Annotated in this window: 65 protein-coding genes and 1 riboswitch (1 of these 66 only partly in view); of the genes, 33 read left to right on the top strand and 32 right to left on the bottom strand. The window is 57.3% G+C overall.

What is annotated here, in order from left to right; translation table 11 throughout:
• From VSS37_RS11920 to VSS37_RS11905, 4 genes are all read left to right on the top strand, one after another.
• Window positions 1–614, top strand: the 3' portion of a protein-coding gene (locus VSS37_RS11920) for an AAA family ATPase (RefSeq protein WP_324695513.1). 574 nt of this gene lie to the left of the window's left edge; 614 of the gene's 1188 nt are visible here — the last part of the coding sequence; its start codon lies beyond the left edge, outside the window; it ends in the stop codon at window positions 612–614.
• The gene (locus tag VSS37_RS11915) at window positions 614–1183 is read left to right on the top strand and encodes a DUF4276 family protein (protein WP_324695511.1); all 570 of its coding nucleotides are present in this window, start codon (window positions 614–616) and stop codon (window positions 1181–1183) included. The genes VSS37_RS11920 and VSS37_RS11915 overlap by 1 nt, the downstream gene beginning before the upstream one ends.
• Window positions 1180–3969: an ATP-binding protein gene (locus VSS37_RS11910; RefSeq protein WP_324695509.1), complete on the top strand. Its 2790-nt coding sequence runs from the start codon at window positions 1180–1182 to the stop codon at window positions 3967–3969. The genes VSS37_RS11915 and VSS37_RS11910 overlap by 4 nt, the downstream gene beginning before the upstream one ends.
• A 174-nt stretch (window positions 3970–4143) precedes the next feature.
• The gene (locus VSS37_RS11905; protein WP_324695506.1) at window positions 4144–4650 is read left to right on the top strand and encodes a TIGR00645 family protein; all 507 of its coding nucleotides are present in this window, start codon (window positions 4144–4146) and stop codon (window positions 4648–4650) included.
• Window positions 4651–4690: 40 nt separating this feature from the next.
• On the opposite strand, the gene VSS37_RS11900 is transcribed toward VSS37_RS11905, so the two are convergent.
• Window positions 4691–5524 carry a DUF6174 domain-containing protein gene (locus VSS37_RS11900; RefSeq protein WP_324695504.1) on the bottom strand — a complete coding sequence of 278 codons (834 nt, stop codon included), beginning with the start codon at window positions 5522–5524 and terminating at the stop codon, window positions 4691–4693.
• Window positions 5525–5761: 237 nt separating this feature from the next.
• On the opposite strand from VSS37_RS11900, the gene VSS37_RS11895 reads away from it, so the two are divergent.
• On the top strand, window positions 5762–7945 hold the full coding sequence (locus tag VSS37_RS11895; RefSeq protein WP_324695502.1) for a hypothetical protein: 2184 nt from the start codon (window positions 5762–5764) through the stop codon (window positions 7943–7945).
• A 63-nt stretch (window positions 7946–8008) separates the two neighbouring features.
• On the opposite strand, the gene VSS37_RS11890 is transcribed toward VSS37_RS11895, so the two are convergent.
• The 4 genes from VSS37_RS11890 to bfr (VSS37_RS11875) form a co-directional block, all read right to left on the bottom strand.
• Window positions 8009–8380, bottom strand: coding sequence for a DUF2237 family protein (locus tag VSS37_RS11890; RefSeq protein ID WP_324695757.1), 372 nt, complete (start codon window positions 8378–8380; stop codon window positions 8009–8011).
• Between the two features lie 149 nt (window positions 8381–8529).
• Entirely contained in the window at window positions 8530–9660 is a 1131-nt protein-coding gene (locus VSS37_RS11885) for a cytochrome-c peroxidase (protein ID WP_324695500.1), read from the bottom strand.
• A gap of 259 nt (window positions 9661–9919) precedes the next feature.
• Window positions 9920–10387, bottom strand: a complete 468-nt coding sequence (gene bfr, locus VSS37_RS11880; protein ID WP_324695498.1) for a bacterioferritin — start codon at window positions 10385–10387, stop codon at window positions 9920–9922.
• 12 nt (window positions 10388–10399) lie between these two features.
• Window positions 10400–10870, bottom strand: coding sequence for a bacterioferritin (bfr, locus tag VSS37_RS11875; protein WP_324695496.1), 471 nt, complete (start codon window positions 10868–10870; stop codon window positions 10400–10402).
• Window positions 10871–11128: 258 nt separating this feature from the next.
• Between bfr (VSS37_RS11875) and VSS37_RS11870 the strand changes: the two genes are divergently transcribed.
• Window positions 11129–11836 (top strand): nitroreductase family protein, encoded by a 708-nt coding sequence (locus VSS37_RS11870; protein WP_324695494.1) that lies wholly within the window; start codon window positions 11129–11131, stop codon window positions 11834–11836.
• Entirely contained in the window at window positions 11833–12906 is a 1074-nt protein-coding gene (locus VSS37_RS11865; RefSeq protein WP_324695492.1) for a glutamate--cysteine ligase family protein, read from the top strand. The genes VSS37_RS11870 and VSS37_RS11865 overlap by 4 nt, the downstream gene beginning before the upstream one ends.
• A 4-nt stretch (window positions 12907–12910) precedes the next feature.
• Here the strand turns inward: VSS37_RS11865 and VSS37_RS11860 are convergent, their stop codons facing one another.
• From VSS37_RS11860 to VSS37_RS11800, 13 genes are all read right to left on the bottom strand, one after another.
• Window positions 12911–13387, bottom strand: a complete 477-nt coding sequence (locus VSS37_RS11860) for an invasion associated locus B family protein (protein ID WP_324695489.1) — start codon at window positions 13385–13387, stop codon at window positions 12911–12913.
• Window positions 13388–13599: 212 nt separating this feature from the next.
• The gene (locus tag VSS37_RS11855; protein ID WP_324695487.1) at window positions 13600–14958 is read right to left on the bottom strand and encodes an NAD(P)/FAD-dependent oxidoreductase; all 1359 of its coding nucleotides are present in this window, start codon (window positions 14956–14958) and stop codon (window positions 13600–13602) included.
• 14 nt (window positions 14959–14972) lie between these two features.
• Window positions 14973–15272: a c-type cytochrome gene (locus VSS37_RS11850; RefSeq protein WP_324695485.1), complete on the bottom strand. Its 300-nt coding sequence runs from the start codon at window positions 15270–15272 to the stop codon at window positions 14973–14975.
• A gap of 135 nt (window positions 15273–15407) precedes the next feature.
• The gene (locus VSS37_RS11845; RefSeq protein ID WP_324695483.1) at window positions 15408–16523 is read right to left on the bottom strand and encodes an ATP-binding protein; all 1116 of its coding nucleotides are present in this window, start codon (window positions 16521–16523) and stop codon (window positions 15408–15410) included.
• Window positions 16520–17191 carry a response regulator gene (locus VSS37_RS11840; protein ID WP_324695482.1) on the bottom strand — a complete coding sequence of 224 codons (672 nt, stop codon included), beginning with the start codon at window positions 17189–17191 and terminating at the stop codon, window positions 16520–16522. The genes VSS37_RS11845 and VSS37_RS11840 overlap by 4 nt, the downstream gene beginning before the upstream one ends.
• Window positions 17192–17195: 4 nt before the next feature.
• Window positions 17196–17909, bottom strand: a complete 714-nt coding sequence (locus VSS37_RS11835) for a ZIP family metal transporter (RefSeq protein WP_324695480.1) — start codon at window positions 17907–17909, stop codon at window positions 17196–17198.
• Window positions 17906–18559 carry a cytochrome b/b6 domain-containing protein gene (locus VSS37_RS11830; protein WP_324695478.1) on the bottom strand — a complete coding sequence of 218 codons (654 nt, stop codon included), beginning with the start codon at window positions 18557–18559 and terminating at the stop codon, window positions 17906–17908. The genes VSS37_RS11835 and VSS37_RS11830 overlap by 4 nt, the downstream gene beginning before the upstream one ends.
• A gap of 24 nt (window positions 18560–18583) precedes the next feature.
• Window positions 18584–19198, bottom strand: coding sequence for a cytochrome b/b6 domain-containing protein (locus VSS37_RS11825; RefSeq protein WP_324695476.1), 615 nt, complete (start codon window positions 19196–19198; stop codon window positions 18584–18586).
• Window positions 19199–19208: 10 nt separating this feature from the next.
• Window positions 19209–19775, bottom strand: a complete 567-nt coding sequence (locus VSS37_RS11820; protein WP_324695474.1) for a diheme cytochrome c — start codon at window positions 19773–19775, stop codon at window positions 19209–19211.
• 36 nt (window positions 19776–19811) lie between these two features.
• Window positions 19812–20231 (bottom strand): DUF1924 domain-containing protein, encoded by a 420-nt coding sequence (locus VSS37_RS11815; RefSeq protein WP_324695472.1) that lies wholly within the window; start codon window positions 20229–20231, stop codon window positions 19812–19814.
• 136 nt (window positions 20232–20367) lie between these two features.
• Window positions 20368–20802 carry a type II toxin-antitoxin system VapC family toxin gene (locus tag VSS37_RS11810; protein ID WP_324695470.1) on the bottom strand — a complete coding sequence of 145 codons (435 nt, stop codon included), beginning with the start codon at window positions 20800–20802 and terminating at the stop codon, window positions 20368–20370.
• Window positions 20778–21026 (bottom strand): type II toxin-antitoxin system Phd/YefM family antitoxin, encoded by a 249-nt coding sequence (locus VSS37_RS11805; RefSeq protein ID WP_324695467.1) that lies wholly within the window; start codon window positions 21024–21026, stop codon window positions 20778–20780. Before VSS37_RS11805 ends, VSS37_RS11810 begins: the two co-directional genes overlap by 25 nt.
• Window positions 21027–21146: 120 nt before the next feature.
• Window positions 21147–21617 (bottom strand): rhodanese-like domain-containing protein, encoded by a 471-nt coding sequence (locus VSS37_RS11800; RefSeq protein ID WP_324695465.1) that lies wholly within the window; start codon window positions 21615–21617, stop codon window positions 21147–21149.
• 404 nt (window positions 21618–22021) lie between these two features.
• Between VSS37_RS11800 and VSS37_RS11795 the strand changes: the two genes are divergently transcribed.
• From VSS37_RS11795 to VSS37_RS11710, 18 genes are all read left to right on the top strand, one after another.
• Window positions 22022–22381 (top strand): HMA2 domain-containing protein, encoded by a 360-nt coding sequence (locus VSS37_RS11795; protein WP_324695463.1) that lies wholly within the window; start codon window positions 22022–22024, stop codon window positions 22379–22381.
• 3 nt (window positions 22382–22384) lie between these two features.
• The gene (locus VSS37_RS11790; RefSeq protein ID WP_324695462.1) at window positions 22385–22993 is read left to right on the top strand and encodes a YtxH domain-containing protein; all 609 of its coding nucleotides are present in this window, start codon (window positions 22385–22387) and stop codon (window positions 22991–22993) included.
• Window positions 22986–23369 (top strand): magnetosome protein MamC family protein, encoded by a 384-nt coding sequence (locus VSS37_RS11785; protein ID WP_324695461.1) that lies wholly within the window; start codon window positions 22986–22988, stop codon window positions 23367–23369. The genes VSS37_RS11790 and VSS37_RS11785 overlap by 8 nt, the downstream gene beginning before the upstream one ends.
• 23 nt (window positions 23370–23392) lie before the next feature.
• Window positions 23393–23791 carry a YtxH domain-containing protein gene (locus VSS37_RS11780; RefSeq protein WP_324695460.1) on the top strand — a complete coding sequence of 133 codons (399 nt, stop codon included), beginning with the start codon at window positions 23393–23395 and terminating at the stop codon, window positions 23789–23791.
• On the top strand, window positions 23788–23943 hold the full coding sequence (locus VSS37_RS11775) for a hypothetical protein (RefSeq protein ID WP_324695458.1): 156 nt from the start codon (window positions 23788–23790) through the stop codon (window positions 23941–23943). Before VSS37_RS11780 ends, VSS37_RS11775 begins: the two co-directional genes overlap by 4 nt.
• A 4-nt stretch (window positions 23944–23947) precedes the next feature.
• Window positions 23948–26071, top strand: coding sequence for a heavy metal translocating P-type ATPase (locus VSS37_RS11770; protein WP_324695456.1), 2124 nt, complete (start codon window positions 23948–23950; stop codon window positions 26069–26071).
• 91 nt (window positions 26072–26162) lie between these two features.
• Window positions 26163–26534 (top strand): heavy-metal-associated domain-containing protein, encoded by a 372-nt coding sequence (locus VSS37_RS11765; protein ID WP_324695454.1) that lies wholly within the window; start codon window positions 26163–26165, stop codon window positions 26532–26534.
• 20 nt (window positions 26535–26554) lie between these two features.
• Window positions 26555–26794: a FeoA family protein gene (locus tag VSS37_RS11760; RefSeq protein WP_324695452.1), complete on the top strand. Its 240-nt coding sequence runs from the start codon at window positions 26555–26557 to the stop codon at window positions 26792–26794.
• Window positions 26795–26828: 34 nt separating this feature from the next.
• Window positions 26829–27059, top strand: a complete 231-nt coding sequence (locus tag VSS37_RS11755; RefSeq protein ID WP_324695449.1) for a FeoA family protein — start codon at window positions 26829–26831, stop codon at window positions 27057–27059.
• Window positions 27056–27736 (top strand): FeoB small GTPase domain-containing protein, encoded by a 681-nt coding sequence (locus VSS37_RS11750; RefSeq protein WP_324695447.1) that lies wholly within the window; start codon window positions 27056–27058, stop codon window positions 27734–27736. The genes VSS37_RS11755 and VSS37_RS11750 overlap by 4 nt, the downstream gene beginning before the upstream one ends.
• A complete protein-coding gene (gene feoB / locus VSS37_RS11745; protein ID WP_324695445.1) occupies window positions 27682–29373 on the top strand; it encodes a ferrous iron transport protein B in 1692 nt (563 codons plus the stop codon). Before VSS37_RS11750 ends, feoB begins: the two co-directional genes overlap by 55 nt.
• 15 nt (window positions 29374–29388) lie before the next feature.
• Window positions 29389–29616: a FeoC-like transcriptional regulator gene (locus VSS37_RS11740; RefSeq protein WP_324695443.1), complete on the top strand. Its 228-nt coding sequence runs from the start codon at window positions 29389–29391 to the stop codon at window positions 29614–29616.
• Window positions 29606–30154, top strand: a complete 549-nt coding sequence (locus VSS37_RS11735) for a hypothetical protein (RefSeq protein ID WP_324695441.1) — start codon at window positions 29606–29608, stop codon at window positions 30152–30154. The genes VSS37_RS11740 and VSS37_RS11735 overlap by 11 nt, the downstream gene beginning before the upstream one ends.
• A gap of 165 nt (window positions 30155–30319) precedes the next feature.
• Window positions 30320–31276, top strand: a complete 957-nt coding sequence (locus VSS37_RS11730; protein ID WP_324695439.1) for a restriction endonuclease — start codon at window positions 30320–30322, stop codon at window positions 31274–31276.
• Window positions 31273–31803 (top strand): hypothetical protein, encoded by a 531-nt coding sequence (locus tag VSS37_RS11725; protein ID WP_324695437.1) that lies wholly within the window; start codon window positions 31273–31275, stop codon window positions 31801–31803. Before VSS37_RS11730 ends, VSS37_RS11725 begins: the two co-directional genes overlap by 4 nt.
• Entirely contained in the window at window positions 31793–32713 is a 921-nt protein-coding gene (locus VSS37_RS11720; protein ID WP_324695435.1) for an ADP-ribosylglycohydrolase family protein, read from the top strand. Before VSS37_RS11725 ends, VSS37_RS11720 begins: the two co-directional genes overlap by 11 nt.
• A gap of 63 nt (window positions 32714–32776) precedes the next feature.
• Window positions 32777–33268, top strand: coding sequence for an HD domain-containing protein (locus VSS37_RS11715; protein WP_324695433.1), 492 nt, complete (start codon window positions 32777–32779; stop codon window positions 33266–33268).
• A gap of 45 nt (window positions 33269–33313) precedes the next feature.
• Window positions 33314–34180, top strand: coding sequence for an AraC family transcriptional regulator (locus VSS37_RS11710; protein WP_324695431.1), 867 nt, complete (start codon window positions 33314–33316; stop codon window positions 34178–34180).
• A gap of 57 nt (window positions 34181–34237) precedes the next feature.
• Here VSS37_RS11710 and VSS37_RS11705 read toward each other — a convergent pair whose 3' ends face one another.
• The 7 genes from VSS37_RS11705 to VSS37_RS11675 form a co-directional block, all read right to left on the bottom strand.
• Entirely contained in the window at window positions 34238–35026 is a 789-nt protein-coding gene (locus VSS37_RS11705) for a hypothetical protein (protein ID WP_324695429.1), read from the bottom strand.
• Window positions 35027–35126: 100 nt separating this feature from the next.
• Window positions 35127–35453: a hypothetical protein gene (locus VSS37_RS11700; protein WP_324695427.1), complete on the bottom strand. Its 327-nt coding sequence runs from the start codon at window positions 35451–35453 to the stop codon at window positions 35127–35129.
• An 82-nt stretch (window positions 35454–35535) separates the two neighbouring features.
• Window positions 35536–35823, bottom strand: coding sequence for a hypothetical protein (locus tag VSS37_RS11695; protein WP_324695425.1), 288 nt, complete (start codon window positions 35821–35823; stop codon window positions 35536–35538).
• Window positions 35824–36348: 525 nt separating this feature from the next.
• Window positions 36349–38508 (bottom strand): catalase/peroxidase HPI, encoded by a 2160-nt coding sequence (gene katG, locus VSS37_RS11690; protein WP_324695423.1) that lies wholly within the window; start codon window positions 38506–38508, stop codon window positions 36349–36351.
• A 237-nt stretch (window positions 38509–38745) separates the two neighbouring features.
• Window positions 38746–39423, bottom strand: coding sequence for a metal ABC transporter permease (locus tag VSS37_RS11685; protein WP_324695420.1), 678 nt, complete (start codon window positions 39421–39423; stop codon window positions 38746–38748).
• Window positions 39424–39425: 2 nt separating this feature from the next.
• Window positions 39426–40328 carry a metal ABC transporter substrate-binding protein gene (locus VSS37_RS11680; RefSeq protein ID WP_324695419.1) on the bottom strand — a complete coding sequence of 301 codons (903 nt, stop codon included), beginning with the start codon at window positions 40326–40328 and terminating at the stop codon, window positions 39426–39428.
• Window positions 40329–40339: 11 nt separating this feature from the next.
• Window positions 40340–41593, bottom strand: a complete 1254-nt coding sequence (locus tag VSS37_RS11675) for a porin (RefSeq protein ID WP_324695417.1) — start codon at window positions 41591–41593, stop codon at window positions 40340–40342.
• Window positions 41594–41702: 109 nt separating this feature from the next.
• On the opposite strand from VSS37_RS11675, the gene VSS37_RS11670 reads away from it, so the two are divergent.
• The 5 genes from VSS37_RS11670 to VSS37_RS11650 all read left to right on the top strand — a co-directional run bounded on the left by VSS37_RS11670 (window position 41703) and on the right by VSS37_RS11650 (window position 45440).
• Window positions 41703–42143 carry a Fur family transcriptional regulator gene (locus VSS37_RS11670; protein ID WP_324695415.1) on the top strand — a complete coding sequence of 147 codons (441 nt, stop codon included), beginning with the start codon at window positions 41703–41705 and terminating at the stop codon, window positions 42141–42143.
• A gap of 76 nt (window positions 42144–42219) precedes the next feature.
• Complete coding sequence (locus VSS37_RS11665) at window positions 42220–42813, top strand: DUF2796 domain-containing protein (RefSeq protein ID WP_324695413.1); 594 nt, start codon at window positions 42220–42222, stop codon at window positions 42811–42813.
• Window positions 42810–43484, top strand: a complete 675-nt coding sequence (locus VSS37_RS11660) for an ABC transporter ATP-binding protein (protein WP_324695411.1) — start codon at window positions 42810–42812, stop codon at window positions 43482–43484. The genes VSS37_RS11665 and VSS37_RS11660 overlap by 4 nt, the downstream gene beginning before the upstream one ends.
• Complete coding sequence (locus VSS37_RS11655) at window positions 43481–44740, top strand: ABC transporter permease (RefSeq protein ID WP_324695410.1); 1260 nt, start codon at window positions 43481–43483, stop codon at window positions 44738–44740. Before VSS37_RS11660 ends, VSS37_RS11655 begins: the two co-directional genes overlap by 4 nt.
• 1 nt (window position 44741) lies before the next feature.
• Complete coding sequence (locus VSS37_RS11650) at window positions 44742–45440, top strand: DUF3299 domain-containing protein (RefSeq protein ID WP_324695408.1); 699 nt, start codon at window positions 44742–44744, stop codon at window positions 45438–45440.
• Here VSS37_RS11650 and VSS37_RS11645 read toward each other — a convergent pair.
• The 5 genes from VSS37_RS11645 to VSS37_RS11625 form a co-directional block, all read right to left on the bottom strand.
• Window positions 45434–46147 (bottom strand): DUF2202 domain-containing protein, encoded by a 714-nt coding sequence (locus VSS37_RS11645; protein ID WP_324695407.1) that lies wholly within the window; start codon window positions 46145–46147, stop codon window positions 45434–45436. The two genes, VSS37_RS11650 and VSS37_RS11645, sit on opposite strands and share 7 nt — an antisense overlap.
• Before the next feature lie 43 nt (window positions 46148–46190).
• Entirely contained in the window at window positions 46191–46964 is a 774-nt protein-coding gene (locus VSS37_RS11640) for an energy transducer TonB (RefSeq protein WP_324695405.1), read from the bottom strand.
• Entirely contained in the window at window positions 46961–47344 is a 384-nt protein-coding gene (exbD, locus tag VSS37_RS11635) for a TonB system transport protein ExbD (protein ID WP_324695403.1), read from the bottom strand. Before exbD ends, VSS37_RS11640 begins: the two co-directional genes overlap by 4 nt.
• Window positions 47341–47772, bottom strand: coding sequence for a TonB-system energizer ExbB (gene exbB, locus VSS37_RS11630; RefSeq protein WP_324695401.1), 432 nt, complete (start codon window positions 47770–47772; stop codon window positions 47341–47343). Before exbB ends, exbD begins: the two co-directional genes overlap by 4 nt.
• 142 nt (window positions 47773–47914) lie before the next feature.
• Window positions 47915–49012: an alpha-hydroxy acid oxidase gene (locus VSS37_RS11625; protein WP_324695400.1), complete on the bottom strand. Its 1098-nt coding sequence runs from the start codon at window positions 49010–49012 to the stop codon at window positions 47915–47917.
• 183 nt (window positions 49013–49195) lie between these two features.
• On the opposite strand from VSS37_RS11625, the gene VSS37_RS11620 reads away from it, so the two are divergent.
• The 3 genes from VSS37_RS11620 to VSS37_RS11610 all read left to right on the top strand — a co-directional run bounded on the left by VSS37_RS11620 (window position 49196) and on the right by VSS37_RS11610 (window position 53303).
• The gene (locus VSS37_RS11620; RefSeq protein WP_324695397.1) at window positions 49196–51466 is read left to right on the top strand and encodes a TonB-dependent receptor; all 2271 of its coding nucleotides are present in this window, start codon (window positions 49196–49198) and stop codon (window positions 51464–51466) included.
• 87 nt (window positions 51467–51553) lie between these two features.
• Window positions 51554–52237 carry a Fe2+-dependent dioxygenase gene (locus VSS37_RS11615; protein WP_324695396.1) on the top strand — a complete coding sequence of 228 codons (684 nt, stop codon included), beginning with the start codon at window positions 51554–51556 and terminating at the stop codon, window positions 52235–52237.
• A gap of 58 nt (window positions 52238–52295) precedes the next feature.
• Window positions 52296–53303, top strand: coding sequence for a Fe(3+) ABC transporter substrate-binding protein (locus VSS37_RS11610; protein ID WP_324695394.1), 1008 nt, complete (start codon window positions 52296–52298; stop codon window positions 53301–53303).
• Window positions 53304–53305: 2 nt separating this feature from the next.
• Here VSS37_RS11610 and VSS37_RS11605 read toward each other — a convergent pair whose 3' ends face one another.
• Both VSS37_RS11605 and VSS37_RS11600 read right to left on the bottom strand, forming a co-directional pair.
• On the bottom strand, window positions 53306–53872 hold the full coding sequence (locus VSS37_RS11605; RefSeq protein WP_324695393.1) for a TMEM165/GDT1 family protein: 567 nt from the start codon (window positions 53870–53872) through the stop codon (window positions 53306–53308).
• Between the two features lie 4 nt (window positions 53873–53876).
• Window positions 53877–54047: riboswitch (yybP-ykoY riboswitch) on the bottom strand.
• Between the two features lie 64 nt (window positions 54048–54111).
• Window positions 54112–55392, bottom strand: coding sequence for a TerD family protein (locus tag VSS37_RS11600; protein WP_324695392.1), 1281 nt, complete (start codon window positions 55390–55392; stop codon window positions 54112–54114).
• Window positions 55393–55494: the final 102 nt, after the last annotated feature.

Genomic DNA, 55494 nt, shown 5'->3' with positions numbered 1-55494 from the left:
ACTTTCATATCAATCTGGCACGAGGCAGCAAGGATGCGCTGGGTTATGACGAACACCTCTCGGTAACTGGCGATAATTTGCAGCGCGTCGCCCGCAATATCTTCGAAAATGACCCGGAAAGATTCCAGCAAATCATTGAGGTCATGAAACACAGGGTTCCGGGCGTGAGCAATATCGAAACCATTGCCACCCAGGATGGTCGTCTGTTGCTGAGTTTCAGTGATGGCGCTTTTTCTGACCCATTCATCGACAAGTATGTGTCTGACGGCACCATCAAAATGTTTGCCTATCTGGTGTTATTATATGACCCGAATCCGCATCCCTTGTTGTGTGTGGAAGAACCTGAAAACCAGTTGTACCCAACCTTGCTGTGGGAACTGGCGGAAGAATTCCGAGCTTACGCACAACGTGGTGGACAAGTGTTTGTTTCCACCCATTCGCCGGATTTTCTGAATGCTGTGCGTCTGGACGAAGTGTTCTGGCTGGTGAAAAAGGATGGCTATACCCAAATTCATCGCGCTGCGGATAATGCGCAACTGAAAGCTTTCATGGATGAGGGCGACCAGATGGGCTATCTGTGGAAAGAAGGTTTTTTTGAGGGGGCTTCCCCTTAATGGGCACTTTGGTCTTTTTTCTGGAAGAGCCCTCCTCACGCGAGATGCTCAAGGGATTACTGCCGCGCTTGTTGCCGGAAACCATCGGCACGCAATACGTCGTCTTTGAAGGCAAACAGGATCTGGAAAAACGCCTGCCCAAACGGCTGGCCGCGTGGCAGATACCGGATTGCCGTTTTGTCGTGTTACGCGATCAGGACAGTGGCAATTGCGTGTCGATCAAACAAGGCTTGCTGCAAAAATGCCAAGATGCAGGCAAAACGGATGCACTGGTACGCATAGCCTGCCGGGAACTGGAGTCCTGGTATCTGGGCGATTTACAGGCCGTTGAACAAGCGTTAAAAGTTAATGGTTTGAGTAGCCAACAAGACAAGTCGAAATACCGCGACCCTGACAGCCTGGGCAATCCCGCCGAAGAATTGGCGAAACTGGTTCCAACTTACCAGAAAGTCTCCGGCTCACGGGTGCTTGGGCCGCATCTTGATATTGAAAACAACCGCTCGACCAGCTTCCGCTTCTTTGTCAGCGGCGTGCGCAAGCTGGTTGACAATTGGGGAAATGTTGCATGAGTCTGAAACCTTGGCGTGAAATCGCCCGCCCACACAAAGATGTTCTGGAAGGCACTTTCAAGCAGTCCGAATTCGCGGCTGATATTTCCCAGGTCGCAGCAGGGGCTGCCCCTCCGGAATATCAGGATGCCGAGAAGTTTTTCTCCCGCACCTTCATCACCGAAGGAATGCGCCTGTTGCTGCTGTCGGTAGCGCAGCGGCTGGCAGGGCAAGGCGGCGATCCGGTAATCCAGTTACAGACTGCATTCGGCGGTGGTAAAACGCATACCATGCTGGCGGTTTACCATCTGGCATCACGACAGACCAGTACCAACAAGCTGGAAGGCATTCCCCCGATTCTGGATCAGGCCGGAATTCACGACCTACCACAAGCCAGGGTCGCGGTCATCGACGGAATAAAGCTCTCCCCCAGCCAGCCACAACAGCATGGCAACATAACAGCCAATACCCTGTGGGGTGAACTGGCTTGGCAACTGCTGTGCGAAGAGGGGTATGCAATGGTTGCTGCCAGTGACGCCAGCGGCGTATCGCCGGGCAAGGAAGTCATTCGCCAGTTACTGGAGCGAGCCGCACCTTGTGTCATCCTGATGGACGAAATGGTCGCTTTCATCCGCCAACTGGAAGTCAGCAAGGAATTCAGGGCAGGCACGTTCGATAGCAATATCTCCTTCATTCAGGCGCTCACCGAAGCACTGAAAGCCGTGCCTAATGCCATCCTGCTGGCCTCCCTACCGGAATCCGATTTGGAGGTCGGCGGCAACATGGGTCAGCGCGCCCTCAATTCACTGGAAAAATACTTCGCCCGTATCGAATCGGTCTGGAAGCCGGTTGCCACCACCGAAGCCTTTGAAATCGTGCGTCGCCGCCTGTTTGAACATGCTGGGGAACGCGCCCAGGTGGAAGGTATCAGCCGCCAGTTCCACAACTTTTACCGCGCCAACAGCAGCAAATTCCCGCTCGAAACCCAGTCCAACGAGTACTTTGAACGTTTGTGCCAGTCCTACCCCATCCACCCGGAAATCTTCGATCGTTTGTATGAAGACTGGTCGACACTGGACAAATTCCAGCGCACCCGTGGCGTGCTGCAATACATGGCGATCGTGATTCACCGTCTGTGGGAAGACAATAATCAGGATGCGCTGATCATGCCCGGCTCCCTGCCGCTGGATGACAGCATCACACGCAACAAAAGCATCCACTACCTACCGCAGGGCTGGGAACCGGTGATGGAGAAGGAAGTGGATGGCGTGCGTTCCGAACCTGCATCACTGGATAGGGAGGATACCCGTTTCGGCAGTGTGCAAGCTGCCCGCCGCGCCATGCGTACCATCTTCCTTGGCAGTGCACCTGCGGTCAGCACGCAAGCAGTCAGGGGGATTCAGGCCGAACACATCCTGTTGGGCTGCGTACAGCCGGGGCAAACCATCGGAACGTTCGAGGACATTCTTAAACGGCTGCGTGATCGCTTGCATTACTTGTATTCGGATCAGGATCGCTTTTGGCTGGACACTCGCCCCAACCTGCGCCGCGAAATGGAAAGCCGCAAGCAAAACATCAACGACCGTGAAGAACTGGAACCTTTGCTAAAAGCACGGGTAAACAAGGTGTTTGGCAGCAAGCACCGTTTCAGCGGGATTCATGTATTCACACCATCAGCGGATGTGCCGGATGAATACGGCACTGGCTCGCGTCTGGTCGTATTGCCGCCTAATGCAGCTTATAGCCGGGGGGATAACAAGGCAGCTTATGCAGCCGCTTTGGAAATTCTTCAGCAGCGAGGTGAACAACCGCGTCAAAAACAGAACCGGCTGATCTTCCTGGCCGCTGATTACGATACCGTTGGCAACCTGAAGATTCAGGGACGTATGGCTCTTGCCTGGAAACGCATCGTCACCGACATTGACAGTGGCAAACTCAATCTGGACTTGTTTCAGGCCAAACTCGCCCGCAATCATGCCGAAGAAGCGGATAAAAGCCTGCTGCAACTGGTGCGTGAAACATGGAAATGGCTGCTATGCCCCACGCAGGAAATCATCAAGGGCAAACCGGAAATTACCTGGGAAGTGGTATCCGTCTCTCCCGCAGCCATGAATCTTGCCGCGGAAATCGAGCAGAAACTGCGTGAAGAAGAGTGGCTGATCACGGAATGGAGCCCGGTACACCTACGCAGCCTTCTAAATCAGTGGTATTTCAAAGATGGCATCACGGAAGTGGGTACACAAAAGGTCTGGCAAGACTGCTGCCATTACTTGTATTTACCACGACTGGCCAATGACAACGTTTTCAAGGATGCCATTAGCAGAGGCGTGGACAATGAAGATTTCTTTGGCTTCGCATCTGGCAAAGAAAACAACAAATACGTTGGCTTCGCATTCGGCAAACCGGTGTTTGTCACCCTTGATGGTAAAGAGTTGCTGGTTGAACACGCAGCCGCCATGGCTTACCGGGAAGAAACCAAACCCAAGGCAATTAAACCCACGCCCATTATTAACCATGATAATAATGAAATTGAGCCGGGTGACATCGACCCACCAGCACCCCCATCCGTTTCACTGCCCAAAACCTTCTATGGTGCTGTAACTCTTGACCCATTACGGGCAGCTTCACAGTTTTCCGACATCATGGAAGAAATTGTGCAGCAATTCACTGCCAGAACAGGGGTTAAGGTTTCCATTTCAGTCGAGATAAACGCAGATTTCTCCGATGGGTTTGACGAATCCTTCCAGCGGGTCATCAAGGAAAACTGCAATACATTAAAATTCAAGCCAGGGGAGTTTGAGAATTAACCTCTCAAGAAATTGACCCTATTCACGATTTATGTGGGTTGTGATCCCCCATTGGACACATAGGAAACAACAAAGCCGGAGACTAAATACCGCTTTGCAGGGGTTTTGTTGTCAGTGCAGTGCATCATGCCTATGATGCGCTCGCCTTCCAATCCACAAGTGAGAACTTCCGTTATGAAAAAAGTGGAAAATGCCTTCGAACACCTGCTGTTCGGCAGCCGTTGGTTGCTGGCACCCGTCTATCTGGGGCTGGTGATTGCCCTGGGGTTGTTGCTGTTCAAATTCGGCAAACAGATCTGGGGGCTGTTGGCCAACCTGCCCACCGCCACGGATGCCGCCATCATCACCGGCGTATTGTCACTGGTGGACATTTCCCTGGTCATGAACTTGCTGGTCATCATCATTTTCAGCGGCTATGAAAACTTTGTCTCCAAAATGGACGACCTGCACAACCATGAAGACCGCCCCGACTGGATGGGCCATATCGGCTTCAGTGACCTCAAGATCAAGTTGATCGGTTCCATTGTCGCCATTTCGGGGATCGAACTGCTCAAGGCTTTCATGAATGTGGACAATCTGGACGACCGCCACATGGCCTGGATGCTCGGCATACACGTCACCTTCGTGGTGTCCGGCGTGCTGTACGCGATCATGGACAGGTTGAGCCACAAGCCCCACTGAGCAGTGGCCCAGCCTGCATCCATGCGCCTTGCCCACCCGCCTACGTTGCGGGGGCGGCGGCCCGGAAGTTGGAAATGGTGAAACCAACTTCCTCGTCCGCTATCTGTTCGCTCCGGTCAATATAGATGGAGGCCGGGACGCCAGACTGCTGGTCATACGAGACATCGACCCGCGCCGCGCCATCCGTGATCGCCTGTTGGATGGTGTCAAACAGGTCATTCACGGTCAGCTTGTTGTAGTCCAAATCTTCCGGCAGCGGCTCGCCGGTATCCGCAAACGTGGCGGAAGCCACCTTGCCATCGGCAACCTCGATATTGACCGGACGGATGGCGTCACCCCGGCAGAAACAACTGCGCTGCAGTGTGAAGGAATAATCCGCCAGTGGCTGGGATTCCCATTTCTGGCGGTTGGCGTCCAGTTGGCTTTGCGCAGCCGTTTGGCCAGAATTGTTGATGGCGTCCACATCCTGCTGGGTCAGCTTCTGGCGGGAAATTTCCCCGCCGGTAAAGCCGCCAGCAATCACCAACTCATCGCCTGCACTCAACTTGCCGTCACGGTTGTTGTCCAGCACCTGATAGTTCAGCTCACCAAAAACGCCAAAACGGTTGCGGAGGGCCTGATCCTGCTGCTGGGTCAGCTCCAGTGGCTTGGGTTGGGGCTGTTTGCTTTGCGCCCACTTCTGTAGTTGGCTGATCAATTGCTGGATCAGGTTGACCATGGGTTGGGAATTGCCATTGAAGCGGCTTTGCTGACGGTTCTGAAGGGCGTTCGACGCATTATTGCCTGTGGAACCCGCCGCTGATGCCTGGATAGCGGTGCTGCCGCCAGCAGATTGGCTGCTGTTCCCAACACTTCCTTGTGTTATGCCTACCATGTCATGCTTCCTCCATGTTGGTTTGATGACAAAACCATTCTCATCCCTTGCCCAAACAACGGCTTCCCAGCTTCGGACAAACAGAAGCTTTTTCTCCCTGGAAGGCAGGGAAACCTTGCTTACCGGGCTGGAATCGAGCGTCATCTATCCCTTTTCACATACTTGAACCCCAAACCGATTTGCTTTACAACACTCAAACCCCCCAACCGACTGTACTATCCCTATAACGGAGGAATCATGGCCACCCGCGACGAACTCAAAGATCAGGCATCCGGCTGCACCGACGCAGCTTCTTGCGCAGCCCTCGCCAAACAAGCTTTGGCGGAACCCGCCGACCTTGACTATGCAAAAGAACTGCTGGAAAAAGGCGAATCCTACTGCTCATTCCCTGATCATTACGTCAGCGTCGCGGAAGGCTATGTGGCCGCAGGCGACAAGGACAAGGCCGCCGCACTGTATGAGGAAGCCGCTGGCTCCTGCTTCGACGCCAAGGAAAAGGCGCAGGTCGGCTACAGCATCGCCTTGCACCTCGGCGACAAGGACAAAGGCCGCGCCCTGCTGGAAGAAGCCATCGGCGAAACCTCCAACACCAACGAACTGCTGTCTTTCGCCGCCTACGTGCAGGAAGCCCTGCAAGACAACGCCCTGGCCAACAAGCTGTTCGGCAAGGTCACCGGCAACTGCAAGACCATCGCTGACTACCGGAAACTGGCGGCTGGCATCAAGGCTGAAGGCAATGAAAACGCCGCCCGCATGGTGTTCAAGAAAGCCGAGCCTTCCAGCAACGACACCCAGGATGTGGTCGAATACGCCACCGGCCTGAAAGACATGTTCGGCGATGACGCAGCAGTTGAAAGCGCCCTGAACGAAGCCGAGGGCGGCTGCATGTTCCCGGCGCAATTCGTGGCACTCGCAGGCGGTTTCATGAAGCTGCTGGGCAATAAGGATAAAGCCGAAGAACTGCTGGAAAACGGCAAGAACTTCGCCATGAGCGGTGAGGAAAACCTCGATCTGGCCACCGGCTACGCCAGCCTGCTGGGCGACCAGCCCACCGCCAGCGAACTTTACAACAACGCCCTGAGCGAATTCAGCACCAAAGACGACCTGCTCAAGCTGGCCAGCCAAGCGGCCGCCAATATGGATGACAAATCCATCGCAGGCAAGGCATACGACAAACTCGCCAGCAAGCTCAATACAGTTGCTGACCTATCCATGCTGGCCAAGGCCGTCAATGGGAATCTTGGCGACAAGGATAAGACTGCGGCCATTTACGCCGCCGCCGAAGCCAAGGCTGACACCGCATCCGCCTTGGTTTCCCTGGCGGGCGAAGTCAATGCCACCTTGCAGGACGCCGACAAGGCCAACGCCCTGTACAGCAAAGCGGTTGGCACCTGCAAGGTTTACACCGATAGCGTCAGCGTGCTGGATGCATTGGCGAAATCCACCCCAGACGCTGCGCTCGCCAGCGACGCCCTGCACAAGGCGCTCGACTTGGCCGAAACCAACGCCCAAGTGCTGGATGTCGCCCAACGCGCACAGAAACTCGGCAATAACAGCGTCGCCATCCAGGCGCTCGACAAAGCTGAAGCCAACGTCAGCTCACTGGATGAAATGCGCAAGCTGGCCATCGCCGCCAAGCAACTGGCCGCAGACGACGCCGAACGCAACAGCCGCATCGCCGACAAACTTGCCAAGCGTGAAGCCAGCCAGGCGCGTTACGTCGAATTCCAAAATCAGGAAAAAACGCTCACCAAGCCCAATCAGTTCATTGATCTGGCAGGCAAGGTAGCAGAAGAACTGGATGATGCCTCCTACGCTACCCAACTGCTGACCACCGCAGAGGAAAAGATGCAGGCCACCGGCAGCTTCAGCTTCGCCGCTTACCAGCCGCTGATCCTGGCTGTCGGCAATCTGGTCAAGGACAAGGCATGGCTGGCCCGCCTGCTGGATCTGGCCGCCAGCAATGCAGGCACTTTCGCGCAGGTGCGCAGCCTTGGCGAAACCGTCTGTAAACAATTGGCTGACAGCGATTTCGGCAAAACCTGGACACAGAAATTCTACGGCGACCAGCTCGCCAAGCTGGAATCCGGCAATGCCAGTGCGTTTGAGCTGAAGAAGCTTGCCAATGCAGTCAAGGAGCATCTCGGTGATGATGCCCAGGCCCAGCAAATTCTGGACAAGGCCGAAGCCAAGGCGGAAAACCATTTCCACTTTGCCTATCTGGCGGAACTGGCACAAAAATGGGGCGACAGCGCCAAAGCTGGCAGCCTGTACGACAAAGCCGCAGCCGCTTGCCAGAACAGCAGCCAGTTCAAACAGCTGGCTGATCTGATGCAAAAAGCCGGTGCAGCCAATGATGCAGTCAGCAGTGCACTAAATGCAACCAAGCAGCAGGCATCTGGAAAAGGCCATTACTGGTAAGCGCCGCTTACCTTCAACCAAAAAGCCCCGCGTTGCGGGGCTTTTTGGTTGAGGCCAAAGACATCAGGAAAGGTCGATGGCGTATTGCTTGAGGTCATCCAGCGACAGGATGCGCAGGCAATCCTGGTGGGTGGCGAGAATGGCAACACGCGGCGCGTTGCCCGCATCCAGCGCCTCCTGCCAGCGGGCGGCGCACAAACACCAGCGATCCCCTGGTTTCAAACCAGGAAAACCGTACTCAGGCAGCGGCGTCGACAGGTCATTGCCCTGTTCCTTGCTGAAAGCCAGAAATTCCGCCGTCACCACCACACATACCGTATGCGAGCCAATGTCCTGCTGGCTGGTGTTGCAACTGCCATCGCGGAAAAACCCGGTTGGCGGATGCGCCCCGCACGGCTCCAGTTCCGTACCCAATATATTCAACGGCTCCATCATTGCTGTCATGTCCCTGTGATCAACGGATAAACATAAAAGGGCGGAGCGAGTTGACCCACCCCGCCGCTCCTCTCTCCCGAATCAAAACCCTTCCCCTGCCTCACGTCGAAACAGGAGAAAGGGCGTACACTACACAACTTACAAACCCATCAGGATTGTTTGCCGTCAGCTTTGGCTCCGGCGTCTTTCTGTTTGGCCTTGTCCTTGTCGGCCTTGTTGAAAGGCTCAGGACGCGGCGTCTCATTGGTGGACGGCGGCAGTATCGGCAACTGGAATTCAGGCTGTTTGCCGGTCAATGTTTTCAGGAACGCCACGATGTCAGCGGTTTCCTCATCCGTAAACTTCTTGCCCAACTGGAGCTGGCCCATGGTGTGCACGGCGTCTTCCAGGGTTTTGGCCGCGCCGTCATGGAAATACGGGTAAGTCAGCTCCACATTGCGCAAGGTCGGCACTTTGAACTTGAAGCGGTCTTCATCCTTCTTGGTCAGGCCGCCGACGCCTTCAGCCGGATTGTCGGTCTTGTAAGGTTCCACAACGCCCATTTTCTGGAAGCTGGCACCACCGACCGCAGGGCCATTGTGGCAGGCCACGCAACCGCTTTCCTTGAACAGTTTATAACCCTTCAACTCGGTTTCACTCAGGGCGCTGTCATCGCCTTTCAACCATTTGTCGAACTTGGCATCCGGCGTCACCAGCGTATCCTCAAATGCGGCGATGGCGTCTTTTACCATGTCGATGTCAATCGCGTCCTTATTAAAGGCGCTCTTAAATTCATCCTGATATTGCGGGATGGATTTTAACACATCCAACGCCAACTCGTGTGTAAAAGCCATTTCACCCGGATTGGCGATCGGGCCACCCGCCTGTTCTTTCAAATCCTTGGCGCGGCCATCCCAGAATTGCGCCACATTCATGCTGGAATTCAACACGGTCGGGGCATTGATCGGGCCTTGCTGCCAATGGTCGCCGATGGAGGTTTGCAGGTTGTCGGTGCCGCCCATGCTCAAGTTGTGGCAGGAATTACAGGAAATAAAGCCGGATTTGGACAGGCGCGGGTCAAAGTACAGTTTCTTGCCCAGCTCCACTTTGGCTTCATCCTTAACCGTAACGGCCTCCAGCGGCTTGATCGGCTCATCCTTCACGGTGCCCGCATCAGCGGTTTTGGCTGCATCCCCTGCCGCCTCCGTTTTGGCTGGCTCCGCTTTCGCAGCATCTTCCGCCCACACCGCCGTCGCCATGCCGAGGGTGAGCAGCGAAACCATCACAACTTGCACGTTCATGAGCATCTCCTACTTTTTATGGGTAAATCGTCCAAGCAGTCATGTTAAGTCGGGACGGCAATGCAAACTTGACGCACATCAAGTATTACCGTCCATCCCGATAGGGTTTTTCGCTTATGATGATTGGTTTTTTGGGATACACAGGATGAGGCATTCCACATGCCCATGAACATGGCGGGCTGGCATGACAACACCCGTATCTGGGTAAAGCGCCGCATCCGCAGACCGCGCGTGCCTGGACAGAGGTTGCCGGGAAGGGCTACATCTGCGATTGCAGGTAGTTTTGCAGGCCAATCTTGTCAATCAGGCCCAATTGTTTTTCCAGGAAATGGGCATGGTCTTGTTCGGTGTCCTCCAGCTGCCCACGCAAGATTTCACGGGTCACATAGTCCTGCTCTTCCTCACAAATCTGGATGGCGGCTTTCAGCGCCCCCGTCACGTGGTACTCCAACGCCAGATCGTTTTTGAGCATACCAGGAACATCCGCCCCGACATTGAGCTGGTCCTGGTTGTTGAGGTCAGGCGTGCCCTCCAGGAACAGGATACGGCGGATGATGGCGTCAGCATGGCCGCGTTCTTCCATGCTCTCATGCTCATAGTGTTCGTACAGTTTGCTCAGGCCCCAGTCATCGCACATGCGTGAATGGATGAAATACTGGTCGCGCGCCGCCAGTTCACCCGCCAACAGCGTTTTTAACACATCAATAACACGGTCGTTTCCTTTCATAGTGTGCTCTCCTTAAGCATCCATCATCGATTGCAGGTAATTTTGCAGGCCTGCGTTGCTGATCGCCCATTGCTGTGATTCCAGCCAGTCAATTTGCTCTTCCTCTTCTTCGAGGATTTCCTGCAACATGTCGCGGGAAACAAAATCCTGCGCCTGTTCGCACTCGGCAATGACCTTACGCAGCTCCGCCACCACTTCACCCGCCAGACGCAGGTCATTGGCGATGATTTCCGGCACGTCTTCACCAAGGTACAGCTTGCCAAGATCTTGCAGGTTGGGCAGGCCTTCCAGGAAAAGGATGCGTTCAATCAATTCATCTGCCTGTTTCATGGCCTGGATGGAACGCTTGTATTCCTTCTCATTGAACTTGCCCAAACCCCAGTTCTTGCACATGCGGGCGTGCAGGAAATACTGGTTGATCGCCGTCAGTTGGCTGCGTAGCACCAGATTGAACGATCGGTTGATGTCGGGATTTCCTTTCATAGGTGTCTCCTGTTGTTAGGTTGGTTTTTTGATAAAAGTCATGCTATTCCTCATCCGCCAAAACGGTCAATTATCTATTTCCCTTTCACAACAATTACTTATTTAACGATTATCAGAATCATTCCCAACAAGGTGATTTCATTTGCATTGACAAATGAGAATTAATATTATTAAGTGAAACCGATCTCATTCTTACGCAAGCCATCTCTGTCTCAGCCAGCGTGACGTTTACTACGCACCGCTACCAAGGAATGCGCCATGACATATTTACACTCCATATTTCAGCCCAAAGATATGGCTTTGGCTCTGGCGGTGGACCAGGTCATCCGTCGCCGCCGCACCCGCAAGGTATTGGGCTCATTACACACACCAGCCCCTATTCCGCATGGTTTCCGCGAACATGTGGAAGAAGCCATACGGGTCGCCGGTTGGGCACCCTTCCACTACCCGGCCAACCGGATTCACCATCAGCAGGGTCTGGTCTCCTGTGTGCCGTGGCGTTTCTATGCCCTTGACCAGAACGCCTGTCTCACACTGGCGCATTGCCTGCTGGAAAAAAACACCAGCAACATCAGCGAGGACGCCACCATTATCCGCATGCTGGCCGCCGCCGGTTCGGTCGTGTTGGCGACGTGGCTGCCGGAACCCAAAACCACTGAACTGGCCCTGCACATGAACGAGGAACACCTCGCCGCTGCGGCCGCCGCTGTACAAAACCTGCTGCTGGCAAGCGAAGCGCGCGACATCCAGAGCTACTGGTCGAGCGGCGGCGTGCTGGCTTCCAGCGAGTGCTTCAAGCTGTGCGGCATTCCCGCCACCCAGAAACTGCTGGGCGCGGTTTTCATGTTCCCAGCACCGGAAGACAGTGGCATGGAAATCGTTGACGGCAAGCTGCGCAATCGCCGTGGCCCGCCGGACAGTTGGAGCGCCTGGATTTCGCTGGACAAACAGGAGACAAACGCATGAACCCATTCCGGTTTGGCATTGAACACGAAGTGGCGTTTTATCGCGCTGACGGCAGGTTCGCCGATTTCACCAACACCCGCTTTGAGGACTTCCAGCAAATCGTCGACCGCCTGCCGGAATACGCCGCCGACACCGAACATTTGCGCCAGGGCGATGCGGGCATCCGCCGCAAACGCTGGTATATCGAAGGCTACGAACGCTTCAGCGCAGATGGCGCATTGCTCACCTGCGTGCCCAAAGGCATCGAAATCCGCACCACCATCCACAACAGCATCCAGGGCGCGCTGGGCGAATTGCAGGAAAGCTACCGGCTGTTGTTGGAAACCGCCGCCGATTACGGCTACCGACCGGCTCCGGTCAGCTTCAACCCGCAGCAGACGCGCTTCACGCCTGATCCGCCGTTGAATGCGTTCGAACTGGCGCAGCAACGCAGCGAATCGCCAGAGGAACGCGACACCGCCCACATTCCCATGCTGACCTACGGGCCTGACCTGAGCCTGTCACGCCCCGGCATGAACAGTGCTGACATGGTGGACGCCGCCAGCAAGCTGACCTATTACAGCCCGTTCATCACGCCGTTCAGTTTCAGCTCACCGTTTTATGCGGGTGAAATCTGGCCGGGGCTGTCGATCCGCACCTGGAAACGCACTGGCCCACGGCCAGCGGTGCTGACCTTCCCGCCGGACAGCGCCTATCTGCTCCACTCCAACCCGACCCTGACCAAAGCCCCACGCCACCCCGCCGAAGCCGGGCGGATCGAATTCAAGGCGTTTGACTCCAGCACAGACCTCACGCTGTATGCGGCGCTATTCGCCCTGCTCAAGGGGTTGGTGCTGGATGAATCCCTGCCGGGGCGGGCGATCACGCCGGACACCCATCTGCACCAGATCGCGGCCCTCCAGGGCTTCGACAACCCATTGGTGTTCCGTTTCGCCTGGCAGGCGCTGTACGCCGCTGACAAGGCGCTGGCGGACGATCCGGATCATGAACGGCTGGAACCACTGTTTGACATGCTCCAACGTAAGCGCACACCCGCGCATGAATTGCTGGAAATGAAAGTGTCCGCTTGACACTTTAGGACTTAGGCAAAGCACTCAAGCCCTTGCCAATGCCCTTCAGCGAGAGCGGCAGTGAAACCGGCTTTTGTTTCGGCGCGGGTATAAAGCTCACCACCGCTTTGGAACCTTGCTGGAACTGCTGCTGCATTTTCTGGTCTAGGGCGAAACCGGCAAAGCAAGAATCTTTTTCACACTTCCCTTCAAACTTGATGGCAGCGTGATTATCGACTTGCAGCAACACGCCTTCCTGGAGTTGCGCCCCTTTCGGCAATTGGATCAGCACCGCCGGAAACGGTTTGCCCGGCAAATAGCCGATAGCCGTCGCCATCAACAATTGCCCCTTGCTGCTTAACGCCTGCTGGATGTAGCAAAGTTTGCTGTCACACGCCCCGCCCCAGTCGCCAAAATGCTTCCCATCAATGCTGTCAGCGGCCTGTGCCGCGCCAGCTGCCAGCAAACCACCCAACATGAGCGCTTTTAAACCCAATTGCATACTTGCCTTCCTGATATTTTCATCAAAAATAAAATGACAGTATCTCACACTCCATTATCCTGCCGATATGCATTCATACGTCAGGCAAGCAACCACCAAAGCGCTCGGCAGAATACCATCATTCATGAGGCTACCGGACGTTCCCCTCCGGACGCCAGCAAACTCAGGGAAGGGGAAAAGCGGCATCTGCCGCCCTTCCCCCGGAGAAGGGATCAGGAGAACGTATCCGACATCAGGTTGCTGAACCATTTCAGCATCTGCTCGTAGTTGTCTGAACTGATGCCAGCGGATTCAGTAACACCGTTGCCGGTTGGCAACATGCTGGCTGATGCCGGGTCATAGCGGTACACCACGGATAGCCATGAGGCCGTCCCTCTGGTGATCGGGGTAAAGCAGGCTGAGTTGGTGATCGGTGCCGGGTTCACTGCTTCTCCGCGCAGCAAATGGATAATGGCATCGGCGCATACCTTGGCTTCCGCATTGGCAATATGCCCCGCCTTTGGTTGGGAGGTGGCCGCAGCATCACCGATAACATGCACGTTGGGAACAGCGGTGGACTCATAAGTCAACATGTTCACCCCAGCCCAGCGGCCAGCAACATTCGCCAGGCCGGTAGCGGAATCCGTGATGACCCTACCGGCCTTGTGAGGCGGAATGGCATTGATGACCTTGCCGGTAAACGCGCCAGCAGTCGTGCTTACCTTCCCCCTGTCTGCGTCAATGCTGATGAGGGAGGCATTCGGCACATAGGTGATGGTGTTGCCGTGCAATTTGGGGTCAGTGAAAGCTTTGGTGAAATTGTTCACTTCCGCCTGAATGCCCGGGTTGGCGTCCAGCACAATCACCTTGCCGCCACCTTTCACCCGCTTGAGGTAGTCGGCCACCACACAGGCGCGCTCATACGGCCCTGGTGGGCAACGGTAAGGTTTTGCCGGAATCGTCAGGATGAACGTGTCTTTGCTGGTCATGGCGGCAATTTGCGCCTGCAACGATGTGGTTTGCGGCCCTGCTTTCCAGGCGTGGACCACCTTTGCCTGCGCAGCCGCCGCGCCAGACATCGGCAAAGCGTCGAACTCGACCCCCGGTGCGATAACCAGACGGTCATATGGCAGGGAATTGCCATCAGACAGCATGACCCTCTGACTGACCGGGTCAATCGCTGTCACTGACTTCGCCACCCACTTGACACCGTATTTGCTGGTCAGCGAACTGTACTGGAATGCCAGTTGGCCAAGGGTGCGTTCCCCCGTCAACACCATATTACTGAAAATGTTGGAATAATAGGCGGCATTAGGCTCGACCAACGTCACATCAACACCAGTCCCGCCCCACATGCGTAAGTATTTGGCGACTGTAGCGCCTGCCATACCACCACCGATAACCACAATACGGCCATTCGCCCCTGTATTGCCCGGCATCAGGGAGCCAACCGTTGCGCCGGTTTTGCTGCTGCTTGCCCCACTGTTGGATTTGGCATTACCGCCACCCTTGTCTTCCGCCAATAATGGGCCTGCCAAAACCATACCCAAAGCGCCGACACCAAAATGGGCCAGAAATTTTCTACGATCCATACCCAACCTCCCTGTCATTTTTGTTTGGAGAAGTAATCGGCGATCAAAGCGATTTCTTCATCGGTATAAGCCATCGCATGGACATTCATGATCTGCTTGCCTGCCGGTTTGAACTGCATTTCCAGCAACTCATTGGCAATGCTGGAACGGCTTTTGCCCGCCAGATGTTCAAGGCCGGAACCATCCGTGCCATGGCACTGGAAGCAGTTGGCGGCGAGGGTACGGCCAGGGTGGCTGAGGGTTAGGGAATTTGCCGAAGCAAGCGCGGGGAGCAGCAGTGACACGAATGCTGCCGGAATCGACATATGTTTCATTGGAAAACTCACATGGATTATTTTTTATTGCCTGCAAACTTATTGGGGTTCATTGCTCGTTTGCATCGCCCTTAATCATACATTTTATTGATATAAACAAAACATGATTGATATATGACATTTGCCGGATACCCGTCAGTTTGCAGGAAACCTGACCAGAACCATCAGCCCCTGACCGGCAGATTCAAATGACAACCGGGCGTGGTGAATATCAACAATGCGCTGCACAATGGAAAGCCCCAGCCCGCTGCCCTCCGTTTGCGTACCCAAGGCACGGTAAAAGCGTTGGGTAATTTTCGCCAGCTCATCCGCTGGCAAGCCGGAGCCATTATCCGTGACCCGCAGGCAGGCCTTGCCCTGTTCACGGAAGATGGCAACCTGCACATGCGTCCCGGCTTGGGTGTAACGCACCGCATTGTCCAGCAGGTTGCGCAACATCACCTGCAACAAGGCAGGAAAACCCCTGATTGCAAGCTTTTCGCCCTCCAACAACTCCAGCGTCACACCGGATTGCAAGGCGGCAGGGGCCATGTCAGCCATCACTTCCGCCGCCAAAACAGGCAATACGCAGGTTTGCAGGCGGGAAGCGTCCACACTTTCCAGCCGCGCCAGTGTCAGCAGTTGCGCAATCAGGTGGGTGGCGCGGTTGCAGCCCTGAATGGCGTTATCCAGCGCCCGCTGGTGTTCCCCCGCATCCTGCGCGCCTTTGGCGACCTGCAATTGCGCCTTGATGGCGGCGACTGGCGTGCGCAATTCATGCGCGGCATCGGCCGTGAAGCGGCGTTCGTTTTCAATCAGCCTGCCAATCCGCCCAAACAGGTGGTTAAGCCGCCCGACCAGGGGGGCAACTTCACCCGGCGTGGCGGCCAGGGTCAAGGGCGCCAGGTTGTCCGGGCTACGGCTGGCCACCGCCTGCGTCAGGCTAACCAGCGGGCGCAACCCGGCGGCGACCACCCACCACAGCAACCCGGCCAGCACCGGCAAGACCAACAGCAAGGGAAACAGCGCCAGGAGGGTGATTTTCTTCGCCAAGTCTTGGCGGGCATCCGACAATTCCACCCCATGGCCTTCATCTTCCTCCCGCTCATGGCCGTGATGCCGGAACACGGACTCGACCTGCTCGGAATAATGTTCCAGCATTTCATCCAGCTCATGGCGGGTTTCGAAATACATGAACGCCGCCATCCCGCACCACACCAGCGCCACCACGCCCAGCACCAGCAGCAGCAAGCGTTGCCGCAAGGACATCATTCACCTGCCTGGTCGCGGGGGATCAGGTAACCCACGCCACGGATGGTCTGTATCAACGCCGGGTACAGCTTGCGCCGCAGGTGATGGATGTGCACTTCCACCGTATTGCTTTCCACCTCCTGCCCCCAGGCGTACAGCTTGTCTTCCAGTTGGGCGCGGGACAGCACCTTGCCCACATTCAGCATCAACGCCTCCAGCACGGTGAATTCGCGCGCCGCCAGCTCCACGGTTTCCTGCTGATACATGACGCGATGGCCTGCGGGGTCCAGCTCCACCCCGCCTGCCCGCAACACCGGATTGGCAAAACCACCGGAGCGGCGGACCAACGCGCGCAGGCGGGCGTTCAGTTCGCCCATATCAAACGGTTTGACCAGGTAATCGTCCGCCCCTTGGTCCAGCCCCAGGATGCGGTCTTCCACCGTATCCCGCGCCGTCAGCACCAGCACCGGCAAGGCGGACTGGCGGCGGCGCAACCGGCTGAGGACTTCCAGCCCGGACAGGCGCGGCAGCCCCAAATCCAGCACCACGGCGGAATATGCTTCCGTCGCCAGCGCATGGTCGGCCTGCATCCCGTCACGCACCCAGTCAACCGCATGGCCGGACTGTTTCAGCCCGGCCTGAACCGCATCGCCCAGCAAGGCGTCATCTTCGACCACCAGTATCCGCACGCCTTCAAACTCCCAGCAACTGAATGCTCCAGAACACCAAAAAACCACCGAACAGCACCAAGGTGGCGACAGGTTTTTCCTCGACCGCATGCGCTTCGATCAGCAATTCTTCCGTCACCAAGTACAGCAAAGCCGCCGCACTGAAGGCCAACGCCGCCGCAATCACCGTATTCGACGCGCCGGACAGCAGGAACACACCCAGCACGGCGCATACCAGCACGGTGACGCCCAGCAGCCCGGCGATCACCACAATACGCCAGCCTCTGGTGGCTTCGGAAGTCAGCGCCAGCCCCAGGAACAGCAGTTCCACCGACAACCCCAGCGCCAGTATCGGCCCGGTTTCCCCGCCTGCGGCAAAACCTGCGCCGATAATGAAACCATCCACTGCAATGTCGATAAAGGTCGCCACCAACAAGCCCCAGTCCAATCCGCTTTTGGTCGGCTCCCCGGCCTCTTCCAGATGCGTCGTCCACAGTTTCATGGCGTACATGAACAGGCTGCCGAGGGCGAATGCGCCGATCAGGACATAGCCGGGGGCATGTTCGCGCCCGATTTCCGGCAACAGTTCCACCGCCAGCGCCGCCAGCACCACCCCGGCGGCGAAGTGCTGGATCAGGCTGCGGGTCTGGTGGCCGGGATGCCAGTACATTGCCAGCACCCCGCCCGCCAGCGCCACCAGCGCCGGGATCAACATGAGCAAAAGTTCGGACTGGTTCATGCTGAATCTTTTTCAGCCAGATTTTTATTGCCGGTCACCATTGCCCGCACCAGATTTTCACGGTGCAAACGGCTACTGACCACCACACCCAGCACATGCAGGAACACCAGCAACAAGGTCAGGTTGGCGGCAACTTCATGGGCTTCTTCCCAAAACTCTTCGCCCGCCCCCCCTTCACCTTGTGCATTGCCTTCACCCCCCTCGTCTTCATCACGGTCGGCATAAGCAGGGGAAACCAATGCAGGCACTTCCACCTGTGCCAGTGGCCCACGCCCTTCCTCCACCGCCAGCAGTTTGATGCCCGTAAACCCTGTTGCCAATACGCCCAGCAACAACAATACCACCATCCAGCCACCTGCTGGGTTATGCCCCAGATAGTGCTTGGGGTGGGTAGTTAGCAGGGAGCGCAAATACCCGACCACCGCTTGTGGTGAATAGATGAAATCACTGAAACGGGCATGTTGGGAACCAATGAACCCCCACAGGATGCGGAACAGGATCAGGCCAAACGCAATATAACCGCTAATTTCGTGCACGCCCTCCCCTTTTTCCGAGCTAAGGTAAGCAACTGCGAATGACACCACCAGCGACCAGTGAAAAATGCGTACCAGCGGATCCCATACCCGCACGGTGTTACTTTTACTTTCCATAAACATCCTCTCCGTATTAAAAGGTTAAACACTCAGATAAACCAGCAGGAACACGGCAACCACCCCCAACATCCCCAGCCCCAAAGCTGCATAACGGTGGGCAATGCCTTCGTCAGCATGGGCTGCCTTGTAACCCGTCACCATCGAACGTGGCAGGTTTTCCTTGTGCAGCACGCTGCTGGCCACGACCCCGGCAATGTGTATGAACACCACGGCCAGCATCAGGTTGGCGGCGATTTCATGCAATTCCTCGAAAATGTCCTCATCGCCAATTTCCCAATACAAACCCAGCCCACTGGCGCCGACCAGCACACCCAGCGCCAGCAGCAGGAACACCGCCACCCCGCCCGCCGGATTATGGCCGACGTAGTGTTGTGGCTGCGGGCTGAACAGGGAGCGCACATACGCCACCACCTGCTTGGGGGGATACAGGAACGAGCTGAAGCGGGCGTAGGTTGTCCCGGCAAAACCCCATACCAGCCGAAACAGCAGCAAACCGAACATCACGTAACCCAGAGCCACATGGATGTCGCGGTAACGCTCGCTTTCCGCCGTCAAATAGGCACCCGCAAACGAGGCCGCCAGCGACCAATGGAACACGCGCGTCGGCATATCCCACACCAAAACCTTCTGTAACATGGCTCCCCCCTTAACGTGGAATCTGGATATTGTCTTCGTTGAAATCGCCCTTGTCCGCCGCCGTGTGGCAAGCCATGCAATTGGACGCGCTTTTCACCGCCGGATTTTTCCAGGTGGCGGGCGACACCTCGTCATGCTCACGCTTGAACCAGCGGGTTTCGGTGATCCGCAACACGGGCTTGCCATCCGTTGTGGATTCAGCCTTGCGTTCCGGCGCGGCGTTTTGCTCCAGGAAAGGCAGGATTTTGGCAACCGTCTCCGCATCCAGGCTGGCGTCCGACCCAAAATGGTCGCCCAACGTATCCATCATTTCGCGCCAGGAAGCCGCTGGCAGCAAGCCGGGCGGATAGGCGATATGGCAGGCGCTGCACTCGGCCTGCCAGGTTGGGTTGCTGGCGTTAAAGCGCAGGTTTTCCCCACCTTCATGGCCTGCATGCTCATCATTGCCTTCATGGCCGCCGTCCCGTTCACTGTATCCGGCATGTTGGCGGCCTTCATCCCCATCATCATCACCGAACGCCTGCATGGCGGTGAAAGCGGACAATACGACCACCGCCAAGCCAATGCTTATGACCATGGATTTTTTTGCTCTGGAAAACATAGCCATCCCCCCTCACTTGACGCTTAACAGGTAAGTCAGCACATCGCCCTTTTCCAGCGACGTGCATTCACGCCCCAGCACATCACCGCAATTGCGCTTGAACCACTTGGCGACTTTTTTCGGGTCAGTGAAACGCTCGGCATTGGCAGCAGGGGCCAGCGGTTCAATCGGCTTGTCGGTTTTGGCGTGTTTGCCGGAAGCGGCAGGATTCTGGGTGTGGCAAGTCGCACAACTCCAATCGTTACCGTGGGTGCTGTTGAAAAACAGCTCGCCACGGGCGGCGTCAAAGCCCTGGAAACTGGCGGATTCCGCCTTTGCCTGCTGCTCAAAACCGCTGAGGATTTCCTGCGGGGTATCGGCAGCGGCGGGCAAAACGGCGATGAAACTGGCGCAGGCGGCGAACACCACCAGCCATTGTTTGCAGACATGCATGTTTTTTCTCCTATTGGGTAAACATGCATGCAGCTTGCGCCCCTAACCTTAAAAAGCCCTTAAATGTGAATTAAGGGCAGACAACCTTTCGATGCTTGCGCATAAGATCACACTTATTGAGATAAGCGCAGGATTTTTACAGCGGGAACAACACCCCGAGCTGGGCAGCAACTGCCGATAACCGCCGATCAAGCGTAGCCAGCCGCAGATCCTGCTCAATGGCAAGCAGCAAATAACTGGCGTCGTAAGCCGACAGCCCATGTTCATCACCAAACTCCACCAACCAGGCCAGATCCTCCATGCAAGGGGCATTGTCACTGATGCGGATGTCCAATGCCTCCAGATACCCCACAAACACCTGCGCCTTATCCTTACTGACCCTGCCCCGCCGCACCGACACCAGCATCACATTGGCAACCTCCTGTACCCACAGGGGAGGAACAACGGCATACCCATCCTTGAGCTTTTCCAGCACCGCACTGGCATACGGGCTTGTTTCGTCCGGCAAAAGCCACGCCATGGTCACGGAACAATCCAGCACCAACATCACCGCCGCCCCTCTGCCTTCCACTCCGCCACCAGATCACCAATATCCTCCCCCTCCTGCAACGCCAGCGCCCGCAATTGGCGTATTTTGGCAACAGCCTCAGCCGCCCGGCTACGCCTGCGGTTAACGGGCACCATATAGGCCACCACCATCCCATGCCGGGTAATGGCTATCTCCTGTCCTGCCTCCACCTTGCGCAGCACCTCTGACAGGCCAGCCTTCACCTCGTTTGATTGCATCGTAATCATGCTTGCATCCTCAATAGGTCAACATGACCAGTTTAAGGCTTCAAAAAACCCAGTCAACAACATGCACAACCTTCATTCGGGCAAACACGCACGCCTTGTGGAAAGCTTGGGGATTTGAGCCTACGGCTGGACTACCGGCTTGCCTTCCTTGATCCACCCTGTAATGCCGTTCGTGACATTGTAGACCTGGGGATAGCCAGCCTGCGCCAACATTTCTGACCCGGCACGGGTACGGTTGCCCGTGCGGCAAATCAGCGCCACCGGCTTGTTTGCAGGGGCAATTTTTTGCAAATCAGCGAGGAAATTCGGTGCGACCGAGCCATTTTTCTCAAACAGCGTCAGTGGCTTGCTGTCTTTTATCACGCCGGTTTGCTGCCATTCTTCTGGCAGACGAATGTCCACCAACGTCACCCCTTTGGCCATCAGCTCTTGCAACTCCGTATTGGAGACATTGCTTACGCTACCCTGCTTGACGGATGTTTCGGCGTTCCCCGCGGATTCACCCAGCCCCTGTGCTTTTGAACACGCCCCCAAACCCACCGTTGCGCTGATCGCCAATACCCATGTCAAAACCTTGATTGTGTGCATCATTACCTGCCCCATCGTTTAAAAGTATTTAAGCAAATACTTATTCTGCAGGGAAACACCGCCCATTGCCATATCTTGTTTAGAACCTTGCCCCTCATGGGCTTGCCTGCATGCATGGGGCAGCACATCACCTGATAGGCCACACCGTTGTGGCGACGAACCAAAGCGCCCAAAATTGACAAATGCCAAACCCCCCAGAAAACATTTCCGTTATGCTACAATCTGTTTTGTAGAAGTTATCGTCAATTCCCATCAAGCCAGTCATTCCCGTTATGGGATAGCCAGCCAGATATACATCCGCTGTTATGGAGTACGGCAATGTTATTGGTTGGCTGCAAGCCTTTGTCTCTAATGTCGACACGCCTCCCTGTGGGAGCCTTACCCTCTGCGCTGGCTGGAAGCATGCCATGAGCGCCATCCCCAACTTGGATGTCCCCGCCCTGCTGCGCCTGCGCCAACACCTCAGCATCATCCACCATATCCCTGGCCGCATCCGCCTGCGTTTGGGCGTGGCATTGTGGCGCAGCGGCGCACAGCTTGACCGCAACCAGCTCCAGCACCTGCTTGACCAACTGGCGGGCATCCGCCAAGTCCGGGCGAATCCGGCGGTTGCGTCCATCACTATCGAATACGACCCCCGACACATTTCCCCTGATGATTGGGAAACATTGATTCATGGCGACACACAAGACGCCAGCGTCCTGCTGAATGACTGGCTGGACAGCCACGCGCAGTTGTTGCGTGAAACTTTCATGCACAAGGAGTAAGTAATGAATGAACAAGCAATGCCCGAACCGGGCGGCAACCCCGGTTCCGGGATGGGTTCTGCTGACAGCGGCGGCATGGTAAACCCGGCCAACGGCGGGGAAACCAACCAAGGGCAAGGGCAAGGCCACGCCCGCCATCAGCAAGCCGCCCAGCCAGCGCCCTATCCGCCTCAGCCAACCCCACAGGCCGCGCCTTACCCGTATCCGCCGCCCTACTGGCCGGGATACGCTTACGCCGCGCCCCAGTACGCCCCCGCCCCCGGCATGGGGCAGATGCACGGCCAGCAAGCCGCCTATCCCCCCCCACAACAACCGCCCACCCAGCCTTCCGGCCTGAACCAGATGGTGCAGGAAATGACCAGTGGCACGCCGGGGCTTGCCAGCCTCACCAAACTGCTGGACTTCGATGACAAGGATTTCTGGAAAGGAGCCATGGTCGGTGCGGCGGCGGTGCTGCTGTTCACCAACGGCGGCGTGCAACGCGCCTTGTTCCGGGGTGCCGTCAAAACCCGCGATGCAGCGGAAGAAAGCGTGGAAAAGGTCAAGGAAGGCGTCAGCAAAGTGAAACAACGGGTGCGCAATGCCGCCAGCGAGGAGCCAGAACATGACTAATTACTACCCTGCTCCGCAAAACCCAACCCCGTATCCGCACACCACCGGCGACAGCCATGTCTGCTCCGCCAGCGCACTGGCCAACATGGCGATGGCGGGTGCCGTCATTGGTGGTTCCGCCGCCGCCGCCAAAAACCTGCGCCGGATGCAAAAGGATGAAATCCAGCCACGGGAAGCGCTGCTGGACACCGGCAAAACCGCCCTTTCCAGCGCCATTGCAACGGCTGCCGCCACGGCTGCGGCCACCAGCGTCGCCAATGCCGCCTCCCATGCATTCGCAGATCGTGGGCTGTTGCGGCTGGCGGTCATGTTCGGCGTCGGCACGGCAGTCCTGTACGGCCTCAACCGCTGGTCTGATGAAAAGTCAGGCGAATAACCCATTGCTAAAGGAACCCGACCATGGATCATCATAACCCAGCGTATCCGCCCCAACCGCAAGAAGGGGCGCAGGACGCCATGCAACAACCGCCCAACATGAGCCAACAGCAACCCTATGCGCCAATGCCACAAGCGGCTTATTTTCCGCCGCCTGCGCCCGCCTACCTTGGCTATCCGGCTTATGCGCCGTATTACCCGCCACCGGCGGCGGCTGTGCCCAGTTTCCTCAATGAACGCTTTATCAAAGGGGCGTTGATCGGCGCGGCGGCGGCTTACCTGCTGACCAACGAAAACGTGCAGCGCGCCGCCATCAAGGGCGCAGTCAAGGCGTGGAGCCTGCTGCAAGGCGGGGTGGAGGAGCTGAAGGAACGCTTCCAGGACGCTGAAGCCGAAATCCGCGCCGAAGCTGGCAGCGAATGATCATCCCCGGCAAACGTTCCCTCCCGCTAACGGCACGCCCGCCACGCAAGCTAGACCGCTGGTTGGTTGGCTTGCTGGCAGGTGCCGCGCTGGCGTATGCCGCCGGTAAGGCGCTGGGATTGGGCAAACAGGATTTGGCGAAAAAGGATTAAGCACATGGAGCCTGTTGTTCTGCACGAAACCCCGGCGCGCCTGCGGGTGCGGTTACCCGCTGTCAGCGCGCGCGATTTCAATCCGCTCTGGCTGGAATCCTGGCTGGAAGCCCAACCGGGCATCCGGGACGTGCGCATCAACCGTAAGGCGGGCAGCGTCGCCATCACCTTCGACCCGCACCGCGCCGGACGCAGCGCCATCCTGCAACGGCTGGTGGATTTCCGCAGTGAGCCCGCCGCCGGGAAAGCGGGCGCAGCCGAAGCCGCTCCAGCCGAAATCGCCCCGCTGCTCGGCAACGCCGCATCGTTGGCGTTGATGCCCTGGCTATCACCGGCGCAGCGGCGGGCATTGAGCCTGGCCAATGCGGCACCCATCCTGCTCAACGGGGTGGACACCTTCATCCGCTCCGGCGTGAAAATGGAGGTGCTGGACGCGCTGGCCGTCGGGCTGGCGGGCTTCAAGGGCGAGGCCTATAGCGCTGGCATCACCACGTTCTTGCTGGCACTGGGCGAATACCTCGAACATCAGACGGAACGCAAATCCGACCGCCTGCTGCGCCGCCTGTTGCAGCCGGAACCGGCTCCGGCCTGGGTGGAACGCAATGGCGAATTGACGCAAATTCCCGGCGATGAAGTCCGTGTCGGTGAAATTGTAGTCGTTGGCGTCGGCGAAACCGTGCCGGTGGACGGGCGCGTGGTGGAAGGCATCGCCCTGCTCAACCAAGCGGCAGTGACCGGCGAAAACCTGCCGGTGCGCAAGGAGCCGCGCCATCGCGCCGTCGCAGGCAGCGTGGTGGAGGAAGGCCGCATCCGCATCGAAGCCCAGCGGGTCGGCTCCGGCACCACCACGGCCAGGGTCGCCGGTTTCATCCAATCTTCGCTGGCCAACCGTTCCGACACCCAGCGGATGGCGGATGAACTCGCCGACAAGCGCGTCTGGTTCACCCTGATCACCGGCGGGCTGGTGTACGCCTTCACCCGCGACCTGACGCGGCTGCAATCGGTGTTCCTGGTGGATTATTCCTGCGCCCTCAAGCTGGGCACGCCGATGGCGTTCAAATCCGGCATGTACCGCGCCGCCACCCACGGCATCCTGATGCGCGGCGGCAGCGCCATTGAACGGTTGGCGGAAGTGGACACCATCGTCTTCGACAAAACCGGCACCCTGACCCACAGCGAGCTGGCCGTCACCGACATCATGGCGCTGGATGAATCCCACCTGGATGAAAACGCCCTGCTGGCGCTGGTGGCCTCCATCGAGGAGCACGCCAGCCACCCATTGGCACAGGCGGTGGTGGACGCCGCCAGGGAACGCGACCTTCAGCACATTACCCACGGCGAAGTGGACTATCTGGTGGCGCATGGCCTGTCGACCGCAGTGGACGGCAAGCGCGTGGTGATCGGCAGCCGCCATTTCCTGGAAGAGCACCACAATATCCTCTTCACCCAGCACGAACCGGCCATTGGGCGATTACAGGAGGAAGGCAAAACCCTGCTGTACGTAGGCGCTGCGGCGCAAGCACATTCCGCCGCCAGCCCCATCGGCATTGTCGCCTTGCGGGACACCTTGCGTGCCGACGCCGTATACGCCATCCAACGCTTGCGCAGCCTTGGCATCACCCAGGCGGTGATGATCACCGGCGACAAGCGCAGCAAGGCTGAAGCCCTGGCGGACGAACTGGGGCTGGATGCGGTGTACGCCGAAGTCGCCCCGGAAGAAAAAGCCGCCATTATCCAGCAGTTGCAGGCGCAAGGCCGCAAAGTCGCTTTCGTCGGCGATGGCGTCAATGACGGCCCAGCCCTGTCGGTGGCGGAAGTCGGCATCGCCATGCCGCGCGGGGCCGACATCGCCCGCGCCACCGCCAGCATCGTGCTGATGGATGACCGGCTGGCGGCGGTGGCCGACGCCCGCGAATTGGCCGGACGCACCATGCAACTGATCCGCAGCAACTTCCACATGGCAGTCGGCGTGAACACCGCCGTCTTGGCGGGAGCCGTGCTGGGCAAACTGTCGCCGGTCATGAGCGCAGTGCTGCACAACGGAACCACCATCGGCGTGTTGTTGCGGGCGCTGGTTGGGGTCGACATCAATGGGCTGGCGGACAACAGCCAATCAAAACGGCGCTGACAGGCGCAAATTGTTTGATGGGATATGGTTTTTATCCTTCTTAGATGATAGTAATAATCATTTGGCAAGCCATTAAACGAGGAACCCCATCATGACGAGCGCCATTGACTATATGCACCACACCCCAGGACGGCTGCGCCTGAAAGGCCGCCATTTCAACTGCCACGGCGCAGTCGCCCGCCGCGCCGTCATCGCGCTGGAGGCAACGCCCGGTGTTGAGCAGGTGCGCTACAACAAGCACGCAGGCAGCCTGACCGTGCACTACGACCCGCAACGGTTGGGTCAGGACGACCTGATCAACACGCTGGAGATTGCCGGATGCATCCGCCCTTCCGCCAATATCCGCACACATCGCCAAACAGCCGCAGATCCGGCGGAAAAAGTCACCGGGCTGTTTGGCAAAGCATTGGTGGGCGCGCTGGCGCAACGCACTGCCAGCCACCTGATAGGCAAACTTTTATAGGGACAGGATGACAAGCACATATGGCTGGACAAGGCAGTTTCCCGCTGGGAATGGCGGCAGAAGGGACCACCGTCAGGATAGTGGCCTTGCGGGGCGGCGCGATGCTGGACAAGCGCGTGACCGAAATGGGCCTGAATATCGGCAGTGAAATCACCATCCGCCAACGGCAAGGCGGCGGGCTGGTGGTGTCACGCGGCGAAACCCGCTTTGCACTGGGCGGCGGCATGGCGCACAAGATCATGGTCGAAGTCGTGGAATGAGGCCACGACCGTCACTTTACAATGGAGAAACCCAATGACGCTCAAGGAATTACAGGTAGGCGACCACGCCCGGATCAAAGGCTTTCTGGAGGGCGGCGGCGCTTACCGCCGTAAACTGCTGGCGATGGGGCTGACCCCCGGCGCAGAAATCCATGTCACCCGCGTCGCCCCGATGGGTGACCCGGTGGAAATCCGCGTGCGCGGCTTTTCCCTGTCGGTGCGCAAGGATGAGGCGGCGGCGCTGTCCCTGGAGAAACTGCCATGAAAACACACTACACCATCGGGCTGGTCGGCAACCCCAACTGCGGCAAAACCACCCTGTTCAATGCCCTGACCGGCTCCAAGCAGCGGGTCGGCAACTGGCCGGGCGTCACCGTCGAACGCAAAACTGGCGAATACCGGCTGCATGACACCCGCTTTGAAGTGGTCGACCTGCCCGGCACCTACTCGTTGGACGTGGTTGACCGCGAAGTGTCGCTGGATGAAAAAGTCGCCCGCGATTACGTCCACGCCAATGAAGCCGACCTGATCATCAATATCGTCGACGCCTCCAACCTCGAACGCAACCTGTACCTCACCAGCCAGCTGGCCGAAATGCGTGTGCCGTTGCTGGTGGTGCTGAACATGGTGGACGTGGCGGCAACCAAAGGCATGCAGGTGGACGCCGCTGCCCTCGCGCAGCAACTGGGTTGCCCCGTCATCCCGGTGGTCGCGTCTGAAGGCGCAGGGGTGGATGCGCTGAAACAGGCCATCCAAGAAGCCGTTGTCCAGCAGCCACGGCCCAGCGTCCGGGTCAGCTATGACGACCTGCTGGAACAGGCGGTCGAACAACTGGCCGGGACACTCGCCACGGCGGCGTCTCCCCACGCTGGCTGGCCATCCGCCTGTTGGAAGGCGACGACCTGGCGAAACAGGCGGCAGGCGCGGAACTCAGCGCCGTAGCCGCCCAACACACCGCAGAACTGGGCGAAGACATCGACATCATGGTGGCGGATGCGCGCTACAACCTTGCCAACCGCGTCGCCAACGCCGCCGTCAGCATGACCGGGCAAGCCAGCCGCGACCTCACCGACCGCATCGACCGGGTGGTGCTGAACCGCATTGTCGGCATCCCGATCTTCCTGTTCATGATGTACCTGATGTTCATGTTCACCATCAACATCGGCGGTGCCTTCATCGATTTCTTCGACATTGGCGCGGGCGCCATTTTCGTCGACGCCTTCGCCGAGGTGCTGGGCGCGCTAGGCTCCCCTGACTGGCTGACGGTGCTGCTGGCCAAAGGCGTTGGCGGCGGCCTCCAAGTGGTCGCCACCTTCATCCCCGTCATCGGCTTCCTGTACCTGTTCCTGTCCGCGCTGGAAGATTCCGGCTACATGGCACGGGCGGCGTTTGTCATGGATCGCTTCATGCGCTGGGTCGGCCTGCCGGGCAAATCCTTCGTGCCGCTGATTGTCGGCTTCGGCTGCAACGTGCCCGCGATCATGGCCACCCGCACGCTGGAACACCGCCGCGACCGGCTGATGACCATCGCCATGGCGCCGTTCATGTCCTGCGGCGCGCGCTTGCCGGTGTATGTGCTGTTCGCCGCCGCCTTTTTCCCGCATGGCGCGCAGAATGTCGTGTTCGGCCTGTACCTGATCGGCATCGCTGTGGCCGTGCTGACCGGGCTGGTGCTGAAACATTCCATCCTCAAGGGCGAAGCCACCCCGTTCATCATGGAGCTGCCGCCTTACCACCTGCCAACCCTCAAGGGCGTGTTGACGCATACTTGGTCGCGCCTGAAAAGCTTTGTCGTCAAGGCCGGGCGCATTATTGTGCCGATGGTGCTGGTGCTGAATTTCCTCAATGCGCTGGGCACGGACGGCAGTTTCGGCCATGAGGACAGCGACAAGTCGGTGTTGGCGGAAGTGGGCCGCACCCTCGCCCCGGCGTTCTCGCCAATGGGCTTGCATGAAGACAACTGGCCCGCCGCCGTCGGCATTTTCACCGGGGTGTTGGCGAAGGAAGCTGTGGTCGGCACGCTGAACGCGGCCTATACCGCCCTGGCGGAACAGGATGCGGCGGCCGCAGGTGCCGCAGCGCAAGAGGAGCCTTTCAGCCTGGGCACCAAACTGGGCGAGGCGTTCGCCACCATCCCCACCAACCTGGCGGCGGCGCTGGGAAGCTGGGCTGACCCGCTGGGCGTCAATGTCGGCGATGTCAGTGCGGAGCAGGTCGCGCAGGAACAGGATGTGGCAGCCAGCACCTTCGGTGCCATGGCGGCGCGCTTTGACGGCGCGGCGGGCGCATTCGCCTACCTGCTGTTCATCCTGCTGTATTTCCCCTGCACCGCCGCCACCGCTGCGGTCTATCAGGAATCCGGCCTGCGCTGGACGCTGTTCGTGGTCTGGTGGACGACCGGGCTGGGCTATGGGCTGGCCACTTTGTATTACCAGGGCGCCAGCTTTGCGCACCACCCCGCCAGTTCCGGCATGTGGATCGGCATTGTGCTGGCCTGCATGGTGACGGCGTTCCTGATCCTGCACTGGCTGGGGCGGCGCGACGCTGACCTGCCCTTGCCCGCCCCACACAACGCATGACCGGAGGTTTTTGCCATGATCCTGTCCAAAGTCACCGCTTACCTGCGTGAACGCAAACGCGCCAGCGTGCAGGACATGTCCTTCGCGCTGGCCGCCGCGCCGGATGCGCTCCAGGCCATGCTGGCGACGTTGGAACGCAAGGGGCGGGTGCGCCGCCTGCCCGCCGGTTCAGCCTGCGGCGGCGGCTGCCACAAGTGCGCCCCGCACAGCGTGGAAATCTATGAGTGGGTGGATGCAGGCTAAGGCGCTGCTGGTGGTCGGCATTCACCGCGAGGAACGCGCTTTCGGTGAAGCCGTCGCCAGCGGGCTGGATCGTGCCTTGTTTGATGTGCTGGTGATCCCCGACGGCCTGTCGGGGATACGGCCACGCCCCGACCAGCGCTTTCACTTCGACACCCTGCACCGCGCGCTGTACCGACAGCTGTTGCCGTATGTGTCCGGGCATTATCCGCTGTTGGTGGATTTGCATACCGGCGTGAATGAGCAGGCGTTCTGCATTGACCTGTTCTGCCGCGAACCGGCCAGCCTCAACGGGCTGCTGGCGCAGTGGCAGCAACAGGCCCCGCAGGTTCCGCTGCGCGCAGTGCGGATGTTGCAGCCGGGCGAGCAAGCTTCGGCCAGCACCCCGGTGGCGGAAACCGTGATCCCGGCCAAGCTGTGGCGCAACCCCGCGTTTCGCTACCTGGGCGTGGAAGCCTTCCTCACCACCCCCGGTGACGGTTCCCGCAGTGAACAGCAGTTCACCCGGATGCTGCTGGAACAGCTGTCCGCCGCCCAATGAAGCTGTTGCTGGTCAACACTTCAACATAATGATAAATTATTCTTACACCACTTAAAGGCATTCAGGGGGCTTTCATGGGCAATACAGGCAATTTCACACAACTGGACGCCCGCCAGCGGCGTTCCAGTAATGTCACCTCAAATGCCGCCAACCAAAGGATAGCCCGTGACAATTCCCAAGCATGACGAGATACGGGTTCCCGCCCTGTCATTGTTGTCCGAACACGGCCAACTAAAACTGAAAGAGTTTGAAACGCCGTTGGCAGAGCACTTTGGCCTGACCGAAGAGGAACTGCACGAAGAATACGAGTCGGGTAATGCCAAAATCTTCTATGACCGAATTAGCTGGGCCCTAAGCTATATGAACATGGCAGGGCTGTTAAACAAGCCCAGACGCGGTGTTTATGAAATTAGCCCGCTAGGTTGCGAGAAACTGGCGGTTCCGCAAACCATCAACGAATTTATTGCGGCTGAGGTCGCCAGGAAACAAAAGCATAAGCCGGTGAAAGAACTGCAACAGCCATTCAATCACGAAGGCCTTACCCCACAAGAAGAACTTTATTTATCCGCCAAAAAAATCCGGGAATCCAGATGCCAGGAAATCATCGACATAATCCTTAGCAAAACACCGCGCGAATTCGAAAAGCTGGTTGTATTGCTCCTGCAACGGATGGGCTATGGCGGTGAAATAAAGCAATCGGGCACCGTTACCCCATACACCAATGATGGCGGGATTGATGGCATCATCAAGGAAGATGTGCTGGGATTAGGGCGGATACATATTCAGGCCAAGCGCTATGCCCAATCCAATAATGTTGGCAGGGAAGAAATTCAGAAATTTGTTGGCGCATTGGCGGTTGCACAATCAAACAAGGGCGTCTTTATCACCACATCTTCATTTTCACAAGGGGCCATCACCTATGCAGGAAGCCTAAATGGCTCTACAACCATCATCCTCATCGATGGCCAACAACTGGCGACCTACATTTATGATTATGGCGTCGGCCTGCAAATTGACGAAACCATTCAAATCAAAAAAATAGACAGTGAATTCTGGGACTCAATGGAAAATGAGGACGAAAAAACCAACTTATCAACCAATAAAACGGGAAGAAACCAATGAGCGAATTTAGTGAAAGTTATCACCTAAGGACAAACAACAAGGATGAAGGAAAAGCATTGATCAAACATTTAGGTGTCAGGGGGATTGTATTTGAAGAAACGAATGGCTGGGTAACCGTTTTGCCTGAAGGTGAATTAGCTTCACACATAAAAAATGTAGCTTCAAATTTTAATGGCATGGTGCTGCACTATACGTATGCTGCGGATCATCTCTGGACGGCGAACCTATTTTCCAACGGAACATCAATCAGTAGTTTCGTCTGTGCATGGGATCCTGAATTATATATCGAAAGCGAAGCATTAGATATAGAAGCATTCTCCAAACTTTTATTACGGCCAGAGGATAAAGAAAAGCTAGTGAAGTTATTTTCCCTAACCGATCTGGATGAAATATTTGAAACCAAACCTGCTTACACATTCGCTGAATTATTGGGTATTGAACACTATCAGTGGCTGGCAGGACAGGACATAGCCAATCATTGCGATGAAATTCTGGAGGAAATACCTGGATCAGAGCTTGTCGAGTAGCGAACATCATTTTGTTGGATGCCTTAAAGGTCTGGCGATTGGGGATGCCTATGGCGCTAGTTATGAGGGTGGAATCATCGAACGGTCATTGTGGCGCTTATTCGGGCATACAAAGCATGGCAAAAAACGATTTACCGATGACACCCAAATGTCAATGGACGTGGCGGTATCACTTCTCGAAAACAACGCACTCAACCAAGATCACCTTGCCCAAGAATTTGCAAAACATTATACATGGTCTCGTGGTTATGGCCCGGCAACGGCTTCCCTATTGAAAGGGATAAGGCAAGGAAAAAACTGGCAAGACATCAACCGCAAACAATATAAAGAGGGTTCCATGGGCAATGGCGCAGCCATGAGGTCGCCAATCATAGCGCTTTGGTGCCATTCAAAACCAAGCTCCATCAAGGAGTTTGTGCGCAAAGCATCAGAAATTACACATGCACACCCCCTTGCTATTGAGGGTGCGGAAATAATCGCAACTACGACCCAATTTGCGCTGCACGGCGTGCCAAATATAGAAATCCTAAAATCGATTGGTTCAAACTGTGAAGCTGAAGTGTTTAAAGACAAGCTAAATAAATGTATGGAATTCTTGGACAAGCAAGATATGCCCATACAAAACATTAAGCGTAGTTTAGGGAATGGCATGCTGGCTACTGAGTCGTGCATAACCGCAGTCTATTTTGGATTAAAATACCGGGAGCTAAAATTCGAAGCGATGCTGGACGAAATTTTTAACCTAGGTGGTGATGCAGACACCATAGGCGCAATGGCTGGCGCAATATGGGGGGCATCCAATGGAAATGAAACGATTGACTATTTGGGGGAAAGCGTTGAAGACATTGATTTAATCGAGAAGCTCGCAAATCAACTATGGAACAATTATTCAACACAGTGTCAACAGTAACGAACATCCCATTATGGAGAAACAGATAAAACCCACCCCAAAGAAAGCTGCCAAGGGGAACCCATGTTAGAAAAAGCCCGCGCATTCGCCATCCAACATCATGGCAAACAACAATACGGCGACCAGCCTTACGTTTGCCATCTTGACGCCGTCGCCTCCATTCTGGAGCCGTATGGGGAAACTGCCCAGGTGATTGGCTACCTGCACGATGTCGTCGAAGACACGCCCGTCACGACACAGGACGTTGCAGCGCTGTTCACCCCATTCATTGCCCAGGCCGTCTCCATCCTGACCGACCAACCCGGCCACAACCGCCAGGAACGCAAGCAAAAAACCTATGCGCGCATGGCGACGGTTTCCGGCGAGCTTGAACTGGCGCTGGTTGTCAAAGCCGCTGACCGGCTGGCCAACCTGCATGCCTGTCTGGCCAATAACCGCCCGGACAAGCTGCGCATGTACCAAAGCGAGCACGAAGCGTTTACGCAGGCGGTCTACCGGGCAGGGTTATGCGAAGACTTGTGGGAGGAAATCAAACAGCACGTTCGGTCAGGCTAAACATCCCCGGCTTGGGTAAAGTGCGTACCCGTAAGGAGATTAAGCATGACCACCAAAGCAGGCCAACGCTACGCAGAACGTTTCGAACAGGTGTTCGATCACATTGACCGGCATCTGGATGAACCATTATCCGTGGACGAGTTGAGCAGTCTGGCGAACTTTTCCCGCTTCCATTTCCAGCGGCAGTTTTCCGGCTACGTCGGCCTGAGCGTGACGCGCTATATCCAGCACCTGCGCTTGCAGCGTGCGGCCAACCAACTGGTTTTCCATGAACAGCGGCGCATTATCGACATTGCGCTGGAGGCCGGGTTTGAAAACCCCGAATCCTTCTCCCGTGCGTTCAAGAAAAGCTTTGGACAAACGCCCTCCTTATTCCGTCAACAACCTGCATGGCGACCGTGGAACGAGCGCCTGCAACGACCCAAACGACCAAGGAATACAACCATGAAAGTGACGATTGTGGATTTTGCCGCAACCCTGGTGGGCGCGCTGGAACATCACGGCGACCCAGGACATGTCAACGAATCCGTCAAAACCTTTATTGACTGGCGCAAGGCAAGCGGGCTTTCCCCGATTGCCAGCAAACGCAGCTTTGGCATTGCCTATAGCGACCCGGACACAACCCCAGCGGATGAGTTCCGCTTTGATATTTGTGGAGAGGTCGACGCCCCCGTGCCGGAAAATCCGCAAGGCGTCATCACCAAGCAGATACCGGCAGGCCGCTGCGCGACAGTGCTGCATCACGGCTCCCTTGACCGCATTGCTGACAGCATTTACCCGCTCTACCGGGAATGGTTGCCGGAAAGCGGCGAGGAGTTACGTGACTTCCCACTGTTTTTCCAATACCTGAAATTGCCGCCGGATACGCCGGAACATGAGCTGGAAACGGCCATTTATCTGCCGTTGAAATAAAACCCGGACACTGGTCTGGTGCCGCCCACACATTTACTCCCAACCGCCAGGCCAATATCAATCCTTTAAGCATTGCTCATAAGGCACATGAACGAGTTTGCCTATGATTTCAACAGCGGCAAGCTCTACCAAAGAGCGTACTGCCTGAGCCTGGCCTTCACTCCGGTTCAGGTTTATATCGAAATAAACCCCAAATTTGTTAATGCTTGCATCTGCATCCAGCGAGTCGCCTTTCTGGAAGATGGCCACTGAGTTTTTGGACGAAACGCCCGGAACCACACTCATGTCCCTGGTATGCAATACATTTAAATCCAGCGCCACCACGCTCAAGGAAGAGCCCCTTGAGGCGCCCATGCCACCATCACGGCGCGCGAACAATCCAACACTCGCATCGGTGCTGACGATGCCTTTGTCAAACTGGCTGATAGAGCCTTCAATGTCATAAAGCGGCATCTGTCCATAAGCGGTATTGTTATTGGCTGCTTTCAAAAAGGAAATAAGGTTGCCGGTATCCTTGCCATAAAGGATCAGTTTAACTGCATGGCTCTTATACGTCATTTCTGAAATGGCGGACACCAGCATATCCCTGACACCCATCTTTACCGCTTCCGTTTTATCCTCCACATCCTCAACCATGACAGGAATATCCCTGATGTTCTGTGCGTACATGAGGTCATCCATACAGCGTAAAGAATCGGAAAAACTGGTGATGCTCTTGTAAGGGGCGCCACTCGGGCCCTTTTTAATTTCCCTAAACTCACTTTCCAGTTTTGAATCGAGGCTGACACACCCACCCAACATCATAAAAACCATCGCCACCAAAAATGGCGCACGTATCTCTCTCATATAACCCCTTCGTTCCTATAAGCATTATTTTATTTTTACTAAAGGAGCCTGCTTCCCAGCCTCAAGGAAAAGACTAACGGATAGTTGCAGCAAACCGCTGCTACCGACAGTTGTTGGATTGCAAGATGTCACCTTGCACAAAAACAATAACATCATTCGGCGCAGGGCCAGAACCATCCAGAACCACATTGCCGACATTCACGTCACAACCGGCAGTATCCAAAGTCCCTACCGCAAAAGGATCGACATCTGTCCCCGTATTCCTGAAATCCACTTGGTAAGCCCTCAGCTTGGCCCGTGCCTTGGCGTATTTGGCGGACATATTCACCATGTCAGGGGGGGTGCTGCTATCAGGTAAGGCTGCCGCATCGGTGGCAATAAAAGCCAGGGCGGAAATCAATGCAAAACACACGTTAAAACGACTCATGCTATGGCCTGCTATTCAAACTAACTCCAAAATATCCCCGCCTTGATTAAAAGGCGGAGATAACCCTACCTATTACTCAAAATCAAGGCCTGGTAGTATCACAGTCACAAATGGTCGCAATGGTTGCGGACTGGGTTCCATTTTGTCCCTTTTGCTTCTGATAAATCTTTGAATTGTGAACATAGATTTTCGCCTGGCCTACGAACTGGTCATTTACATGTGAAATGACAGCGCGTTGGGTCAAATCAGCCCCATCCTGAGCTTGGAAAATTTCAACATCATGAACATGCATATCGATGTCACTACCAGTGGCAAATGCTGAAGCACTGCCAAACACCAGCAATGCGGAAATTGCTGCAATCTTTTTCATAGTTTAAATACTCCGAATAATCAATCTACCCCCTGCATGCGCAGAAGAATCTCCGCGTTTCACGGATTATTGACAATACAACGCCTCGCTATCCTCGCTGATAGTGATGCCAATAACCTGCGTTACCTTAGAAAAAACTGTCGTATTACAGGGTTACACACTCATCCTCACATGAGGACGTAATAAGCATAGCCAAGAGCAGATAATAATCAAGTAATGATATTAATGTTTTTTCCACAAATATTTAAATGGCTACGGGCTTGTTAATTTATAGCCAGATGGTCAATAAATTGCAGCTATTAAACAACCACATGGCGCTCCATTAAATTGTAATGTAAATCATTTCATACAACTAATCTTATGAGGAATGAATATTTTTTATTCAATATTTTATGTAAGATTTAAAAAATATAATGGTCTTTTTTTATTATGAATTTAATTAATTTTTTCTAGAAAAATATATTTAATAGATAAAAACGGGCCTAGCTACAAACACGTTGCCAGCCAGGCCCATTGCTTTACCGCTTAGGCAATATCAAAACGGTCTGCGTCCATCACTTTGCTCCAGGCAGCCACGAAGTCATTGACGAATTTTTCCTGGCTATCGTCCTGTGCATAGACTTCCGCATAAGCGCGCAGAATGGAATTGGAACCAAACACCAGGTCAATGCGGGTCGCCGTCCATTTCACCGCGCCGGTTTTGCGGTCACGAATCTCGTAAAGGTTCTTGCCCGCTGGTTTCCATTCATTGGCCATGTCGGTCAGGTTGACGAAGAAATCGTTCGTCAACGCGCCCACCCGGTCCGTAAAGACGCCATGCGCCGTGCCGCCGTGGTTAGTCCCCAACACCCGCATACCGCCCACCAGCACGGTCATTTCCGGTGCTGTCAGCCCCATCAACTGGGTACGGTCGAGCATCATTTCTTCCGGCGTGACCACGTAGTCTTTCTTCAACCAGTTACGGTAACCGTCATGGAGCGGCTCCAAGGGGTTAAAGGATTCCGCATCCGTCTGGGCGGCAGTGGCATCGCCGCGCCCTGGCGCAAACGGGACTGTCACGTCGAAACCAGCGGCTTTGGCGGCTTGCTCAACACCGATATTGCCCGCCAGCACGATCATGTCGGCGACACTGGCGCCCAGGTCATTGGCAATGCCTTCCAACACGCCCAGCACTTTGGCCAGACGCGCAGGCTCGTTGCCTTCCCAGTCTTTCTGTGGAGCCAGACGGATACGCGCGCCATTGGCGCCGCCCCGCATGTCGGAACCCCGGAAAGTGCGGGCGCTATCCCAGGCGGTGCTGACCATTTCGCTGATGCCCAAACCGCTGGCGGCGATTTTGGCTTTGGCGGCATCCACATTGTAAGCCTTGCTGCCTGCTGCAACCGGGTCTTGCCAGATCAGGTCTTCTGCGGGCACATCCGGGCCAAAATAACGCGCTTTAGGCCCCATATCGCGGTGGGTCAGCTTGAACCAGGCGCGGGCGAAGGTTTCCTTGAAGTACGCCGGGTCAGCCATGAATTTCTGGCAGATGGCGTTGTAAGCCGGGTCAACTTTCATCGCCATGTCAGCATCGGTCATCATCGGGTTGTGGCGCATGGAGGCATCACTGGCATCCAGCGGTTTGTCCTCTTCCTTGATGTCAACCGGCTCCCATTGCCAAGCGCCCGCCGGACTTTTGCGCAATTCCCATTCGTGGCCGAACAGCATGTCGAAGAAACCCATGTCGAACTGGGTTGGGTGGGTTGTCCACGCGCCTTCCAGGCCGGAGGTGATGGCACCGCTCGCCAGCCCATTCTGGGTCGGGTTTTCCCAGCCTAAGCCTTGCATTTCGACGCCTGCCGCTTCGGGATTGGCGCCGAGCTTGCCTGCGTCGCCATTGCCGTGGGTCTTGCCGACCGTGTGGCCGCCTGCGGTCAGGGCGACGGTTTCCTCATCGTCCATCGCCATGCGGGCGAAGGTTTCCCGCACCTGCGCAGCCGTTTTCATGGGGTCGGGCTTGCCGTTGACGCCTTCCGGGTTGACGTAGATCAGCCCCATCTGCACAGCGGCGAGCGGGTTTTCCATGGTCGTTGGGTCTTCAAGGTTCCCGTAACGCTCATCGCTGGGAGCCAGCCACTCCTTCTCCGCGCCCCAATAAATGTCTTTTTCCGGGTGCCAGATGTCTTCACGGCCAAAGGCGAAGCCGTAGGTTTTCAAGCCCATGGATTCATAGGCGATGGTGCCTGCGTAGGCAATCAAGTCCGCCCAACTGACCGCATTGCCGTATTTTTTCTTGACCGGCCACAGCAAGCGCCGCGCCTTGTCGAGGCTGACGTTATCCGGCCAGGAATTCAGCGGTGCGAAACGCTGGTTGCCAGTACCCGCCCCGCCCCGGCCATCGGCGATACGGTAAGTGCCAGCCGCATGCCAGGACATGCGGATCATCAAACCACCATAGTGCCCCCAGTCGGCAGGCCACCACTCCTGGCTGTTGGTCATCAGGGCATGCAGGTCTTTTTTCAGCGCGGCAATATCCAGCGTTTTCAGCGCTTCCCGGTAGCTGAAGCCCTTCCCCAGCGGATTGGTCTTGGTGTCATGCTGGTGCAGGATGTCGAGGTTCAACGCATTCGGCCACCATTCCATGACAGAACTTCCGGTTGCGGTATTACCACCGTGCATAACCGGACATTTTCCTTCAGTGCTCATCAGTGTCTCCTCATTTATGGGTATACAATGCAGGCATCCGCCTTGAAACCCATGTTAAACCCATGTTATAAACAAGCTTATAATCTTTAAAATTGAATATTTGTATTACATCATCCTAGTTTTTAACTTATCGTAAAGATGCGCCTCCCCCAAGCCGTTTGGATCAATTTATTCCTTTGGCCGTAAGCAACGCCAATGCCCCTATTGAAGCAGCGGTCTCCAGCGAGGAGTCGATATCTACCGTACCCAACGGTAGCCCAGCCCTGCCAGCGCCAGGAACCACACAATGCTCGCCCCGGTTGGCAAATCCACCCAGGCCGACACCAGAATCCCGGCGGTATACCCCAGCAAACCCAGCAACAAGGCATGCGTCAGGTAAAACGGCTGTTCCTTCCACACTGCAAACGCCGGGATCACCAGACTGGCAAACACCCAACGCGCCAACCACGTCGGACGCAGCCAGACCAGCAGCCAGTAAGCCACGGCCAGCAAAGCCAGCGGCAGCAAATCCGGCCAGTTCACCCACAGGATTTGCCCACTGAGCAATTCGCGCAGGTGTTCGCCGCCATGCGGGTTATCCGCCAGCAACAGCAAACCGCCAGTGGCCGCCAGCACGAAGACAATCCCGATCAAGGCTTCCTGTAAACGTTCCAGATGCGTTTCCGCCCAACCCAGCAGCCACGCGCCGGTCAACGCAGCGCCCAGGGCAACCAACTGTGTTTCCCAGCCGTGCGCTTCCCAACCAAGCGCGTGCGCGGCAATCACGCCCAGCCCGGCAATCTGCGCCACCGCCAAATCGATAAAGACAATGCCCCGGCGCAGGACTTCGCGCCCCAACGGCACATGGGTTGCCAACACCAACACCCCGGCAACAAAGGCTGGGGCGAGGATGCTTAACTGCAAGCTCCAGTCCATATTCAACCTGCGGTTTGCGCCTGGTTCAGACGCCGGATAATGTCATCAAACAGCGTGAACAAATCAGTGGCTTCCGCTGTACCACCAACCGTGGAGGGCAACATGACCGCCGGAATCCCCGCCTTGCCGGATAACCACTGGGCGGAACGCGGGCTTTGGTAGGCAGCGTAAACCACCATGCTGGCTGGCGTGGTTTGCAACTGCTGCAAGACTGCCGCCAGATGCGAAGACGTGGGCGGGACACCCGGTTTGGGTTCCAGCGTGGCGATTTCTTTCAAGCCCAGCCAATCTTCCAGGTACACCCAGCTTTTGTGGTGCACAACAATGGCTTTGCCGCGCAGACCCGCCGCCTTGCTTTGCCAGCCCTGCATCGCCTGCTGCCAGCGCGCGTTGAACGCGGCATAACCCTGCTGGTAATGCGCGGCATTGGCGGCATCCACCTGCGCCATGCGTGCCGCCAATGCCTTGGCGACCAGGGCAATACGGCGCGGGTCGGTCTGGAAATGCGGGTTGCCATCGGCATGCACATCGCCCATGCTGCGGTCAACTTTCGCAGGAATATCCAGCAATTGCACCTGCTGCGCCGCCATGAAGTGACCCGGCTGGCCTTCCTGGATGGCGGCGTTGCCGGATTTTTCCAGCAACAGTGGCAGCCAGCCGATTTCCAGTTCCGCCCCGGTGCAGGCCAGCATGTCCGCCTGCCGCGCCTTGGCGATCAGGCTGGGGCGGGCTTCGATGTGGTGCGGGTCTTGCAGGCCGGTGGTGGCATTGTAGGCCGTGACCTTGTCCCCGCCGATTTCCTGTGCCAAGGCACCCCATTCCGGTTCACAGGCAAAAATGTTGAGGTCGGCATGGGCGATTGTGCTGCCGCACAACAGGGTAAGGGCAAGAATGATGCGTTTCATGTTGGGACTCCTTAAAAGCCGTGTGCGCCATGCGAGCCAAAGCTGTAAATAAACTGTCCCAATACCTGATTATCGGCTTCAGGGCCGCGTTCATCGCGGTTGACCTGTAAACGCCAGCGGCTGTATTCGCGCGGGCTGTAATCAAGCATGAGGCTGTTGCGTTTTGGGTCATGCCCCGGATCCGGTGTCAGGCCCGCCGCATCCAGAACGCCTGCGTCAGAACCGCTGTTGCTGATGTGCAAATGGTCATGACGTGCGCCTACCCGCCAATGGGGCTGGAACTGGTACACCGCCTGTGCGTACCAACCGTTTTGTTTACCCTTGTAGTCGGTGCTGCCGCTCACTGCGCCGTCCGCATCTTCCATGGCCACCGTACCCTTTTCGTCACGCTGGAAGTATTCGGCTTGCAGTTTCAGGTTGTGCTCTTCGGGGTTGCCGTTGGGGGCCCATTTGTAGAGTGCATTGACAGTATTGATGTGGCTGTTGCCGGAAAAATGTGGGGCTTCGGTGACATCTTCCTCCATTTCGGGGCTACGGTCGGTTATGTCGCCTGCCTGCCAACGCCCAACACCCGCTTGCCAGCTATGGCTTGTACCAATATCGCCGCCGATTTTGGCGTAGGCAGTGGCGGCGCTGACTCCTTTGCGGGTTTTGCCTGAGGGGAACTTGTCGCCTGCAAACACCTCGCTCCCCACTTGCAGGAACATGTCCGTTGGGGCGACATAACTGACCTGCAACCCGTCACCGTTCGGATGCGTGCCAAACATGCTTTCATAGATCAGTGGCTGGTCAACGAAGTCCCATTCATGCCCGTGCTTGCTGCTCAGGTAGCCAACATCGGTAAAGAAGCGGCCTGCTTTGGCGTTGAAACCGTTGCCTATTCCCTGGGTTTGGACGAATGCCTCTTCCAGTTCGGTCTCAACCCCGCCACCTTCTGCCTTTTCTGCCTGGGCAATGGCGGTCGTGACGCGGGCGGTGAGTTTGTCAGTCAGGTTGCCGTTCACCACGATTTCATTGTGACCGGCTCGCAGCCCTTCATCCAACCGGTGTATTTCCGCACCAGGGGGCATCCCATTGATGTCCATTTCACCTGTCTTGCTACGGTCGAAATAAACCCCTTCCAAGATCAGGCTGCCTTGCCAGTTGGAGGAAGATGGTTTGAGGGTCGCCTTGATGGCCTCGCCCGTAGTGGTTTCAGCGCAAGCGGCAGCGCTTGCCAGCACCGTGGCAATGGCCATTGCCGTAGCAGCTTGTATTGGTTGCATAGGTTCACCCCGTTGGTACTTGACGGTTTATAATCGGGGGAATGGTATGTGCATTGGCGATAATAATGCAACATAGTTGCAGAATATTGACGGAAAAGAGTGACTGCAAATGACCCCGGATGTGATTGAACAGGACGCACGTGAATTGTTGTACAAGGCTCAGGGCAGGGTAACGCCTGCCCGGTTGGGCGTATTAGGCATCCTGCTGGCAGCCAAATCCGCACTCAGCCACCAGGAAATCGAGCAAACTGCCCAGCAACAGGGCTTGTCTTTTGACCGCGTCACCCTTTACCGGGCGCTGGACTGGCTGGTGGAGCAAGGCATTGCGCACAAGGTCGGGGGCGTAGACCGCACCTGGCGCTACAATGCCCTGGCGGGAGCCACGCACCAGCACGCCCATTTCCATTGCAAACAGTGCGGGCAGATTTTCTGCCTGGAAAGTTTGCAGCCCGCCCTGCTGTTTTCCCTGCCGCCGGGCTACCGGGTGGAGGAAGTGGAGGTCAACCTCCAAGGCCATTGCCCCGCTTGCGCTGATCCTGGAACAAACTGATTGCAAGATTATGGCGTTTCCACTAGGATTTCTTGAAACTTTGTTGCAAATTGTTTTCAGCATTCGGGAGAAATACATGAAATACCCTCAGTTATTCACCAGCATAGCGGGTCTGGCGCTTGGCGCATTTGTCAGCATGGCCTCCGCTGATCCCACGCCAGCACCCGCCGCTGACAAAACGCCAGCCGCCGGGTTTGAGCAGCACGGCCCGCACGAGCACGGGACGGGCAAACTGAGCATCGCCCAGGATGGCGGCAAACTGGAGCTGGATCTTGATTCCCCTGGCATGAACCTGTTCGGCTTTGAATACATGCCCAAGACAGACGCCGACAAAAAGACCGTGGCGGACGCCGAAGCCAAACTCAAGGATGGCGCCGCGCTGTTTGTGTTCGATGAGGATGCAGGCTGCCAGCAAACCGACGCCAAGGTCACGACTGCCCAGGAAAAGCCCGACGCTGACGAAGCCGAACACGACAAGGGCGAAGTCCACAGCGATGTGGAAGCCTCATGGGCCTTCACCTGCGCAAAACCGGAGGCGTTGCAAACCGTCACCACCAAACTGTTCAGCACGTTCAGCGGCTTCCACAAGCTCAATGCCGAGTGGGTGACGGACAAGGGCGCATCCTCCGCCACGCTGGAGAAAGATGACAGCATCAAACTGGCACCATGAACGTCATTGAACTTTCCGGCCTGCGTTACCGCTGGCGGGGGCAAGCCAAAGACACGCTGGCAATCGCCGGGTTGCAGGTGCGCCAGGGTGAACACCTGTTCATCCGTGGCGCCAGCGGCAGCGGCAAGACCACCCTGCTGAACCTGCTGGCTGGCATCCTGGTTCCGGCCACCGGCGGCATCGCCATCCTGGGCAAGGACATGCGCGGCATGGGCGGCTCCGCCCGCGACCGTTTCCGCGCCGACCACATGGGCGTGATCTTCCAGCAGTTCAACCTGTTGCCGTATTTGTCGGTGCTGGAAAACGTGCAATTGCCCTGCCAGTTTTCTGCCCGGCGCAAACAGCAGGCAGGCGACATGCAGGCAACCGCCAACCGGCTGCTGGATCATCTGGGGCTGGACGGTGGCTTGCGCCAGCGCCCCATCACCGACCTGAGCGTGGGGCAGCAACAGCGCGTCGCCGTCGCCCGCGCCCTGATCGGCAGCCCGGAACTGATCATCGCCGACGAACCGACTTCCGCGCTGGACACCAACACCCGCGACGGCTTCCTTGACCTGCTGTTCCAGGAGGCGGAAGCACAAGGCAGCACCATCCTGTTTGTCAGCCATGACCCTTACATCGCCAACCATTTCCCCCGCGTGGTCGATTTGCAGGAGTTAAACCAACCATGATCCTGTTCAAGCTTACCTTGCGCAGCTTGTGGAACCGCCGCGCCAGCCTGCTCCTTACCCTGTTGTCCATCGCCATCAGCGTGATGCTGCTGCTGGGGGTGGACTACATCCGCAAGGAGGCCAAAAGCAGTTTCCTCAGCACCATTTCCGGCACGGATCTGGTGGTGGGCGCACGCAGCGGCCCGGTGCAGTTATTGCTGTACAGCGTGTTCCGCATTGGCGACGCCACCAACAACATCAGCTGGCAATCGTATCAGGACATCATCAGCAACCCGCAGGTGGATTGGTCGGTGCCATTGAGCCTGGGCGACTCGCACAAGGGCTACCGGGTGCTGGGGACGAACCAGGATTATTTCCGCCACTACCGTTATGGCGACAAACAGTTGCTGGCGTTCGCCGCAGGCCAACCGTTTGCGGGCGTGTATGACACCGTGCTGGGTTCCGAAGTCGCCCGCAAGCTGAATTACAAGCTGGGGGATAAGATCATCCTCTCGCATGGCGCGGGCTCAACCAGCTTTACCCAGCACGCCGACAAACCTTTCACCGTGGTCGGCATCCTCAAACCGACCGGCACACCGATTGACCGCACCGTGCATGTGTCGCTGGAAGCCATCGAAGCCATCCACATCGACTGGGTGAACGGCGCGCCGATACCGGGTTTCCACGTCAGCGCGGAGGAAACGCTCAAGAAAAACTTGCAACCCAAGCTGATCACGGCGTTCCTAGTCGGGCTGAAAAACCGCGCCGCCGCCTTCCGGGTGCAACGCGCCATCAACGAATACACGCGTGAACCGCTGCTTGCGACCCTACCGGGCGTGGCGCTGGCGGAATTGTGGCAAGCCATCGGCATGTTTGAAACGGTCTTGCGCATCATCACCGGCTTCGTGGTGGCGGCGGGGCTGCTGGGGATGTTGACCGTGCTGCTTTCCACCCTCAATGAACGGCGGCGGGAAATGGCGATCCTGCGGGCAGTGGGCGCGCATCCGCGCCAGGTGTTCCTGCTGTTCGTGCTGGAAGGGCTGGTGCTGGCGGTGCTGGGCTGCCTGGTGGGCATCGCATTGCTCTACGCCGCGTTGTTCAGCGCCCGCCCGTGGGTGGTGGCGGAATACGGTTTCTACCTGCATACCTGGATACCGGATGCGCCCAACCTGCTGATGCTGGCGGTGGTGGTCGGGCTGGCGCTGCTGTTCAGCCTGATTCCGGGGGCAATTGCCTACCGCCGTTCGTTGCAGGATGGCTTGACCGTAAGGGTTTGAAATGAAAACACAAATTTTCCCCATGATCGTATTGGCCAGCATGCTCGCCGCTTGTGGCGGCGACAAGCCTGCTGACAAACAGGCGGCGGCGGGGAGCGTCAACAGCACGGCGAACCCGCCCGCCTTGCCTGCCAATGCGCCTGCGGTTGGCGCGCAGATCAAGGATATTGCCAACCCTAAACCCGACAAACCTGGGCAGGATGGTGAATACACTAAAATGGCTTGGGAAGATCTGGAACTGCCGGGCAAAGGCATGGATGACATCCTGAAAAAATACCAGGCGCAAATCGACGCCATTCCCGAAGGCGACCCCAGGGAAAAAGCCGTCATGGAAAAAATGCAGGCGGATCTCAACTCCGCCCCCGTGAACCCGGCGCTGAACGGCAAAAAGATCAAGCTTCCCGGTTATGTCACGCCGCTGGAAGTGGATGAAAAAGCGGAAGTGGTGAGGGAATTCCTGCTGGTGCCTTATTTCGGCGCCTGTATCCATGTCCCGCCCCCGCCCTTGAACCAGACCATACTGGTCAAGACAGAGCCGGACAAAGCCCTCAGCATGGGCGACATGTATTCACCCATCTGGGTTTACGGTACGCTGGACACCGATTTGGCCCATACTGATTTGGCGGACGCAGGCTACCAGATCAAGACTGACAAGATTGAAACCTATCAGGAAAAAGACCAGGAAGGCGGCGGTCAGTAGCCTTGCCAGCCACGCCGACGCCCGCCACAACCTGCCCCGCCCATCTGCCGGGCGGGTTGCCGGGCAACCATCCCCTCACCCTGCCGCTTACTGCCACCACTTATGCCGCCATTCGGCAAGGGCTGGCTTCCGCCCTGCCCCATGCGCCGTCCGCCACCCAGCCGGGCAACATTCCCATCCGCCGGGCTGCGGCGGTAAGCCATGATGGCATCCACCTCCGCCTGCGGCATGACCTGCGCGGCATAAACGCCGTCATGGTTCTGCAACTGCCCAGTAAATGCCCGCAGGTGACGGTGCGAAGCCTGCATCAAATGGTTGTAGACGCGGGCGATGGCTGGCTGCGTGGTCTTGTGGATGGCATCCTGCAAATCCGCGATGTCGGTTTCCTCAATCAATGCGCCGACCTGCAAGGCTTCGTATGCAGACTGACGCCCGCGCGCCACCAGATCGGCGTACAAACGGGCAAGTTCGGGATGGGCAAACACGCCGACCCGGTCATTTTGCACCGGGTCTGGGATGCCATAAGCCTGTAACAAGCGCTGTACGCTCTCGGTATGGCGCTGTTCAGAGGCGGCAATATTGCTGAATACCGGCAACCGCCACCAGTGGTAAAAGGTCAGGTAAACATCACGCGCGAGCTTTTCCTCCTCACGCATGAATTGCAGGGCTTCGCGCTCGGCCACACTCAGGAATGGGTTGGTGTTCATCCGTCAAATCTCCTTGGGTTTAGCCACCTCAAACGTCGGCACATCAATTGATCCTGAAACGCACCGGCGTCTGCACGATGGACTCGATGCTGCGTCCGCCCCGGCTGGCTGGCACAAATGACCAGCCGCGCACCGCCTTGACGGCGGCGGCGTCCAATGCCGCATTGCCGGAAGACTGGTGCACCCGGGCGGCGGTCACATTCCCGCCCGCACTGACATTGGCGCGGACAATCACCATGCCTTCAACCCCAGCCTCCAGCGCGCGGCGCGGGTATTCAGGCGCGCGCGGCGGGCGGCGGTAACTCGGGTTGGTGATCAGCGGCGTTTCATTTTGCGCTTGGGCGGCGGCACGGGCTGCCTGCTGCTGGGCGCGCAAACGCGCCTGACGCCCGGCCTCGGCACGCGCCTGTTCCTGACGCTGCATCGCTTCCAGTTGCTGTTGCGCTTCCTGCTGGCGGCGCAATTCCTCACGGCGCTCGCGCGCTTCCTGCTCCTTGCGCAAGTCTTTCTCGGGCTTGGGTTTGGGCAGGGGCTTTTCCACCGGCTTGTCTTGCTTGTCTTTCTTCGGCTTGGGCTTTTCGGTCTGTTTGGGTTTGGGCGGCGGAGGTGGCGGGGGCGGAGGCTCTGGCGCAAGCTGGGGGGCAGGCTCCTGCACAGGCTCAGGGGCGGGCGGCGCAAACATGGCCAACTCGACCGGCAATACCGGCGGCTCTTCTTTCTTCGGCTCCTGGGCGAACAAAACCGGAGCCAGCAACAAGGCCAACCCCACATGGACTGCGCTGGAAACCCCCAGTCCGGTCAAGTGATTGTCCTTCATGGTTCCTGCTGCGCCTGTATGGAAAGGTTGTTCAGTCCCTTCGCCTTGAGCAGGTCAATCAGCTTGACGAAGTGCTCGAAGACGGCGGCCTTGTCGATGCGCAGCACAATCAGCGTGTCCGGTTTCGCCTGCGTATCCAACTTGCTGCCCAATTGCTGCAAATCCACCGCCTCACCCGCGAGGAACAACTGGTTTTGCGCATCGATGGCGATTTCCAGCGGGTCTTCGTCTTCGGCAGGTTCGCTGACCTGCTCGGCGGTCGGCAGGTTGACTTCGATCAGCCCTTGCGAAACAAAGGTGGCGGTGGTCAACACAATTGCCAGCAGCACCAGCATGATGTCGATGAAGGGAATCATGTTGATCTGGTCAAAACGTTTCATGCATGGCCATCCTGCATCGCCGTCCAGCGCGAAGTCAGCACCTCCACCTTACGCAGCAGGCCGTTGTAAAACAGGATCGCGGGAATGGCGACGAACAAGCCAGCAGCGGTCGCCTTCAGCGCCATCGCCAGCCCCAGCATGATGGTGTTGACATCAATCTTGCCGCCCTGCCCCATTTCGTGGAAGGTGACGAGGATGCCCAGCACCGTCCCCAGCAGCCCCACATAAGGCGCATTGGAGCCAATGCTGGAAATGGCGGTGAGGTTGCGGGTCAGCGCCACTTTCAACAATTCGACATGTGGGAACTGTACCAGCCGGACACGCCAGAAATAAACGTAACGCTCCACCGCCAACGTCAACATGATGAAGCTCATCAGGCCAAGCGTGCCCAGCACCATGTAGTCAAGGTAAGTTTTCAGGAATTCCATAGGGTTAGTAAAACCTTCCAAAAATTGCAAACAGGGTTTTACTGAACCTTGGCTACCGTCATGGCAAAAGGGGCGGAGGGCTAGTGGTATCAGGTAAATTTTTTCAAATGATAATTGTTGCTATTTATATTTTCAAGCATCATCAAGGGGCCAACACGGCAGGATTAATATCCGCCAAGGTAGGGCAACCTGTCAGCGCCATGGCGACTTCCAGCTCTTCCCGCAACAGGCGGATAACATGCGCCACCCCTAGCGCGCCTGTGGCCGCCAGCCCATAAACCATGGGGCGGCCAATCAGCACGGCGCTTGCCCCCAGCGCCAGCGCCTTCACAATATCCGTACCCCGCCGGACGCCGCCGTCCAGCAGCAATGGCACCCGTTCCTGCACCGCAGCGGCGATGGCGGGCAACAGCGCCAACGTGGCAGGCATGGTGTCCAGCGTGCGGCCACCGTGGTTGGAAACAATCAGGCCATCCGCCCCCACCTCCAATGCCCGCAAGGCGTCATCCGGACTGGCGATTCCCTTGAGCAGCAGCGGCAGTTCCGTCAACCGGCGCAGTTCCACAATCTCCCGCCAGGTTGGCGCATGCGCCATCAGGCCATCGAACACCACGCTTTGCCCATCTTCCAGCACTGTCTGCGGCTGGCGCATGCCCTGCAAATTGGCCGCGCCAACCCCAGGTGGCAGGTGGAAACCCGCCCGTTGTTCACGGTTACGGACACCGGCCAGCGGCGCGTCCACCGTCACCACCAATGCTTGGTAACCCGCCGCCTCCGCCCGCCGCACCAGTTCCAACGTGAACGCCCGATCCGGCTGGAAATAAAGCTGGAACCACAAGGGGGCAGCGGCATGTGCGGCAATTTCCTCCAGCGTCCGCCCCGCCAGCGTGCTGACCACCATGCCCGCTTCCATGGCCGCAGCCGCCTGCGCCGTCGCCAATTCCCCATCCGGATGAAACAAGGTTTGGTAAGCCACCGGAGCCAGCAGCACCGGATGCCGGAAAGTTTGCCCAAACAATTGCAGACGGGTGTGGCCGCCGCGCACATCCACCAGCACCCGGTTGTGCAGATGCTGCTGCTCAAACGCCTGCCGGTTGGCGTGGAAAGTGATTTCATCCGCCGCGCCGCTGTGCAAATACGCCCAGGCATTGTCATCCAAACGGGCGCGGGCAAAGGGTTCGTAGTCACTGACTGCGGCAATGGCAGGCGGAATCTGGTTCAGGAGGGGTTCGGGCGGCATGGCTTCTCCCGCACTTGTGCAGTGCGCATTACCAACAGACAAATAAAAACTGTCCGCATTTTACTACAAACACTCTTGACTCACAAAAAAGAATGATTATCATCTCCCAGCATACACCTGCATCGCATAGCCTGATAGCCACGGATGCCGCCCCTTCCATTTTCATGTTTTAGGAGTATCCACTTGAGCTATCAGAACCAGCCTCTCGCCCTCAGAGGCGTAGCCTGCCGTGCCGAACAGCCGAACACCACCCTTGCCTCAGCCGCCTTTGCCGTGTTTGCCGCCATCACTTCCCCAGCACATGCCGACGAGGTGACGCGGTTGGAAGGCGTCACCGCCGAAGCGAAAAAAGCCGCCCCTGGCTCCAACCCCAACGCCGACCCAGAAGCCCCTTACAAGATTGACAAATCCGGCAATGGCAAATTCACCGAGCCGCTGCTGAACGTTTCCAAAACCATCACCGTCGTCGGCAAGGAACAGATGCAGGATGCTGGCGTCACCGCGCTGCGCGACCTGATGCGCACCCAGCCGGGCATTACGCTCGGCACCGGCGAAGGCGGCAACGCCCAGGGCGACCGTTTCATCATCCGGGGCTTTGACGCCCGTGGCGACATTTTCGTCGATGGCATGCGCGACCCTGGCGTCACCACCCGTGAAGTCTTCGCCACGGAACAGGTGGAAATCGCCAAAGGCCCCAGTTCCACCTTCGCCGGACGCGGCACCACTGGCGGCGCGGTCAACAGCATCAGCAAAAAGCCGCAGGACACCAATTTCACCCGTGGAACCCTGACGCTGGGCAATGACCAACGCGCCACGCTGGACGCCAACCGGGTTGTCAACGACCAATTGAGCGTGCGCGGCTCCTTCATGCTGGAAGACTCGGACGTGGCCGGACGCAACGAAGTGTACAAACAAGGCCAGGGCGTCGCGTTGGCGGCGGATTACAAGGCGACCGACAAAACCAATATGCTGGTCGACCTGTACCACCTGCGCAAGGAGGAAATGCCAGACCGTGGCCACCCCTGGGACTCGCTGACCAACGCGCCTGCTGCCGTCGACCGTGACAATTTCTACGGCATTGTCGGGCGCGACTTCCAGGATACGGGCGCCGACATCCTGACCGCCACGCTGGAGCACAAGCTTTCCGACAACACCACCATCAGCAGCAAAACCCGCATCGGCGAAACCACCAACGAATACGTCGTTTCCAATCCCGGCGGCATCAGCGGGCTGACGCCTGCCAGCACCATGACCAACCGCACCTCGCGGGCCGGGTTCACCAACAACTTCCAGGGCAACAACACCCAGATCACCCATGAATTCCATTCCGGCGCGGTGGAGCACAACCTTGTCGCGGGCTTTGAAATCAGCAGTGAGGAAGTCACCAACCAAAGCTTTGACCTTGACGCCACGGTGGCGGCACCCGTCCTGAACGTCATGAACCCGGACAACCATGCCATCGGCCAGCCGGTCACTGGCCGCAGCGCCAGCAAGTCGGAGGTCAAGGCCGATGTCCGTTCCCTCTACGTGCTGGACACCGCCAAACTGAACCCGCGCTGGGAAGTCTTCGGCGGCCTGCGCCATGACACCTTCGAGATTGAACGGCATGCGCGGGAAGGCGTTTACGACCCCAACAGCGATTCCACGGATGACACCGGCTTCCTGAACGGCCACGCTGGCGTGGTGTACAAGCCCCGGGAAAACGGCAGCATTTACGCCTCCCTCAGCAGCTCCTCCAACCTGCCGGGTGAAATGTTCGACTCCGGCGGCGTGGAGTACGGCGGCATCACCCCACTGGTCGCCGCCCTGGACAAACCCGAAGAGAACAAAAGCATCGAACTCGGCACCAAATGGAACCTGGCCAATGACCACCTCGCCGTCAACGCCGCCATTTTCCAGACCGAAAAGAAAAACAAGATTGAAGTCAGCGGCACTGGCACGGCGCAGGTCGCCAGCCAAACCGGCAAGGTGCGCATCAACGGCGTGGAGGTGGGCGTCTCCGGCAATGTCACGCCCAAGTTGAGCTTGTCCGGCGGCGCGGTGCTGATGGACACCAAAATCCTGGATTCCGCCACCCCATCCGCCATCGGCAAGGAACTGGCCAATGTGGCGGAGCAAAGCGCCAGCATCCAGGCCAAATACCAGGCCACGCCCAAACTCGCGGTCGGCGGGACGGTCGTGCACACCGGCGAAATCAAAGGCGGCACCTTTGCGGCGACCTCGGTCAACACCAACACCGCCTCGCCGCATTTCGGCGAACCGCTGGTGCTGGAAGCCTCCAACCGCCTGGATTTGATGGCCGAGTACAAGCTCAACAAAAAGTTGAGCGCGCAACTGAACGTCAAGAATGCGACGGATGAGACCATTTACGAAGCGTTCTACCGCAGTGCGGCACCGTTCACGTATGTCGCGCCTGGCCGCACCACCAACGTCAGCCTGACTTACGATTTTTAATCCGGCTATCCGGGTCCTCAGCCCGCCCCGTTTCATGAGCCACGGGGTGGGCATTTTAGGGGGTAACACTTGCAAGGAGCCTAGGCAATGCTGATTTGTATACCCAATGTTCTCAGCAGGGAGCAAGCCGCCCACTGCCGCACCCAACTGGAGGCGGCAGCATGGGTGGATGGCAAGATAACGGCGGGCGACCAGGCCGCCACCGCCAAGCAGAACCTGCAACTGCCGCAGGATTCCGCCCTTGCGCGGGAAATTGGCGATGTCATCCTGACGGCGCTGGCCAATAACGCCCGCTTTGTCTCCGCTGCCTTGCCCATGAAGATTTTTCCGCCGATGTTCAACCGCTACGAAGATGGCGGCAATTTCGGCATCCATATCGACAACGCCATCCGCTACGTGCCAGGGACCACTGTCCGGGTACGCACCGATGTGTCCGCCACCTTGTTCCTCGCCGAACCGGAAGCATACGACGGCGGCGAACTGGTGATCGAGGACAGCTTTGGCGCGCAAGCCATCAAATTGGCTGCTGGCGACCTGGCGCTCTACCCCTCCAGCAGCCTGCACCAAGTCCGCGCGGTCACACGCGGCGCACGGCTGGCCGCCTTTTTCTGGATACAAAGCATGGTGCGGGACGACGGGCAACGCACCCTGTTGTATGACCTCGACCAAAGCATCCAGGAACTGTCGGCGGAACTGGGCGTAGGCCACCCGCAAACCATCCGGCTCGCCGGTGTCTACCACAACCTGATCCGCCGCTGGGCGGACGCCTGAAGCCCCCATCCCCAGCCCTTTCCCCACAAGGGGGGCAGGGAGCAATAAGGAGCCTGTTATGTTGAAAAAATTTGTTGCTGGCTTGCTGCTGCTGTGCAGCGCACAAGTGCTGGCCAATGAAGTGAATGTGTATTCCGCCCGCGAAGAACAGTTGATCAAGCCGTTGCTGGACGCTTTCAGCCAGGACACCGGCATCAAGGTCAACTTGGTCACGGGCGATGACGACCCGCTGCTGGAACGCCTCAAACGCGAAGGGGCCAATTCACCCGCCGACGTGCTGATCATGGCGGACGCCGGGCGCTTGTACCGGGCCGCCGCCGCTGGCAGCCTGCAAGCCATCCACTCCGCCACGCTGGAGCAGGCCATTCCCGCCAACCTGCGCGACCCCGGCAAACAGTGGTTCGGCCTCACCTCGCGGGCGCGGGTGCTGTTCTACAACCCGGCGACTGTCCAGGCTGCCGAACTTTCCAGCTACGAAGATTTGGCCGACCCGAAATGGCGCGGGCGGATTTGCGTGCGTTCCTCCAACAGCATTTACAACCAGTCGCTGCTGGCTTCCATCATCGCCGCCCACGGCGCGGCGCAAGCGGAGCAATGGGCGCAAGGGCTGGCCGCCAACCTGGCCCGGCCACCCAGCGGCGGCGACCGCGACCAGATCAAGGCTGTCGCGGCAGGCCAGTGCGACATTGCCATCGCCAACACTTACTATTACGCACAAATGCTCTACGGTAGCGACGCTAGCCAGAAAGCCGCCGCCAGCAAGGTGAAACTGCTGTTCCCCAACCAGCGCGACCGGGGGACGCACATCAATATCAGTGGTGCGGGCGTGACAAAATCCGCCAAAAACCGGGAAAACGCCATCAAGCTGCTGGAATACATGGTGCTGGATGACGCCCAACGCTGGTATTCCACCACCAATGGCGAATACCCGGCCAAGCGCGGCATCGCCGCCAGCCCGCAATTGCAAAGCTGGGGCAATTTCAAAAGCGATGCGCTGAACCTGGTCGCCCTAGGCAAAAACAACGCCCAGGCGGTGCAGATTATGGACAAAGCAGGTTGGCGGTAAGCTTAGTCAACACCAAACAATACCAGCACGCCCAAGACGGCAAAAATGGCAGCAGCGACCCCATGCACCCATTTCAACGGCAGTTTGTGCGCCATTTTGTCGCCCAGCAGCACCGCCGGGACATTGGCGATCATCATGCCCAGGGTCGTGCCCGCCACCACCCACAGCAGTGAGGCGTACTGCGCCGCCAGCGCGACCGTTGCGATCTGGGTTTTGTCGCCCATTTCAGCCAGGAAAAACGCAATCAGGGTGGTGACGAAAACACTGTGATGGGAGGCGTCCAGCTTTGCATCATCCTCATCCAGCTTGTCGGGGATCATGATCCACACCGCCATCGCCAGGAAACCCAACCCCAGCACCCAGCGCAGCACATTTTCCCCCAGTACGGCGGTGACCCATGCGCCAACTGCCCCCGCACCTGCATGGTTCAGCAAGGTGGCGACCAGAATGCCAAGGATGATGGGGACAGGCTTGCGGAATTTGGCGGCGAGCACCAGCGAGAGCAATTGCGTCTTGTCCCCCATTTCTGCGAGGGCGACGATACCAGTAGAGACGAGAAAGGCTTCCATAAACAACTCCAAGCCGGGCGATTTCCCATGACCACAACACCCTCCCGGCTTTACCGAAGGCATCGTGGTCAAAGGTCTTGCCAAACCGGAGCCGTCTGCACCATGACCGGGCGGTCAAGTATGTTGATGCAGACCCTTTACCAATGAAAGGAGGCTACTCCCCAATGACGGGATGGATTCTAGCCAGCGGCAGGCGATATGTCCACCATTGCAGGCAGACACAATGTTTGCTGACTATGTCAGACGTTTTCATAGCCTTTCTTGCCAACACCGATCATTCTGGCAAATAGGTTGCGCCCGGACTTGAAAACCGGAGCACCATCAAAGCTGACCTCAAGAATCCCTGCCTTGCGTTCAATCCAGGGGGTATCCTCACTACCTGGCTGCGAGGTGAGGCCAGATAACCTGACGGAAATGGACTCACCATCGATATCGAGCGTCCCGATCACATAGGTGTAAACACCGTTTGCTGCTTTACCACCAGGAAACGTGTAATTGCACTCAACCACATTGCCATCGTTCTCAATGGACATCACCGGCTTAAGGGACGCTATCGAAACAGGCCCGTTGGAAATCGCGCTATAAACTGAAAAGACCAACCCGACCTGCCCACCAAGACGTTTGGATATATCCGGGTTTATCTCAATGATTTCAGTTCCGGGGGCGTTTTTAGTGGCTTGCCGGACATCTCCCAAATGCCGGGCAAAGGGGGCGCTATCAAGAGAACCGGGATGTGAAGCCGCCAGCCAATGCATTTTTCCATTAGGCAAAAGAATGCCTGCGCGGAGATCAAGGTCATCATTATCCGAACGTTTGTCCCCGTTATCGACCCACGTAGCAATGACCCGTATTAGACCCCTATTTTCTTTCTGCAAAGAAATTTTAGAACTTTCCCCTTGCTTGGTAAGGGAGATTTTATTCAACCGGACAGATTTAACAGGGGTTGTTTCAGCCTGCTTCGCTTTAGCAGGGATAGGTTTTTTCTCAGATTCCGAAACAGGCTGTTCTGGCGTCGCCACTTCTATTCCAAAATACTGCGCAATGGCTGGCAAACCATTCTCAAAGCCCTGCCCTACAACCCTTAACTTCCACTCTTCACCACGGCGATAGATCTCGGCAAGAATGAGGGCTGTTTCTTTCATGCCAGCACAGGGTATTTCCCCACGCAGCGCCCCGTTTCCAAACAGTTCAATCGTAACCTCAGAAAGTTTGCCAAACACAGCCCGATTTTCATGAATGGTCATCACTATCACGATCTTCTCAATGGCCTGATTAACCTTTGACAAATCTATAGAAAACACGGCACCAGTTTCAGATGCACTATCCAAAATTACGGCACCAGATTCAATATGGGTCTGCCCGTAAAAACACATGTCCCCATCGCCACGGACTTTGCCTTGCGCTGTCAGAAGGAAGGCCGACACATCCATCTCCACACCTGGAATTGGTGCATGTGAAATTGAAAGGGTGAATTTCAACTGTGAAAGTTTAGCATTTGCTCCGGGTTTCAATATTGACATTTGCCCTCTCCTGTATTTGTTTCGTTGTCTGGCCCTAACGCATCAAGGTTAGGGCTTTCAAGGTGAGTTTTTGCCCTTCCGATGGCTGAGCAACCTTGCGGT

Origin of the sequence: Candidatus Thiothrix phosphatis (assembly GCF_035668035.1) — a bacterium.
Classification (GTDB): Bacteria; Pseudomonadota; Gammaproteobacteria; order Thiotrichales; family Thiotrichaceae; genus Thiothrix; species Thiothrix phosphatis.
The sequence above is the reverse complement of the archived record's forward strand: the minus strand, read 5'-3'. Positions and strand labels throughout refer to the sequence as shown.

Coding starts and splice junctions, on each gene's coding strand:
- VSS37_RS11800 (WP_324695465.1), bottom strand. CDS start 21,617: ATGATGCACACAATCAAGGTTTTGACATGGGTATTGGCGATCAGCGCA.
- VSS37_RS11780 (WP_324695460.1), top strand. CDS start 23,393: ATGGATCATCATAACCCAGCGTATCCGCCCCAACCGCAAGAAGGGGCG.
- VSS37_RS11770 (WP_324695456.1), top strand. CDS start 23,948: ATGGAGCCTGTTGTTCTGCACGAAACCCCGGCGCGCCTGCGGGTGCGG.
- VSS37_RS11740 (WP_324695443.1), top strand. CDS start 29,389: ATGATCCTGTCCAAAGTCACCGCTTACCTGCGTGAACGCAAACGCGCC.
- VSS37_RS11625 (WP_324695400.1), bottom strand. CDS start 49,012: ATGCCGCCCGAACCCCTCCTGAACCAGATTCCGCCTGCCATTGCCGCA.
- VSS37_RS11870 (WP_324695494.1), top strand. CDS start 11,129: ATGACATATTTACACTCCATATTTCAGCCCAAAGATATGGCTTTGGCT.
- VSS37_RS11735 (WP_324695441.1), top strand. CDS start 29,606: ATGCAGGCTAAGGCGCTGCTGGTGGTCGGCATTCACCGCGAGGAACGC.
- VSS37_RS11860 (WP_324695489.1), bottom strand. CDS start 13,387: ATGCAATTGGGTTTAAAAGCGCTCATGTTGGGTGGTTTGCTGGCAGCT.
- VSS37_RS11760 (WP_324695452.1), top strand. CDS start 26,555: ATGGCTGGACAAGGCAGTTTCCCGCTGGGAATGGCGGCAGAAGGGACC.
- VSS37_RS11645 (WP_324695407.1), bottom strand. CDS start 46,147: ATGAACACCAACCCATTCCTGAGTGTGGCCGAGCGCGAAGCCCTGCAA.
- VSS37_RS11785 (WP_324695461.1), top strand. CDS start 22,986: ATGACTAATTACTACCCTGCTCCGCAAAACCCAACCCCGTATCCGCAC.
- VSS37_RS11660 (WP_324695411.1), top strand. CDS start 42,810: ATGAACGTCATTGAACTTTCCGGCCTGCGTTACCGCTGGCGGGGGCAA.
- VSS37_RS11805 (WP_324695467.1), bottom strand. CDS start 21,026: ATGATTACGATGCAATCAAACGAGGTGAAGGCTGGCCTGTCAGAGGTG.
- VSS37_RS11910 (WP_324695509.1), top strand. CDS start 1,180: ATGAGTCTGAAACCTTGGCGTGAAATCGCCCGCCCACACAAAGATGTT.
- VSS37_RS11765 (WP_324695454.1), top strand. CDS start 26,163: ATGACGAGCGCCATTGACTATATGCACCACACCCCAGGACGGCTGCGC.
- VSS37_RS11675 (WP_324695417.1), bottom strand. CDS start 41,593: ATGCAACCAATACAAGCTGCTACGGCAATGGCCATTGCCACGGTGCTG.
- VSS37_RS11705 (WP_324695429.1), bottom strand. CDS start 35,026: ATGAGAGAGATACGTGCGCCATTTTTGGTGGCGATGGTTTTTATGATG.
- VSS37_RS11680 (WP_324695419.1), bottom strand. CDS start 40,328: ATGAAACGCATCATTCTTGCCCTTACCCTGTTGTGCGGCAGCACAATC.
- VSS37_RS11835 (WP_324695480.1), bottom strand. CDS start 17,909: ATGAACCAGTCCGAACTTTTGCTCATGTTGATCCCGGCGCTGGTGGCG.
- VSS37_RS11820 (WP_324695474.1), bottom strand. CDS start 19,775: ATGGTCATAAGCATTGGCTTGGCGGTGGTCGTATTGTCCGCTTTCACC.
- VSS37_RS11670 (WP_324695415.1), top strand. CDS start 41,703: ATGACCCCGGATGTGATTGAACAGGACGCACGTGAATTGTTGTACAAG.
- VSS37_RS11755 (WP_324695449.1), top strand. CDS start 26,829: ATGACGCTCAAGGAATTACAGGTAGGCGACCACGCCCGGATCAAAGGC.
- exbB (WP_324695401.1), bottom strand. CDS start 47,772: ATGGAATTCCTGAAAACTTACCTTGACTACATGGTGCTGGGCACGCTT.
- VSS37_RS11825 (WP_324695476.1), bottom strand. CDS start 19,198: ATGTTACAGAAGGTTTTGGTGTGGGATATGCCGACGCGCGTGTTCCAT.
- VSS37_RS11700 (WP_324695427.1), bottom strand. CDS start 35,453: ATGAGTCGTTTTAACGTGTGTTTTGCATTGATTTCCGCCCTGGCTTTT.
- VSS37_RS11795 (WP_324695463.1), top strand. CDS start 22,022: ATGAGCGCCATCCCCAACTTGGATGTCCCCGCCCTGCTGCGCCTGCGC.
- VSS37_RS11830 (WP_324695478.1), bottom strand. CDS start 18,559: ATGGAAAGTAAAAGTAACACCGTGCGGGTATGGGATCCGCTGGTACGC.
- VSS37_RS11750 (WP_324695447.1), top strand. CDS start 27,056: ATGAAAACACACTACACCATCGGGCTGGTCGGCAACCCCAACTGCGGC.
- VSS37_RS11905 (WP_324695506.1), top strand. CDS start 4,144: ATGAAAAAAGTGGAAAATGCCTTCGAACACCTGCTGTTCGGCAGCCGT.
- VSS37_RS11900 (WP_324695504.1), bottom strand. CDS start 5,524: ATGGTAGGCATAACACAAGGAAGTGTTGGGAACAGCAGCCAATCTGCT.
- VSS37_RS11915 (WP_324695511.1), top strand. CDS start 614: ATGGGCACTTTGGTCTTTTTTCTGGAAGAGCCCTCCTCACGCGAGATG.
- katG (WP_324695423.1), bottom strand. CDS start 38,508: ATGAGCACTGAAGGAAAATGTCCGGTTATGCACGGTGGTAATACCGCA.
- VSS37_RS11845 (WP_324695483.1), bottom strand. CDS start 16,523: ATGATGTCCTTGCGGCAACGCTTGCTGCTGCTGGTGCTGGGCGTGGTG.
- VSS37_RS11615 (WP_324695396.1), top strand. CDS start 51,554: ATGCTGATTTGTATACCCAATGTTCTCAGCAGGGAGCAAGCCGCCCAC.
- VSS37_RS11695 (WP_324695425.1), bottom strand. CDS start 35,823: ATGAAAAAGATTGCAGCAATTTCCGCATTGCTGGTGTTTGGCAGTGCT.
- VSS37_RS11855 (WP_324695487.1), bottom strand. CDS start 14,958: ATGGATCGTAGAAAATTTCTGGCCCATTTTGGTGTCGGCGCTTTGGGT.
- VSS37_RS11665 (WP_324695413.1), top strand. CDS start 42,220: ATGAAATACCCTCAGTTATTCACCAGCATAGCGGGTCTGGCGCTTGGC.
- VSS37_RS11650 (WP_324695408.1), top strand. CDS start 44,742: ATGAAAACACAAATTTTCCCCATGATCGTATTGGCCAGCATGCTCGCC.
- VSS37_RS11605 (WP_324695393.1), bottom strand. CDS start 53,872: ATGGAAGCCTTTCTCGTCTCTACTGGTATCGTCGCCCTCGCAGAAATG.
- VSS37_RS11610 (WP_324695394.1), top strand. CDS start 52,296: ATGTTGAAAAAATTTGTTGCTGGCTTGCTGCTGCTGTGCAGCGCACAA.
- VSS37_RS11715 (WP_324695433.1), top strand. CDS start 32,777: ATGTTAGAAAAAGCCCGCGCATTCGCCATCCAACATCATGGCAAACAA.
- VSS37_RS11640 (WP_324695405.1), bottom strand. CDS start 46,964: ATGAAGGACAATCACTTGACCGGACTGGGGGTTTCCAGCGCAGTCCAT.
- exbD (WP_324695403.1), bottom strand. CDS start 47,344: ATGAAACGTTTTGACCAGATCAACATGATTCCCTTCATCGACATCATG.
- VSS37_RS11685 (WP_324695420.1), bottom strand. CDS start 39,423: ATGGACTGGAGCTTGCAGTTAAGCATCCTCGCCCCAGCCTTTGTTGCC.
- VSS37_RS11790 (WP_324695462.1), top strand. CDS start 22,385: ATGAATGAACAAGCAATGCCCGAACCGGGCGGCAACCCCGGTTCCGGG.
- VSS37_RS11885 (WP_324695500.1), bottom strand. CDS start 9,660: ATGAACGTGCAAGTTGTGATGGTTTCGCTGCTCACCCTCGGCATGGCG.
- VSS37_RS11890 (WP_324695757.1), bottom strand. CDS start 8,380: ATGATGGAGCCGTTGAATATATTGGGTACGGAACTGGAGCCGTGCGGG.
- VSS37_RS11775 (WP_324695458.1), top strand. CDS start 23,788: ATGATCATCCCCGGCAAACGTTCCCTCCCGCTAACGGCACGCCCGCCA.
- VSS37_RS11655 (WP_324695410.1), top strand. CDS start 43,481: ATGATCCTGTTCAAGCTTACCTTGCGCAGCTTGTGGAACCGCCGCGCC.
- VSS37_RS11850 (WP_324695485.1), bottom strand. CDS start 15,272: ATGAAACATATGTCGATTCCGGCAGCATTCGTGTCACTGCTGCTCCCC.
- VSS37_RS11725 (WP_324695437.1), top strand. CDS start 31,273: ATGAGCGAATTTAGTGAAAGTTATCACCTAAGGACAAACAACAAGGAT.
- VSS37_RS11710 (WP_324695431.1), top strand. CDS start 33,314: ATGACCACCAAAGCAGGCCAACGCTACGCAGAACGTTTCGAACAGGTG.
- VSS37_RS11815 (WP_324695472.1), bottom strand. CDS start 20,231: ATGCATGTCTGCAAACAATGGCTGGTGGTGTTCGCCGCCTGCGCCAGT.
- VSS37_RS11895 (WP_324695502.1), top strand. CDS start 5,762: ATGGCCACCCGCGACGAACTCAAAGATCAGGCATCCGGCTGCACCGAC.
- bfr (WP_324695496.1), bottom strand. CDS start 10,870: ATGAAAGGAAATCCCGACATCAACCGATCGTTCAATCTGGTGCTACGC.
- bfr (WP_324695498.1), bottom strand. CDS start 10,387: ATGAAAGGAAACGACCGTGTTATTGATGTGTTAAAAACGCTGTTGGCG.
- VSS37_RS11865 (WP_324695492.1), top strand. CDS start 11,833: ATGAACCCATTCCGGTTTGGCATTGAACACGAAGTGGCGTTTTATCGC.
- VSS37_RS11600 (WP_324695392.1), bottom strand. CDS start 55,392: ATGTCAATATTGAAACCCGGAGCAAATGCTAAACTTTCACAGTTGAAA.